Origin of the sequence: Cryptosporangium aurantiacum (assembly GCF_900143005.1) — a bacterium.
Lineage (GTDB): Bacteria > Actinomycetota > Actinomycetes > Mycobacteriales > Cryptosporangiaceae > Cryptosporangium > Cryptosporangium aurantiacum.
Map to the genome: position 1 here is coordinate 1,441,338 of NZ_FRCS01000001.1, position 56,932 is coordinate 1,498,269.

Annotated in this window: 50 protein-coding genes and 1 tRNA gene (2 of these 51 only partly in view); 23 read left to right on the forward strand and 28 right to left on the reverse strand. The window is 71.0% G+C overall.

Annotated elements, in window-relative coordinates:
* Positions 1-195, forward strand: the final stretch of a protein-coding gene (locus tag BUB75_RS06370) for a nucleoside hydrolase (RefSeq protein ID WP_073252328.1). Its footprint begins 759 nt before the window's first position; the window shows 195 of its 954 coding nt (coding positions 760-954); its start codon lies beyond the left edge, outside the window; its stop codon occupies positions 193-195.
* A gap of 171 nt (positions 196-366) precedes the next feature.
* Here the strand turns inward: BUB75_RS06370 and BUB75_RS06375 are convergent, their stop codons facing one another.
* The 3 genes from BUB75_RS06375 to BUB75_RS06385 form a co-directional block, all read right to left on the reverse strand.
* A complete protein-coding gene (locus BUB75_RS06375; RefSeq protein ID WP_073252330.1) occupies positions 367-1,935 on the reverse strand; it encodes an FAD-dependent monooxygenase in 1,569 nt (522 codons plus the stop codon).
* 109 nt (positions 1,936-2,044) lie between these two features.
* Positions 2,045-4,819 carry an ATP-binding protein gene (locus BUB75_RS06380; protein ID WP_073252332.1) on the reverse strand — a complete coding sequence of 925 codons (2,775 nt, stop codon included), beginning with the start codon at positions 4,817-4,819 and terminating at the stop codon, positions 2,045-2,047.
* A 101-nt stretch (positions 4,820-4,920) separates the two neighbouring features.
* Positions 4,921-6,891 carry an anthranilate synthase family protein gene (locus tag BUB75_RS06385; RefSeq protein WP_073252334.1) on the reverse strand — a complete coding sequence of 657 codons (1,971 nt, stop codon included), beginning with the start codon at positions 6,889-6,891 and terminating at the stop codon, positions 4,921-4,923.
* 164 nt (positions 6,892-7,055) lie between these two features.
* On the opposite strand from BUB75_RS06385, the gene BUB75_RS06390 reads away from it, so the two are divergent.
* The 7 genes from BUB75_RS06390 to BUB75_RS06420 are packed head-to-tail and all read left to right on the forward strand — an operon-like array spanning position 7,056 to position 13,541.
* Positions 7,056-7,832: a 2-amino-3,7-dideoxy-D-threo-hept-6-ulosonate synthase gene (locus BUB75_RS06390; RefSeq protein ID WP_073252336.1), complete on the forward strand. Its 777-nt coding sequence runs from the start codon at positions 7,056-7,058 to the stop codon at positions 7,830-7,832.
* Complete coding sequence (locus BUB75_RS06395; protein WP_073252338.1) at positions 7,829-8,944, forward strand: 3-dehydroquinate synthase II family protein; 1,116 nt, start codon at positions 7,829-7,831, stop codon at positions 8,942-8,944. The genes BUB75_RS06390 and BUB75_RS06395 overlap by 4 nt, the downstream gene beginning before the upstream one ends.
* A complete protein-coding gene (locus BUB75_RS06400; protein WP_218617324.1) occupies positions 8,929-9,693 on the forward strand; it encodes an amidohydrolase family protein in 765 nt (254 codons plus the stop codon). Before BUB75_RS06395 ends, BUB75_RS06400 begins: the two co-directional genes overlap by 16 nt.
* On the forward strand, positions 9,690-10,958 hold the full coding sequence (locus BUB75_RS06405; protein WP_073252342.1) for a phenylacetate--CoA ligase family protein: 1,269 nt from the start codon (positions 9,690-9,692) through the stop codon (positions 10,956-10,958). The genes BUB75_RS06400 and BUB75_RS06405 overlap by 4 nt, the downstream gene beginning before the upstream one ends.
* A 2-nt stretch (positions 10,959-10,960) precedes the next feature.
* Entirely contained in the window at positions 10,961-12,091 is a 1,131-nt protein-coding gene (locus BUB75_RS06410) for an FAD-dependent monooxygenase (RefSeq protein ID WP_073252344.1), read from the forward strand.
* Entirely contained in the window at positions 12,088-12,891 is an 804-nt protein-coding gene (locus BUB75_RS06415) for a 2,3-dihydro-2,3-dihydroxybenzoate dehydrogenase (RefSeq protein ID WP_073252346.1), read from the forward strand. Before BUB75_RS06410 ends, BUB75_RS06415 begins: the two co-directional genes overlap by 4 nt.
* A gap of 17 nt (positions 12,892-12,908) precedes the next feature.
* Positions 12,909-13,541, forward strand: coding sequence for an isochorismatase family protein (locus BUB75_RS06420; RefSeq protein ID WP_073252349.1), 633 nt, complete (start codon positions 12,909-12,911; stop codon positions 13,539-13,541).
* A 150-nt stretch (positions 13,542-13,691) separates the two neighbouring features.
* Here BUB75_RS06420 and BUB75_RS06425 read toward each other — a convergent pair whose 3' ends face one another.
* Positions 13,692-14,861 carry a helix-turn-helix transcriptional regulator gene (locus tag BUB75_RS06425; protein ID WP_483863802.1) on the reverse strand — a complete coding sequence of 390 codons (1,170 nt, stop codon included), beginning with the start codon at positions 14,859-14,861 and terminating at the stop codon, positions 13,692-13,694.
* 292 nt (positions 14,862-15,153) lie between these two features.
* Between BUB75_RS06425 and BUB75_RS06430 the strand changes: the two genes are divergently transcribed.
* Complete coding sequence (locus BUB75_RS06430; protein WP_073252353.1) at positions 15,154-15,438, forward strand: Rdx family protein; 285 nt, start codon at positions 15,154-15,156, stop codon at positions 15,436-15,438.
* A gap of 66 nt (positions 15,439-15,504) precedes the next feature.
* Here BUB75_RS06430 and BUB75_RS44870 read toward each other — a convergent pair whose 3' ends face one another.
* Positions 15,505-16,704, reverse strand: a complete 1,200-nt coding sequence (locus tag BUB75_RS44870) for an HNH endonuclease signature motif containing protein (protein ID WP_073252355.1) — start codon at positions 16,702-16,704, stop codon at positions 15,505-15,507.
* Between the two features lie 79 nt (positions 16,705-16,783).
* Between BUB75_RS44870 and BUB75_RS06440 the strand changes: the two genes are divergently transcribed.
* Positions 16,784-17,518, forward strand: coding sequence for a glycoside hydrolase family 16 protein (locus tag BUB75_RS06440; RefSeq protein ID WP_073252357.1), 735 nt, complete (start codon positions 16,784-16,786; stop codon positions 17,516-17,518).
* Between the two features lie 25 nt (positions 17,519-17,543).
* Here the strand turns inward: BUB75_RS06440 and BUB75_RS06445 are convergent, their stop codons facing one another.
* Complete coding sequence (locus tag BUB75_RS06445) at positions 17,544-18,611, reverse strand: zinc-binding dehydrogenase (RefSeq protein WP_084740256.1); 1,068 nt, start codon at positions 18,609-18,611, stop codon at positions 17,544-17,546.
* 138 nt (positions 18,612-18,749) lie between these two features.
* Between BUB75_RS06445 and BUB75_RS46095 the strand changes: the two genes are divergently transcribed.
* The 4 genes from BUB75_RS46095 (at position 18,750) to BUB75_RS06465 (ending at position 21,477) form a co-directional block, all read left to right on the forward strand.
* Positions 18,750-19,037, forward strand: coding sequence for a hypothetical protein (locus BUB75_RS46095; protein WP_073252359.1), 288 nt, complete (start codon positions 18,750-18,752; stop codon positions 19,035-19,037).
* 107 nt (positions 19,038-19,144) lie between these two features.
* Entirely contained in the window at positions 19,145-19,909 is a 765-nt protein-coding gene (locus BUB75_RS46100) for an ATP-binding cassette domain-containing protein (RefSeq protein ID WP_073252361.1), read from the forward strand.
* Positions 19,909-21,189, forward strand: coding sequence for a DUF7224 domain-containing protein (locus BUB75_RS06460; protein WP_073252363.1), 1,281 nt, complete (start codon positions 19,909-19,911; stop codon positions 21,187-21,189). The genes BUB75_RS46100 and BUB75_RS06460 overlap by 1 nt, the downstream gene beginning before the upstream one ends.
* A gap of 9 nt (positions 21,190-21,198) precedes the next feature.
* Positions 21,199-21,477: a hypothetical protein gene (locus BUB75_RS06465; protein ID WP_073252365.1), complete on the forward strand. Its 279-nt coding sequence runs from the start codon at positions 21,199-21,201 to the stop codon at positions 21,475-21,477.
* On the opposite strand, the gene BUB75_RS06470 is transcribed toward BUB75_RS06465, so the two are convergent.
* The gene (locus tag BUB75_RS06470; protein ID WP_073252367.1) at positions 21,478-22,110 is read right to left on the reverse strand and encodes a PilZ domain-containing protein; all 633 of its coding nucleotides are present in this window, start codon (positions 22,108-22,110) and stop codon (positions 21,478-21,480) included.
* A gap of 241 nt (positions 22,111-22,351) precedes the next feature.
* On the opposite strand from BUB75_RS06470, the gene BUB75_RS06475 reads away from it, so the two are divergent.
* A tRNA-Pro gene (locus BUB75_RS06475) sits at positions 22,352-22,425 on the forward strand.
* A 598-nt stretch (positions 22,426-23,023) separates the two neighbouring features.
* Here BUB75_RS06475 and BUB75_RS06480 read toward each other — a convergent pair.
* From BUB75_RS06480 to BUB75_RS06490, 3 genes are all read right to left on the reverse strand, one after another.
* Positions 23,024-23,761 carry a hypothetical protein gene (locus BUB75_RS06480; protein WP_073252369.1) on the reverse strand — a complete coding sequence of 246 codons (738 nt, stop codon included), beginning with the start codon at positions 23,759-23,761 and terminating at the stop codon, positions 23,024-23,026.
* A 100-nt stretch (positions 23,762-23,861) separates the two neighbouring features.
* A complete protein-coding gene (locus BUB75_RS06485) occupies positions 23,862-24,284 on the reverse strand; it encodes a DUF6924 domain-containing protein (RefSeq protein ID WP_143175042.1) in 423 nt (140 codons plus the stop codon).
* A 150-nt stretch (positions 24,285-24,434) separates the two neighbouring features.
* Positions 24,435-24,869, reverse strand: coding sequence for an SMI1/KNR4 family protein (locus BUB75_RS06490; RefSeq protein WP_073252371.1), 435 nt, complete (start codon positions 24,867-24,869; stop codon positions 24,435-24,437).
* Positions 24,870-24,954: 85 nt separating this feature from the next.
* Between BUB75_RS06490 and BUB75_RS06495 the strand changes: the two genes are divergently transcribed.
* The 4 genes from BUB75_RS06495 (at position 24,955) to BUB75_RS06510 (ending at position 28,999) form a co-directional block, all read left to right on the forward strand.
* The gene (locus BUB75_RS06495; RefSeq protein ID WP_073252373.1) at positions 24,955-25,245 is read left to right on the forward strand and encodes a hypothetical protein; all 291 of its coding nucleotides are present in this window, start codon (positions 24,955-24,957) and stop codon (positions 25,243-25,245) included.
* Between the two features lie 38 nt (positions 25,246-25,283).
* Positions 25,284-27,293 (forward strand): hypothetical protein, encoded by a 2,010-nt coding sequence (locus BUB75_RS06500; protein ID WP_218617325.1) that lies wholly within the window; start codon positions 25,284-25,286, stop codon positions 27,291-27,293.
* 744 nt (positions 27,294-28,037) lie between these two features.
* Positions 28,038-28,430, forward strand: coding sequence for a hypothetical protein (locus BUB75_RS06505; protein ID WP_084740258.1), 393 nt, complete (start codon positions 28,038-28,040; stop codon positions 28,428-28,430).
* A gap of 215 nt (positions 28,431-28,645) precedes the next feature.
* Positions 28,646-28,999: a hypothetical protein gene (locus BUB75_RS06510; protein WP_073252377.1), complete on the forward strand. Its 354-nt coding sequence runs from the start codon at positions 28,646-28,648 to the stop codon at positions 28,997-28,999.
* A gap of 6 nt (positions 29,000-29,005) precedes the next feature.
* On the opposite strand, the gene BUB75_RS06515 is transcribed toward BUB75_RS06510, so the two are convergent.
* Together BUB75_RS06515 and BUB75_RS06520 are read right to left on the reverse strand one after the other, a co-directional pair.
* Positions 29,006-29,563: a GNAT family N-acetyltransferase gene (locus tag BUB75_RS06515; protein WP_073252379.1), complete on the reverse strand. Its 558-nt coding sequence runs from the start codon at positions 29,561-29,563 to the stop codon at positions 29,006-29,008.
* A gap of 417 nt (positions 29,564-29,980) precedes the next feature.
* Positions 29,981-30,673, reverse strand: a complete 693-nt coding sequence (locus BUB75_RS06520; protein ID WP_073252381.1) for an IclR family transcriptional regulator — start codon at positions 30,671-30,673, stop codon at positions 29,981-29,983.
* Between the two features lie 216 nt (positions 30,674-30,889).
* Here BUB75_RS06520 and BUB75_RS06525 point away from each other — a divergent pair, with 216 nt between their 5' ends.
* A complete protein-coding gene (locus tag BUB75_RS06525) occupies positions 30,890-32,302 on the forward strand; it encodes an aldehyde dehydrogenase family protein (protein WP_073252383.1) in 1,413 nt (470 codons plus the stop codon).
* Here the strand turns inward: BUB75_RS06525 and BUB75_RS06530 are convergent.
* From BUB75_RS06530 to BUB75_RS06560, 7 genes are all read right to left on the reverse strand, one after another.
* The gene (locus BUB75_RS06530) at positions 32,277-33,251 is read right to left on the reverse strand and encodes an AraC-like ligand-binding domain-containing protein (protein ID WP_073252386.1); all 975 of its coding nucleotides are present in this window, start codon (positions 33,249-33,251) and stop codon (positions 32,277-32,279) included. The genes BUB75_RS06525 and BUB75_RS06530 overlap by 26 nt on opposite strands.
* Positions 33,248-34,432, reverse strand: coding sequence for a fumarylacetoacetase (fahA, locus tag BUB75_RS06535; RefSeq protein WP_073252388.1), 1,185 nt, complete (start codon positions 34,430-34,432; stop codon positions 33,248-33,250). The genes BUB75_RS06530 and fahA overlap by 4 nt, the downstream gene beginning before the upstream one ends.
* Positions 34,429-35,304: a hypothetical protein gene (locus tag BUB75_RS06540; protein ID WP_073252900.1), complete on the reverse strand. Its 876-nt coding sequence runs from the start codon at positions 35,302-35,304 to the stop codon at positions 34,429-34,431. The genes fahA and BUB75_RS06540 overlap by 4 nt, the downstream gene beginning before the upstream one ends.
* On the reverse strand, positions 35,301-36,476 hold the full coding sequence (locus BUB75_RS06545; protein WP_073252390.1) for a homogentisate 1,2-dioxygenase: 1,176 nt from the start codon (positions 36,474-36,476) through the stop codon (positions 35,301-35,303). Before BUB75_RS06545 ends, BUB75_RS06540 begins: the two co-directional genes overlap by 4 nt.
* Positions 36,473-38,041, reverse strand: coding sequence for an FAD-dependent monooxygenase (locus BUB75_RS06550; RefSeq protein WP_073252392.1), 1,569 nt, complete (start codon positions 38,039-38,041; stop codon positions 36,473-36,475). The genes BUB75_RS06545 and BUB75_RS06550 overlap by 4 nt, the downstream gene beginning before the upstream one ends.
* Entirely contained in the window at positions 38,038-39,000 is a 963-nt protein-coding gene (locus BUB75_RS06555; RefSeq protein ID WP_073252394.1) for an MBL fold metallo-hydrolase, read from the reverse strand. The genes BUB75_RS06550 and BUB75_RS06555 overlap by 4 nt, the downstream gene beginning before the upstream one ends.
* 159 nt (positions 39,001-39,159) lie before the next feature.
* The gene (locus BUB75_RS06560) at positions 39,160-39,885 is read right to left on the reverse strand and encodes an SGNH/GDSL hydrolase family protein (protein WP_073252396.1); all 726 of its coding nucleotides are present in this window, start codon (positions 39,883-39,885) and stop codon (positions 39,160-39,162) included.
* A 138-nt stretch (positions 39,886-40,023) separates the two neighbouring features.
* Here BUB75_RS06560 and BUB75_RS06565 point away from each other — a divergent pair, with 138 nt between their 5' ends.
* Positions 40,024-40,626, forward strand: a complete 603-nt coding sequence (locus BUB75_RS06565) for a TetR/AcrR family transcriptional regulator (RefSeq protein ID WP_073252398.1) — start codon at positions 40,024-40,026, stop codon at positions 40,624-40,626.
* A 73-nt stretch (positions 40,627-40,699) separates the two neighbouring features.
* Here BUB75_RS06565 and BUB75_RS06570 read toward each other — a convergent pair whose 3' ends face one another.
* Positions 40,700-43,480, reverse strand: coding sequence for a TIR domain-containing protein (locus tag BUB75_RS06570; protein WP_073252401.1), 2,781 nt, complete (start codon positions 43,478-43,480; stop codon positions 40,700-40,702).
* A gap of 225 nt (positions 43,481-43,705) precedes the next feature.
* Between BUB75_RS06570 and BUB75_RS06575 the strand changes: the two genes are divergently transcribed.
* Both BUB75_RS06575 and BUB75_RS06580 read left to right on the forward strand, forming a co-directional pair.
* Positions 43,706-45,472 carry a WD40 repeat domain-containing serine/threonine protein kinase gene (locus BUB75_RS06575; RefSeq protein ID WP_073252403.1) on the forward strand — a complete coding sequence of 589 codons (1,767 nt, stop codon included), beginning with the start codon at positions 43,706-43,708 and terminating at the stop codon, positions 45,470-45,472.
* Between the two features lie 172 nt (positions 45,473-45,644).
* Positions 45,645-46,547: an alpha/beta fold hydrolase gene (locus BUB75_RS06580; protein WP_073252406.1), complete on the forward strand. Its 903-nt coding sequence runs from the start codon at positions 45,645-45,647 to the stop codon at positions 46,545-46,547.
* 39 nt (positions 46,548-46,586) lie between these two features.
* On the opposite strand, the gene fxsT is transcribed toward BUB75_RS06580, so the two are convergent.
* The 8 genes from fxsT to BUB75_RS06620 all read right to left on the reverse strand — a co-directional run.
* On the reverse strand, positions 46,587-50,528 hold the full coding sequence (gene fxsT / locus BUB75_RS06585; RefSeq protein WP_073252408.1) for an FxSxx-COOH system tetratricopeptide repeat protein: 3,942 nt from the start codon (positions 50,526-50,528) through the stop codon (positions 46,587-46,589).
* Positions 50,528-51,742 carry a TIR-like protein FxsC gene (locus BUB75_RS06590; protein ID WP_073252411.1) on the reverse strand — a complete coding sequence of 405 codons (1,215 nt, stop codon included), beginning with the start codon at positions 51,740-51,742 and terminating at the stop codon, positions 50,528-50,530. Before BUB75_RS06590 ends, fxsT begins: the two co-directional genes overlap by 1 nt.
* Positions 51,742-52,452 (reverse strand): TIR-like protein FxsC, encoded by a 711-nt coding sequence (locus BUB75_RS06595; RefSeq protein WP_073252413.1) that lies wholly within the window; start codon positions 52,450-52,452, stop codon positions 51,742-51,744. The genes BUB75_RS06590 and BUB75_RS06595 overlap by 1 nt, the downstream gene beginning before the upstream one ends.
* Positions 52,449-53,273 (reverse strand): AAC(3) family N-acetyltransferase, encoded by an 825-nt coding sequence (locus BUB75_RS06600; protein ID WP_084740259.1) that lies wholly within the window; start codon positions 53,271-53,273, stop codon positions 52,449-52,451. The genes BUB75_RS06595 and BUB75_RS06600 overlap by 4 nt, the downstream gene beginning before the upstream one ends.
* Before the next feature lie 17 nt (positions 53,274-53,290).
* On the reverse strand, positions 53,291-55,036 hold the full coding sequence (locus tag BUB75_RS06605) for an aKG-HExxH-type peptide beta-hydroxylase (RefSeq protein WP_073252420.1): 1,746 nt from the start codon (positions 55,034-55,036) through the stop codon (positions 53,291-53,293).
* Positions 55,033-56,202, reverse strand: coding sequence for an FxsB family cyclophane-forming radical SAM/SPASM peptide maturase (locus BUB75_RS06610; protein ID WP_073252422.1), 1,170 nt, complete (start codon positions 56,200-56,202; stop codon positions 55,033-55,035). The genes BUB75_RS06605 and BUB75_RS06610 overlap by 4 nt, the downstream gene beginning before the upstream one ends.
* A 3-nt stretch (positions 56,203-56,205) precedes the next feature.
* Positions 56,206-56,388, reverse strand: coding sequence for a hypothetical protein (locus BUB75_RS06615; RefSeq protein WP_073252424.1), 183 nt, complete (start codon positions 56,386-56,388; stop codon positions 56,206-56,208).
* Positions 56,389-56,565: 177 nt separating this feature from the next.
* On the reverse strand, positions 56,566-56,932 hold the 3' portion of the coding sequence (locus BUB75_RS06620) for an alpha/beta fold hydrolase (RefSeq protein ID WP_084740260.1). The gene runs 575 nt beyond the window's last position; 367 of the gene's 942 nt are visible here — the last part of the coding sequence; its start codon lies off the right edge, out of view — the gene reads right to left on this strand; its stop codon occupies positions 56,566-56,568.

Genomic DNA, 56,932 nt, shown 5'->3' on the forward strand with positions numbered 1-56,932 from the left:
GCCACCCCCGTGATGGCCCCGACGGTGCAGGTCGTCGTCGACGCGACCGATGGACCCGGCCGTGGCCAGACCATCTGTGACCTGCGTGGCGAGCGCGTGGGCTACCCGGTACAGCCCACGGCCCGCGTTCGGCTGGTGCTGACGCTCGACGCCCCGTTCGGCCCCCACCTCATCGAGCGACTCACCAGCGCTTGATCCGGTATCTCGCGGCCGACCTCGACCAGACACGCCTGGTCGAGGCCGGCCCGGCCGGAAGACAGCGCACCCCTCCAACACTGTTCCGGCCAATTCGACCCGGTCCACTTGTCACTACCTGTTCCCGCGGGGTCGAGCCTGCCGTGACCGGCGCGGCTGCGCATGACGTGATCACGGGATTCCGTGCCCGCTCACCCGGTCGAGCACGGCGTTCCAGTCGGCGGGCGCGGTGTCCGCGCGCCAGGCGATGTGCTGATCCGGGCGGACGAGCACCAGGCTCCGATCCCAGCTGGCCCGCACCGACCGGTCGGAGACGACGAGGTGCGCCATCGGGATCCCACGCTGCCGCGCGGCGAGCACCAGCGGCCGCCCCGCCTCGTCGTCGGTGAGGTCGACCAGCGTGAATTGCGGGCCGAGCCGGTCGAACAGCTGGGTGCCGTCGTCCAGCCGCACGGCCGGCGCCCTCCCGCCCACGGCCTCCTTGTCCTCCTGCCAGATCACGGTCGAGGTGGCGTACCGGCTGCCGAGCGCCAGACCGAGCGCGTCGTCGGTCGGCTCGACCTCCTGGCGGAGCACGCCGGCCAGGTACTCGCGGGACGCGCCGGCCGCGGCCAGCCGCCCGAAGCGCCGTCGCGTCTCCAGCCGGCGGGCCACCAGCTCCCGGTCGATCAGCGCCCGCGGACGCCGCTCGTCCTCGTAGCTGTCGAGCAGGCCGGGCCCGCCCCAGCCGTTGACCACCGCGGCGAGCTTCCAGCCCAGGTCGACGGCGTCCCCGATGCTGGTCGCCGCGTTGTCGCCCGCCGGGTAGAACCGGTGCGCCGACTCGCCGACCAGGAACGCCCGTCCGAGCCGGTAGCGGCGAGCCACCGCCAGCGCGTCGTCCCACTGGGTCACGTCCAGGACCTCGACGGTCTCCAGCCGGCTACCCAGCTGCTGGCGCAGCAGCGCGACCGGATCGGCGGCGACCGGGTCACCGGGTGACATCCGCAGGTGCCCGACCCAGCGGTCGCCGTCCGGCCGGTACTCCAGCGTCAGGCTGCCGACGATGATCGTCGCCGGGTGGCGCTCTCCGAACCGGCGGCTCAGCTCCGGGCTGCGGAAGTACACGGAGCAGTGCTGGACCGGAGCGCTCAGCTCCGCCATCGGGACGTCGAGACACTGGCGGACCGTGCTCTGCGCGCCGTCGCACCCGGCCAGGTAGCGCGCCTCGATCGTGGTTCTGCCGGTGGCACCGGCGCTGCGGTCCAGCGCGGTGGCGACGATCCGGTCGGCCTCGATCCGCACGCCGGTGAACGTCCACCCCAGCCGCAGGTCGATCAGCGGGTGCTGCTCGACCGCGGTCCGCAGCTCGGCGGCGAGGCGCACCCCGGACACCCGCTGGGGCAGCTCCACCGGCGCGCTGCCGTCCTTCACGTCCGCGTAGCGTCCGCGCAGCTCGTCGAGGGACGGCACGGACGAGACCAGCACCGGTGGCTGGTCGAGACCCTGACTCCACTCCACCTCGTCGGGGACGTCGGGTCTCAGGCCCTGCGCCCGGATCGCGGCCGACAACCGCAGCCGGCGCAGCAGTTCCATGCTGCGGCCGTCCAGATAGTCCACGTCGGCGGACTGCGGTGGTGTGGCCGCGCGGTCCAGCACGATGCTCGGTACGCCGTGATGCGCCAGTTCCAGTGCGAGGATCGAGCCGACCGCGCCCGCTCCTACGACCAGCACCTGGGCTTCCGGCGCTGATGTGGCCATCGGACCTCCCCGTCGATCCCCCGTCGATGCCCGTGGCAGCACCGCCACGTGACGTCATGCTGAAGCGGGGCGACGACCGCCGCCATCACGTCTTTCCGTGATTGCTGTGTCAGCCCGGGTTGTTCGCCGCGCGGTTCACCTGCGCGGCGAGCGCGACACGGCCCTGGATCTCCAGCTTCGCGAAGATCTTGCGGAGGTGGCTGTCGACGGTGTGCGGTGACAGATGGAGCCGCTGCGCGACCTGGTGATTGGTCAGCCCTTCGGCGACCAGGAGCGCGACCCGGCGCTCGGCGGGGGAGAGCCGGTCGAGCGGTGATTCCGGTGCGCGGCCGGGGGTGGCCGGTCCACCCAGCGCCTCCTCCAGGCGACGCCGCGCGCGGTGCGCGCCGCCCGCGGTGGCCAGCGCGTGGGCTTCCCGGCGCCACTCCCGGGCCTGCCGCGCGTCGCCGGTGAGCGCGGCGGCGTCCTCCAGCGCGGTGGCCAGCACGAGGTGGCGCGGCGTCCGGCGGTAGTGGCCGATCGCGGCGCGCAGAGTCGTCAGGTCGCGGCGGAGCAGGCCGTCGGTATGGGCAGCGGCGCCGGCCAGCGCGGGCAGGCCGGGGTTGCGCCGGGCCAGGCCGTCGGCGGCGCGGACGACGACCTTCGCGCGGGCGGAGTCGCCCCCGTCCAGGGCGATCCGGAGCAGCGTCGTCGCGTTGCCGGGGTCCTGCCCGATCAGCATCGGCCGGGTCGGCAGCGCGTCGAAGATCCCGGTCAGCCGCCGCAGCGCCGGCTCCGCGCCCGCGGTGGCGTGCGCGAACACCCCCTCGGCCCAGTCGACGTCCTCGGGGGCCGCGGTGATCCCGGTGTCCATCAACTCGTGCATCCGCCGCAGGTAGTCCGCGGCCGCGGTCAGCTCGTCGCGGACGACGGCCAGCCGGGTCAGCATCGCGAGCAGCGGGACCGCCAGCTGGTGCGAGCCCAGCTGCGCGGCGACCGCGACCCCCGCGTCGGCCTCGGCGGCCGCCTCGTCGAGCTGGCCGCGTGCGGTCAGCAGCGCCGCGCCGTAGTAGTGCCAGAGCGGCGCCGACCAGCCGGTACCCAGCTGGACGGACTCCTGCCTGCCCCGTTCGAGCGCGCGGGCCGCGTCGTCGAAGCGGTCGAGCCCGGTGTAGGCGCTGGCCAGCCAGATCCGGGGGTGGCGCTGGAGCGCCTCGCCGCCGATCCGGTCGGCGGTCTCGGTGGCCTCCATCGCGTGCCCGTACGCCTCGTTCAGGTCGCCGACGGCCTGCGCGACCAGGCTGCGGGCCGTGCGTCCGAACACCGAGGCGCCGTACTCGCCGCAGGCGCGCCCGATCGCGTCGGCCAGCTCACCGGACCGGTCGGCGCCGTCCAGATCGTCGCTGTAGAACAGCGCGTGGGCGCGGATCGCGTACAGGCGCGCGGCCAGCGCGTCCGAGCCGGTGGCGTGCGCCAGGCCCTGCTCGGCGTAGTCGACCGCGGTCTGGTTCTTCCCAGCGTGCTTGAACGCCTCGGCGAGCCCGAGCAGCAGCAGCGCCTCGGTCTCCCGGTCCAGCCCGGCGCGCAGCGCGGTCCGGCCCAGCGCGTGCGCCTCGGGCAGCCGTCCGGCGGCAGCCAGCAGGCGGACGGCCTCGGCGACCAGCGGGTTGCGTCCGCTCCCGTGCTCACCGAGGACGGCGAGCGCGCGCAGGATCAGGTCGGCGGCGGTGCTCGGTGCGACGTCGGCGACGTCTCTGGCGGCGGTGTGCAGCAGCTCGACCGCTTCCCGGTTGCCGTCCGCCCCGCCCTGGACGAGATGCCCGGCGACCTCCATCGGCGGCCGGCCGTCGGCGCGCGCGATCGCGGCGGCCTCCCGGTGCAGCACGACCGCGATCGACTCGCCGATCGTGTTGTACACCGCGGCGCGGATGCGCTCGTGGACGAACGTGAGCGCGCGCCCCTCGTCGACCAGGATCGCCGCCACGGTGGCCTGCTCGACCAGCGGCACCACATCGGCGGCCCGCACACCGACCAGCCGGGCGACCTCGTCGACGCCGAACGGGCGGTCGAACACCGACGCGGCCTGCACCATCCGCCGGGCCTCCACCGGCAGCTGGTCGAGGACCTGGCGGATCATCGCGACAAAACTCGACGGCAGCGCGGTGCCGACGACCGAGGCGACGCCGTCGGTGACCACCACTTGGTCGGTCACCCGCAGCGACGTCATCAGCTGCGCTACCGGCAGCGGGATGCCGCCGAGGCTGCCGGCGAGCGCCGTGACCGTGCTGTCGACCTCGGCACCGAGTACCTGCGCGCAGAGCTCACCCACCGCGGCGTCGGTGAGGCCGCCGAGCGGCAGTTCCTCCGCGCCCTCCCGGATCAGCCAGTCCAGGACCTGCTGTCCGGGCGTGTCCGCCGGCTGCGGACGCCGGGCGAACAGCCACCGCACGGCCGACGACGTCAGCGCGGGCACCAGCTGCCGGATCGCGAGCGCGCTGACCTCGTCCGTCCAGTGTGCGTCGTCGATCGCGACGACCAGCGGCTGCTCGGCGGCCCGCGCTTCGAGCGTCGCGCGCAGCCGCTCCAGCGTTCCGTACGTGTGGCCGGACTCGTCCGGTAGCCAGGCGAAGGCGTCGGTCGGCGGGTCGCACTCCCGTAACGCGGACGCCAGCGTGATCAGCGGTACCGCGCGGTCCAGCTCGAACGCGCGCCGGGGTGCGACGGTCATCGACCGGTCGCGGGCGATCCGGACCGCGGCGCGCAGCAGGTGGGACTTGCCGATCCCCGGCGGTCCGCTCAGGACGAGACACCCGCCGGCGCCGTTCGCGGTATCGGTGAGGGCGCGCCGGATCAGGTCGAGCTCGCGGTCGCGGCCGACCGGGGGGAACGGGCGCACAGAGATCACCGAGGGGTTCGTCGTCCGGGTTCGCGGACGAATTGTTGTGGACGCCGTGGAGCGAACTGAACAGCCGTTCGGCCAGCTCGCGCCCGACAACTGGCGTCGACTCAATCGCCGACGGATGAGAGATTACCGGCCGGACGTCCGCTTGTTGCCCGTACCAACTCCTCGACGAGGGCCGGGCCGTGTTCGGTGAGGACCGATTCGACGTGGAACTGCACCGACCGCATCCTGGGCGCGACCAGTGCGTGGACGGCGCCGCTCACGGGGTCACGGAGCACGTGCACCGGCCGGCCGGTGACCGGGCAGCGCCGGGCGTCGACGTCACTCACCGCGACGAACGTGTTGTAGAAGCCGACTCGCTCGGGCCTGCCGTACCAGTCGAGCCACCGCTGCACGCCCTGCGCGGGCTGCGGTAGCCGCCGGATCTCCAGTCCGAGGGTGGCAGCCAGCACCTGGTGACCCAGGCAGACCGCGAGCAGGGGACGCCGGGCGGCCAGCAGCGTCCGGGTGATCGTGTGCAGGCGTGCGATCCGGGGCGTTCCGGTGTCGCGCGGATCGCCGGGCCCCGGTCCGACCAGCACCGGGTCGTCCGGCCCGAACCCGTCGAACAGGACGTCGTCCGGCGCGGTGGCCGGGCGGATCCGCACGTCGGCACCGAGCGAGCCGGCCACGGCCGCGAGCATCGCGGTGAAGTCGTCGCCCGCGTCGACGAGAAGAAGGCGCAGGCCCGCCGCTCCCCGACCGGCCCGACCGCTGCCCAGGCCGCGCCAGTATTCGGAGAGCCCGGCGTTCCGCGCCGCCAGCGCCGCCCGGATCCCTGGGTCCGCGAGGCGCGCGAGGCGCGCGGGGCGCGCCGGGCTCTCCGGGGCGGCGGCCGGGGCCGGGGCGGCGGCCGGGGCAGGGGTCGGGTCGTGCGGGGCCGGGCCTGTCGGGCCGTGGCCGAACGCGGTGGCGAGGGCCGTGGCCTTCGCCCGGGTCTCGGCGGCCTCGGCGGCCGGATCGGAGTGCCGGACGAGCGTCGCGCCGACGCCGATCGTCACCTCGCCGTCCGCGCGGACGTCCGCGGTCCGGATCAACAGCGCCGAGTCCAGGACGCGCCGCCCGGCGCGGCGTCCGAACAGCGCCAGCGCCCCGCCGTAGTACCCCCGGCCGGACCCCTCGTGGTCCGCGATCACCTCACAGGCGGCCGCCAGCGGGCTGCCGGTCACCGTCGGCGCGGGCAGCGTCTCGCGCAGCACCTCCCGCACGTCGCGGGTGGTCGGTCCCTCGATCGCGTACTCGGTGTGCGTGACCCGGGACATCGTGCGCAGCCACGGACCGCGCAGCCGGGGCGGCGGCGCGCAGATCCGGGACATCGTCTTGAGTTCCTCGTCGACGACCATGAACAGTTCTTCGGTCTCTTTACGATCGGCGAGAAACGCGTGTAATTCCCGCTCGTCCGGGCGCCCGGCGGAATGGCGGTACGTCCCGCTGATCGGGCTCATCGTCGCGATTCCGTCCGCGCATCGCACCTGACATTCCGGCGTCGCGCCGATCAGCGTCCGGCCGTTCCAGTGCACGAGAAACGTCCAGTACGCGCCCTGCTCGGCGTGGAGCAACCGCCGGAAAACCGCGACGGCCACGTGCGGTGACCAGTCCGGGATCCGGGTCCGGAACGCGCGCCGCAGCACAAAATTCGACCCGATCCCGCGTCCGACACACTCCGCGACGACGCGCCGGACGGCGTCCTCGTACTCGGCGTCGGACAGGTCGAACCCGCCGGGCTCCGGTGCGGCCGGCCGCGCGTCCCACGCGTCCAGCGCGTCGACCGGCAGCGTCGCGGACGCGCGGACGGTGAGCGCGACCAGCGGTTCCCCGTCGTCGACGGCCCGCAGTCCGCGTTCGGTGACCTGGCGGAACGGCACCACGGCCAACACGTCCGGCCCGACGTCGGGGAGGGGGATATCGGCGAGACGCGAGACGACCGTCGCCTCGCCGGTGATCAGCTCCAACCGGGCGGATCCGCTCAGCCGGAGCAGCGCGAAGGCCTCGCCGGTCCGGAGAACGCGCGCCAGATCGAGGGAATTGTTCGTCATCGATTTTCTCTCGGGTTGGTGAAATCCGTTTCGGACGGTGCCGGTTCGTGCCCGCCGATGGCAACTACTCGATCGGGTAGCCCTACTCGCAGGAGTAGTGGGGTCGGCGTCCGAATCGGATTAGCGTCCGGAGTAACACCTCATGAGATCCGAGGAGAAATACCGTGTCTTTTGCGCGTCGGATTCGACTGCAGCATTTATATCGCCGCGACTCCGCCGGCCTGGTGATCGTTCCGCTCGATCACCCGATCAGCGTGGGTCCGGCTGCCCACAGCGGACGCCTGGACCGGCTGGTCGGGGAGATCGCCGACAACGGTGCGGACGCCGTCGTGCTGCACAAGGGCGCGGTGCGTCAGATCCGCCCGCGCTGGTTCCGGTCGATGTCCCTGCTCGTGCACCTGAGCGCCAGCACCGGGCTGGCCGGTGATCCGGACGCCAAGTACCTGGTGTGCGGCGTCGAGGAAGCGCTGCGCCTCGGCGCGCACGGGGTGAGCGTCCACGTGAACGTCGGGTCGGTCACCGAGGCGCGGCAGATCGCCGACCTCGCGGCGGTCGCCGAGGCGTGCGACCGGTGGGGCGTCCCGTTGCTGGCGATGGTGTACGTCCGTGGACCGGCGGTCGTCGACGGCCGGGCGCCGGACGTCGTCGCGCACGCGGTGACGGTCGCCGCGGAGCTGGGCGCCGACCTGGTGAAGACCGCGCTGCCGGACTCCGCCACCGAGGTCGCGGCGATCGTCGCGTCCTGCCCGGTGCCGGTGGTGGCGGCCGGGGGAGCGACGGCCGACCCGGAGGACACGTTCCGCCACCTGCTCACCGCGGTGCACGGCGGCGCGGGCGGTGTTGCGGCCGGGCGTCTGGTGTTCACCGCGGACGACCCGGGCGAGCGGGTCCGGCGGCTCACCGCGCTCGTCCACGACCGCGCCGCGGCGGTGACCCGATGACGGGCCGGCGCACGCAGTGCTGGCTGGATCTGCGGAACCTCGGCGAGGTCACCGACGTCGTCCGGGAAGAGGCGCTGCACGCCGGGTTCAACGCGTTCCTCGCCGCCGACCCGGCCGACCTCGGCGCGCTACCGCCGACGGTCACGCGCGTTCTCGTCCCCAAAGGACCGGACCTGCCCCACGACGTCGGGACAGCCGACCTGGTCGTGGTCGACCCGGCCGTGCACGGCACGGCCGGCCGTCTCGCGGCCGCCTACCCCGGCACCCGGTTGGGGACCTACCTCGAGGTCACCGACGCCGACACGCTCGCCGCCGCCTGCGAGAGCGCCCGCCGCGACCCGTGCACGGTGCTCCGGTTCCGTGACCCGACGAACATCCCGCTGGAGATCGTGCTGGCGGCCGCCGCCAACGCCGACGGTCTCATCGTCACGGTGATCGGCGACGCGGTCGAGGGCGCGGTCCACGCCGACGTGCTCGAACACGGGCCGGGCGGTGTGCTGCTGGAGGCCGCGCAGCCGGGTGAGGCGACCCGGCTCGCGGCCGCGGTCCGGCACCGCTCGCCGGATCTGGAGCTGTCCACGTTCACGGTCACCGGCATCACCCACGCGGGCGCCGGTGAGCGGGCCTGCGTCGACACGTGCACGTACCTGCACCAGGACGAAGGCATCCTGGTCGGCTCCCGGGCCAGGGCGCTGGTGCTCTGCGTCAGCGAGACCCACCCGCTGCCGTACATGCCGACCCGTCCGTTCCGGGTCAACGCGGGCGCGGTGATGTCGTACACGCTGGCCGACGCCGAGCACACCCGGTACCTGAGCGAGCTCCGGGCGGGCAGCACGGTGCTCGCGGTCGGGGCCGACGGCCGGACCCGCCGCGTTCCGGTCGGCCGGGTGAAGATCGAGACCCGGCCGCTGCTCTCGATCGACGCGGTCGCGGAGTCCGGGGAAGCGGTCAACCTGATCGTCCAGGACGACTGGCACGTGCGGGTCCTCGGGCCGGGCGCGGCCGTGCTGAACTCCACCGCGCTCCGCCCCGGCGACACGCTGCTCGGCTACTTGCCCGAACGGGCGCGGCACGTCGGGTACCCGATCGACGAACTGTGTCACGAGCAGTGAAACCGGCGCCCGCCCCGAATGTCGTCGACTTCCACGCGCGGCTGGCGCCGGGGTTGCTCACGACGATGGACGCGTGCGGCATCACCCGCGCGGCGGTCTCCGCGGGCGGCCTGGTCGACCTCGACACGCTGTCCGACCGGCTGGTGGAGGCGCACCGCGGTGACGAGCCCGCCGACAACGCGGCCGTTCTCCGCAGTGCCCAGGCGTCCGGCGGGCGGCTGCTGCCGTTCTTCTTCGCCGACCCGCGGTGCGACGTCGAGGCCTACGCGAAGGCCGCCCCGGACTTCCGCGGCCTGGAGATCTCACCCGCGGTGCACGGCGTCCGCCTCGACGATCCGGGCGTGACCGCGCTCGTCGCGACCGCGGCCGAACACCACCACCCGGTCTACCTGGTCTGCCTCGGCCGGCCCGGCACCCGCGCGGCCGACCTCGTCGCGCTCGCCACCGCGTTCCCGACCGTCGACTTCGTGTTCGGGCACTGCGGCTTCACCGGCCTGGATGCCCGCGGCCTCGCCACGATCGCGCCGCAGCCGAACATCGCCGCCGAGACGTCCGGCTGTTTCACCGCGGTCGCCCGGCTGGCGCTGGCCAGGCTCGGCCCGGCCCGGGTGCTGTTCGGCACCGAGTACCCCCTGCAAGACCCCCGGGTGGAGCTGGCCAAGCTCGCCGCCCTCGACCTCGAACCGCCCGTCCTCCGCGCGATGACGTCGGAGAACGCGCTCCGTCTGCTCGGAGAGGAAAACCGATGAAGCTGCCCGAGATCGGGGACTGGTCCTCGTTCGAGGAACTGGCCCGGCTCCAGGACGCCCGGCTGGACGCGGTGCTCGCGGCCGCCGCCCGGTCGCCGTTCTACCAGCGCCGGGGCGTCCCGGCCGACCTCACCCACGCGGAACCGACCACCACCGCCGACCTGCGCGACGCCTATCCGTTCGGGATGCTCGCGGTCGACCGCGCCGAGCTGGCCACGTACCACGAGTCCAGCGGAAGCAGCGGAGCCCCGACCGCGTCGTACTACACCGCCGCGGACTGGGAGGACCTCGCCGGGCGGTTCGCACGCAAGTGGACCGGCATCCGCGAGTCGGACACGTTCCTGGTCCGGACGCCGTACGCGCTGATGATCACCGGGCACCTCGCGCACGCGGCGGCCCGTCGCGCGGGGGCGACCGTCGTCCCGGCCGACAACCGCTCGTCGGCGATGCCGTACGGGCGGCTGATCCGCGTGCTGCACGACCTCGACGTGACCGTCACCTGGTCGCTGCCGACCGAGACACTGCTCTGGGTCGCCGCCGCGCGGCTGGCCGGGTACGAACCGGGCCGCGACTTCCCGGCGCTGCGCGCGCTGTTCGTGGCCGGCGAGCCGCTCAGCCCCGCGCGCCGGGCTCGGATCGGCGCGCTCTGGGGCGTCCCGGTCGTCGAGGAGTACGGCGCGACCGAGGCCGGGAGCCTGGCCGGTGTGTGCCCGCACGGCCGCCTGCACCTGTGGGCCGACCGGGTGCTGGTCGAGGTCCGCGACCCGGCCACCGGACAGGTCAAACCGGACGGACGAGGGCGCCTCGTCGTCACGCCGCTCTACCGGGACGCGATGCCGCTGCTCCGCTACGAGCTGGAGGACGAGGTCGAGGTCACCTACCGGGCCTGCGCCTGCGGCTGGTGGCTGCCGGACGTCTGGGTGCTGGGCCGGTCGGCGCACGTCGGGCACGCGGTCACCCAGGTCGACCTGGAGGAGCAGGTGTTCTCGCTGCCCGCCGAGTTCGGCGTGCTGTTCTGGCGCGCCCGGATCGACGGGGCCCGGCTGGAGATCCAGATCGAGGTCAATGCGCGGCACCGTGCGGCGGCGACTCGAGCGCTGGCGGCCGCGGTCACCGACGCGTACGCGCTGGACGTGACCGTGGACGCGGTGCCGCCGGGCCGCCTGGTGCCGGTGGAGCTGCTGACCGCCGCGCCGGACGTACTGAAACCGCGGATGCTGTTCGGCCCGGGCGAGCCCTGGGACGCCGCACATCGGTACTACTGACGATGGGCATCCGGATCGCCGTGGTGGGCGGAGGCATCGGGGGGCTCACCACCGCACGAGCACTGAACACCGTAGGGCTGCCCTGCGTCGTCCTCGAACGAGCCGGCGTCCCCCGGGAGACCGGCTACGGCATCCAGCTGGGCCCGGACGGCGCCCGGCTGCTGCCGAACCTCGGCGTCCACCTCGACGGCACCGCGGTCCGGCCGGTCACCAGGGAGCTGCGGCGCTGGAGCGACAACACGCTGCTGAGCCGCGAAACGCTGCCCGCGCCGTACTTCACGCTGCCCCGTTCCGAGCTGCACCGCCTCCTGTCCGCCGACGTCCCGGTGCGGCACGGGACGCCGTGTGCCGGGGTCACCGAGACACCGGACGGCGTCACGCTGGAGCTGGCGGACGGCGGCACGCTCACCGCGGACCTGGTGATCGGGGCCGACGGCCTGCACTCGGTGGTCCGGGCGGCGGTCGGCGCGGACGAGGTGCGGTGCTCGGGGTCGTCCGCCTTTCGTGCGGTGGTTCGCCGGGATGCGCCGCCGCGGGTGGTCGTCTGGCTGGGGCCCGGTCAGCACTGCGTCGCGTACCCGATCGCGCCCGGCTTGCTCAACGTCGTGGCGACGGTCGGCGTCCCGGGCGGTCCCCGTCCGTTGCCGGCCGACCCACTTCCCGCCTACCACGACTGGCATCCGGACGTTCGGCAGCTGCTCGCCGCAGGTCGGACGCCGTCCGCACACGGACTGTTCGACCGGCCGCCGCTGGCCCGGTGGCACACTCGCCGGATCGTGCTGGTCGGCGACGCCGCGCACCCGATGCTGCCGTACCGGGCGCAGGGGGCTTCGCTGGCGATCGAGGACGCGACAACGCTCGCCGCGTGCCTCGCGTCCGGCCCGCTCGAGGACGCGACGGACCTGGCCCGCGCGCTGGCCCGGTACGACGCGCTGCGGCGGCCCCGGGTCGCCGCGGTCGCCGACGCGGTGCGGGCGGCGGCACGCGACCACGACCTCCCGGACGGCCCGGATCAACAGAACCGAGACCGCCGCCTAGCCGAGGAGCCCGCCGCAGTCCCGATCAACCCCGCGCCACCGCCCGAAGCCGCACCACCGCCCGGGGCCGCGCCGCGGGTGGGGGCCGACCGATGACCGCCTCCGGTGCGCCGCGGGCGTCGGGGCTGGCGGGGCGGGGTGCGCTGGTGACCGGTGCTGCTCAGGGCATCGGCGCGGCGGTGAGCCGGGCGCTGGCCGCCGAGGGCGCCCGGGTCGTGCTCGCCGACCGGAACCACCCGGCGATCCAGCGCCTCGCCGAGGACCTGCGCGGCTGCGGCCACGACGCGACCGCGGTGCCGCTCGACGTCCGGGACAGCGCGGACGTCGAGCGAGCGGTCACCGCGGCCGAGGCGGCCGTCGGAGCGGTCGACGTGCTGGTCAACGTCGCCGGCGTCCTGACCACCGGCCCCGCCGTGAACACCGGCGACGACGCCTGGGCCGCGGTGTTCGACGTGAACGCCGGCGGCGTGTTCCGGTGCTCCCGCGCGGTCGCCCGCCGCATGGTGCCGCGCCGCCGCGGCGTCATCGTCACGGTCGGCTCGAACGCCGCCGGCGTCCCGCGGAGCGGAATGGCGGCGTACGCGGCGTCCAAGGCCGCGGCCGCGCAGTTCACCCGCTGTCTGGGCCTGGAGCTGGCGGAGTTCGGGATCCGCTGCAACGTCGTCGCCCCCGGCTCCACCGACACCCCGATGCTGCGGGGCATGTGGAGCGGCCCGGCCGACCAGGACGCCACCCTGCGCGGCGACCCCGACCGGTATCGGGTCGGCATCCCGCTGGGGCGTCTCGCCCAGCCCGACGACGTCGCGGACGCCGTCGTGTTCCTGGCGTCCGACCGGGCGCGGCACATCACCCTGCACGACCTGTACGTCGACGGTGGCGCGGCGTTGCGCGCCTGACCACGAGGAGTTCCCCGGTGCCGATCCCGTCCATCGCCTCCTACGCCATGCCGACCGCCGCCGAGCTGACCGTCGGCCCGGCGGCCTGGCGTCCGGACCCCGCGCGAGCCGCGCTGCTGGTCCACGACATGCAGGGCTACTTCCTGGACTTCTTCCCACCGGACCGCTCGCCCACCACCGAGCTGCTGACCAACGTCGCGCGGCTGAAGGCCGCGGCGGCGGCGTGCGGCATGCCGGTGATCCACACCGCGCAGCCGGGCCGGATGACGCGGTCCGCGCGCGGGCTACTGCACGACCTGTGGGGTCCGGGTATGACCGACGAGCCGCGGGCGCGGGACATCGTGCCCGCGGTGGCGCCGCAGCCCGGCGACGCGGTGCTCGTCAAGCACCGCTACAGCGCGTTCCACCGCACGACGCTCGCCGCGGACCTCGCCGCGGCGGGGCGCGACCAGCTCGTGGTGTGCGGGGTGTTCGCGCACATCGGTTGCCTGCTCACCGCCGCCGACGCGTACGCGCACGACGTCGAGCCGTTCCTGGTGGCTGACGCGGTCGCAGACTTCAGCGCCGAGGAACACCGGATGGCGCTCCGGTACGCGGCCCGCCGCTGCGCGGCCACCCCGACGACCGACCAGGTGCTCGCGGAGCTCTGACCCGCCCGACCCGCGATCGCCGGCTCAGTCGGACGGCTCGCTCTCCGCGCTGTCGAACGGCAGTCCCGATCCGGTCAGCTCGACCCGGATCGAGTACGGTCCGGGCTCGGTCGGGAGCGCCGGTAGGCGCCCGGTCCGCGGTCCGTGGGGTCAGGCGGTGACCGGGTCGTCGCCGGGGTCCGCGCCGGGTTCGGCGAGATCACGAGCGAGCCGGGCGAGCTCGATCCGCGACGTGAGCTCCAGCTTCCGGAAAATCTGCCGGAGGTGGTAGTTGACCGTGTGCGGCGAGCGGCCGATCCGGTGCGCGATCTGCTGGTTGGTCAGTGCGCAGCCGACCAGCTCCGCGATCTGCCGCTCCTGCTCGGTGAGCCCGTCCCACTCCTCGCCGGCCGCGGGCCGGGTGGGCTCGGCACCCCGCACCCGCCGGGTGAACCGCTCCTTCGGCGCTGTTCGAGGGCGACCGGCCGGCGCCCCGGGTTCCCGGCGGAGCGCGGTGCGCTCGTCGCGGAGCGCGACCCGGACCGACCGGGGGAGCGACCCCTCGACCGTGGCCCGCACCAGCTCGTGGCGGAACACGAGGTCCTCGTCTGCGCCCACGACCAGCCCGCACGCGATCGCCTCGTCCACCGCGGGCACGAGCGCGGCCGCGTTGCGGTGAAGCAGCCTCGCCAGTTCGCGGAGCCCGAAGCGCGGCCCGATCGTGGCCGCGACCTGCACCAGGTGGCGCGCGGACGGCGAGAGCGCGGCCAGCGTCGCGTCCAATCGAACCCGGGTGCGGGCAGGCAGGCGGACCGCCACCACACCGGCGCGGCCGCCGTCGACCCGCAGCAGCGACTCCTCGCGCAGCCCCGCCACGAGGTCCTCGACTGCCTGCGGGTTCCCGGCGGCGACCGCGCTCAGCGTGCGCAGGTCGGCATCCGGCACACCACCGGCCAGCGCGGTCAGCAACGTCGCCACCGCGGGCGGCGGCAGCGGGTCGAGCACCACCCGGTGCGGGCCGTCCTGCGCGATCTGGTCCGGCTCCGTCCACGTCGCGCCGGACCGCCGGACCAGCACGACCAGCACCGGAACGGTCCGCGCGATCGCCTCCAGCTCCGGCCACACCAGCGCGTGGATCCACTGCGGACGCTCACAGGTCAGCAGCCGCGGCACGGTGCCACCGGGTGACCCGTCCGCGGTCCGGTCGGCCGCGACGATCCGCCACATGCCGCTGCCGTCGATCCAATCGGCCTCGCGCACCGTGGCCGCCCCACGGCGGCGGGCCGCGGTGACGAACTCCTGCAGCAGGCGGCTCGTCCCGCTCCCGCGGGCCCCCTCCACCACCGCCAGCGTCAGACGGCCCGCCGCCGTCCGGTCCAGAAGCTCCTGTAGTCTTCGCAGCTCGCGCTCTCTGCCCACGAGCGCCCGAGACACGGGGTGCCGCCGATCCCCCTGCACGAGTAGTTCCCCCTCTTTCGCAAGACGCCGCTTGGGGCAAGTCTGCGGCCGATCGGCGGCTCGGGCACTGGCCGGGCATCAGTGGACAGCACGGTGCGCTCGGTCTACCATGCGCGCCCCGCGGAAGCCGCCGGATACCGTCATCGGTGTCGGGATCCGGAGGAGAGGCACAACGATGGCAGACGCGAAGCCACGGGTCGAGGTCGAGTACTGCATCCGGTGCCGTTGGCTGCCCCGGGCGGCGTGGCTGGCCCAGGAGTTGCTCACGACGTTCGAGAATGATCTCGGTGCGGTCGCCCTGGTGCCGGGGACCGACGGCGTCTTCACCGTGCGGGTGGACGACGCGGTGATCTGGAACCGCAAGGACGACGGCTTCCCCGAGCCGACCGCGGTCAAGCGGAGGATCCGGGACATCGTCGCCCCGGGCCGCAGCCTCGGCCACAGCGACGCGCCCGCGTAACGACGTCGTGGCACGCCGATCTACCGGGCCTCCCAGGGGTAGAGGCCCGGTGGATGGGTGGGACGGTCAGAACGGCGGCGGGTCGCCGAGGTCGTCGAGGTTGACCGGTGCGCGCCCGCCGGCGCACGCTCCGACGAGCTGGGCCTCGGACTGGGACCGGCCCGCGGACTGCGCCGCGGACTGGGGCGCGGACTGGGGCGCGGGCCGCGCGGTGAGGGGAGTCGACCAGTCAGCTGCCGGGATGCCGGGATCGGGCCCGCTGTCGTATGCGGGTGGATCGACGGTGTAGGTGTGGCCGGCGGGGCTGGTCCAGGTGCAGGATCCGGTGGCCGGGTCGTGGTGCAGGGCCCAGCCGGCTTCGTCCTTGGCGCGGTGATGGCGTCGGCACAAGGGGACCATGTTTTCGGCGCTGGTGGGGCCGCCGTCGATGCGGCGGATGTTGTGGTCGAGGTCGCAGCGGTAGGACGGCTGGGAGCAGCCGGGGAACATACAGGTGGGGTAGATGGCGCGCACCAGGTCGGCCAGCTCAGCGGACGGTCGGTAGGTGCTGCGGCCGAGGTCGGTGACAACGCCGTGGTTATCGGTGAGCCACTTCTCCCAGCGGCTGTCGGCGGCGAGCCTCCGGACGATGGAGGCCGGTACGGGGCCGTAACCGGTGAGGTCGCCGGGCTGGTTGTCGGCACCGAGCACGGTGGACAGAGGCGCGACGAGCGCGACACGGGGCGGGGTGGCCCGCTGCCCGGCCAGGACCGCTCGGGCCAGCGCCGCCCGCGCGTCGTCCGGCGCAGCGTCAGCCCCGGCAGCCGTGCAAGTCCCGGCGGCCGTGCGGGACCCGGCCGTGCGGGACCCGGCGGCATTGCGGGCCCCGTCCGCCTCGGCGGCCGTGCAGGACCCGGCGCCTTCGGCGGCCACGTCCGCTGCGCGGGCTCCGTCGGCCTCGCGGGCTCCGTCGGCCTCGCGGGCTCCGTCGGCCTCGCGGGATCCGGCGGCGGCGATCTCCTCGCGGCCCCAGTCCTCGTCGTCCGGCCCGATCCGCGATCCGGCGATCTGCAACACCGCGGCGTTGAGCAGGGAGTCGATCCACGACTGGGCCTTCTGCACGAGTTGAGCGAAGACGACCTGCTCGGTGGAGTCCGGGAGTATCTCCCGCACACCGGCGTCGTCGGTCGTCCGTCGCGTCACGGGCCCCACCTGAGCCAGCGCCGCGATCAGCTCCGGCCCGGCGGGCATCACGGCGAGCTGCGTCAAGTCTCCGGGGTCGCTCATGCCAATGACTATCGCACCCACGTACGACAAAATTGGAGCGGGCTCCGGTGTCAGACGCGGGCCGTTCTACGCTGCTCTCGTGGACGACTTCGACGGCGCGGAGCTGAACACCGACGTCTGGCTACCCCATTACCTGCCTGCCTGGAGTTCGCGGGCGGCGACCCGAGCGTCGTACACGGTCGCCGCGTCGTCTCTGCGGCTGACAGTCCCACCCGAACACGGGCTCTGGTGCGCCGACGACCACACGCCGCCGATGCGGGTCTCGGGGATCCAGTCCGGGAATTGGTCCGGGCCGCTCGGCGGAACCCGGGGCCAGCAGCCGTACCGCAACGGCACCACCGTCCGGGAGGAGCAGCCGGAGTTCCGCGGCTGGCTGCCCACCGGCGGCCGCCTCGAGATGCGCGCCCGGATGGTGCTGGGGCCGACGTCGATGGCGGCCTGGTGGCTGGTCGGGTTCGAGGACGTGCCGGAGCAGTGCGCCGAGATCTGCGTCGCCGAGGTTTTCGGGAGTGCGGTGGTGCCGGGGGAATCGGCGGAGGTGGGGATGGGCCTGCACGCGTTCCGCGACCCGGCGGTGGCGGAGGACTTCTCGGCGCCCCGCCTGCCGATCGACGTCGCCGAGTTCCACACGTACGCGGTCGACTGGACCCGGTCCCGGGTGGCGTTCTACGTGGACGGCGAGTTCGTCCGCGAGTGCCCGCGCCCACCCTGGTACCCGATGCAGCACATGCTCGCGGTCTTCGACTTCCCGGACGCCGCGGCGCTTCCGGCCCCGCCACCCGAACTCGTCGTCGACTACCTCCGCGCGGTTTGACGCGAACCCGGGCTCTCACGCGCCCTTAGACCCCGCTTCCGCGTCCCTCGGCGGGCCGGCCCGAGGCCGGTGACGCCTGCGCCCCACGGCGAGCCGGCCGCAGGACCGTGATGCCCGGGGTCACGCCCACCTCCCGCAGCGCCGACGGCCCCGCGGACAGCGGCAGCTCACGCGTCACCAGGCGATCCAGGGGCAGCGCCAGGTTCAGCAGCCGCGGGTAGTCGTGGGCGGCCATGCCGTGGCTGCCCAGCACCTGCAGCTCGTACGCGATCACCCGGTCCATCGGGACGACCGGCCGACCGGCGGCCGGCGGCAACAACCCGACCTGAACGTGGCGGCCGCGGCGGCGCAGGCACCGGATCGACGCCTCGCAGGCGGCCGGGTGCCCGACGGCGTCGAGCGAGACGTGTGCGCCGCCGTCGGTGAGCTCGACGAGCGTGTCGGAGTCCGCGGGATCGAGGACGTGTTCCGCGCCGAACGCGATGGCCAGCGGCCTGGCGTCCGCCGAAGGATCAGTAGCGATCACTCGTGCACCTGCGGCCACCGCGATCGCGACGGCCGACAGGCCGACGCCGCCGCACCCGTGCACGGCGACGAACTCCCCGGCGCGGACGCGAGCGACGTCGGTGACCGCGCGGAACGCCGTCGCGACGCGGCAGCCCAGCGCCGCGGCCCCGACCGGGTCACCGGTCACCCGGACGAGGTTGACGTCGGCGTGGTCGAGCGCCACGTACTCGGCGAACGAACCCCAGCCGGTGAAGCCCGGCTGGGTCTGCTCGCGGCACACCTGCTGGTTCCCGGTCGCGCACTCCGGGCAGGTCCCGCACGCGGTGACGAACGGCGTGGTGACGACGTCGCCCGGCCGCCAACGCCGCACGTCCGCACCGACCGCCACGACCGTGCCCGACAGCTCGTGCCCCGGGACGTGCGGCAGCCTGACGTCCGGATCGTGCCCCTGCCAGCCGTGCCAGTCGCTCCGGCAGACGCCGGTCGCGTCGACCGCGACCACCACGCCGTGCGGCGCCGGGCTCGGGTCGGGTACGTCGGTGACGCTCAGCGGGCCGCCGAACTGGTCGAAGACGACCGCTTTCATGCCGGGAACGGCTCCTTGTCGGGTGCGACCCAGCCGTACATCGCCGCCGACGTCGAGCCGGGACACGGATGGGACCGCAAGCTTACCCAACGGTCCGGCGGGGAATGCCCGCTGTGACAGCCTGGAGAAGGAGGGCCCGTGGACACGCCCGACCAGCACATCCTGTACGCGCTGCGACAGGAAATCTCGGAGCACCAGCTGAGCATGAACGCCGCCGGTCTGGACCTCGGCGTGGGCGTGGCCCTCATCGACACCAGCCGGGCCCAGTGGCAGGAAGACCCGGATCAGATCGTCAGCTTCACCGCCGTGCAGCTCGCGCAGGCGATCGCGGCGGCCAAGCACCAGGGCATGGAAGAGGCGTTCCAGCTCGCGCAGAACGTCATCGCCCCACCCGCGGCCGACGCCCAGCCGAGGGCCTACAGCTAACGGCGCAGCCGCATTTCGAGTCGCCTAGCCGACCGGACAGTACGGCTAGGTGTCTCGGCTGTCTATCGTCTCCGCTGGTCAGGCCAACGGCGGAAGGACAGTGTGGAATGTCGGGCGCGCTCGTCGCCGAAGGGTTGCACTACCGCTACTCCCGGCGAGGGCCCGACGTCCTTCGCGGGCTGGACTGGGCGGTGGCTCCGGCGACCCGCACCGTACTGCTCGGCCCGGAGAAGTCCGGCAAGTCGACGCTGCTGCGCCTGCTGGCGCACGTCGACCGGCCTCGCAGCGGCCGGGTCTACCTCACCGAGGGCGGTGACGCGCGCCGCATCGTCGGCTGGCTCCCGCAGAAGCCACCCTGGCTCTCCGGCCTGACCGTGCGCGACCAGGTCGCGTACGTCGGCTGGCTGAAAGGGCTGAGCAAGTCGGACGCGGCCGCGCGCGCCACCGACTGCCTGGGCCACGTGGGCCTCGCGGACGCGGCCGGCCAGCTCACGCAGGGACTGAAGCCGTGGCAGCGCTCCCGGCTCGCGCTCGCCGAGGGACTGGTGCACGACGCGCGGTTCCTCATCCTCGACGAACCGACCGCGGAGCTGGAACCACCCGACCGCGCGAAGTTCTGGAACGTGGTCCGGCGGCTGTCCAGGGACCTCGCGGTGGTCGTCTCCACCAGCGACACCCGGGAGGCCGCGGTCGAGGGCATCGACCGCGTCGCGGTCCTGTCCGGCGGTGCCTTCCGGTTCGCCGGGGCGCGGGACGCGTTTCTCCAGCTCGCCCCTGCGGCGGCTCCCATTCCCCGCAACCGCAAGTTGGACGCTACTGAGCGCGCCGCCTGGGCCGCCTACTGGTCGCTGCTGGGCGAGGAGGCCCGCTGATGCCGCCGAAGCTCGCTGCCCGCTCGGCCAGCCTCCTGGGGCTCGCCCTGCTCTTCGCCTGCGCGGTTCCGTTCGCGTTCATGTTCTACGCGCCGGAGGAGCTCGACTACGGCGTCTCGCTCACCGCCGAGATCGCGCAGAGCGTCTATCTCGGAACGGCGCTGAGCATCGCCGCAGCCGTCCGCGCGATCGGACTCCGCAACGGCGGCGTGTTCGCGCGCGGCAGCGTCCGCCCGCCGCTCGTGATCCTGCTGAACGCGATCTGGCCGCTGTTCGCGTTCGGCCTCGTCGCGCACCTGCTCGTGGTGCTGGTCGGCGGAGCGTTCGCCGGCTTCCGGATCGCGCTCGGCATCCTCGGTGTGAGCCTGGTCGTCCTGATGGCCCAGATCCTGTTCGGAGCGTGGGTCGGTCTGGTCCTGGCGCCGATGCGCGCGCTGATCGTCCTGCTCGTCGTACCACTGGCGTGGATGCTGGTCCCCGGCTGGGCGAAGATGCCGCTGGTCAACCAGCTCAACGGGCAGTTCGCCGGCTGCTGCACGGGTGCCGAGACGTACTCCCGGACCGCCGCGTGGGGATCGCTGCTGGTCGGCGTCGGGGTGCTGGCCGCGATTCTGGTCGCGATCGCGCTCCTCGGCGCGACGCGGACCGTCGGTACTGACGGCGTGTTCTCCGGCGAGGCCCGGCGCCGGTCCGCGGCGGTCGCGATCGCGGTGCCGGTCGTAGTCGCGGTGGCCGCGCTCGTGATCCCGCCGGACACGACCGGCTGGGCCGCGACCGCGAAGCGCGCGGACGACACCCGGTGCTTCGACGGTACGCCGGAGATCTGCCTCCGCCCCGAGCACGTCGACGACCTCCCGGAAGTGCGGGCCGCGCTCCGTGAGCTCGAATATCGGTGGGGGCTCTACGGCGTGCCGTTACCGAAGACGGTCAGCGAGGCCGGAGGCGTGGGGCGCGTCCGCTTCCAGTACGGCCCGGACCACACCCGGGACATCGTCAAGGCCACGATCGCGCTCAACTCCGTGCCGAGCGCCGAGAGCTGCTACCAGAAGCCGCTGCCGCCGGTCCACGACCGCCCGCTGGTGGCTGCCGTCGACCACCTCACGGTCTGGCTGACGGCACTCACCGGAGGGCTCACGACGGATGAAGTTCGGGAATGGGTGAGCGACCCGGCCAACATGCAGGAGGCGTGGGACGTCAGGAATCTCACCAACGACGCGCAGGCCGCCTGGTATCGCGAGCAGGTCGCGGTGATCGAGTCCTGCGGCGGCCGGGACGCTTAGAATTGGGCCGTGGACGAGCCGGCGAACAACAGCGCGTGGCGGGACAGGTTCGGCGACACCTGGGTACGCAGCGACGAGGCCGCCAAGCAGCGTGCGGAGACCCTCGGCACGCTCGAGGAGTTCCGCTGGTGGGCACTGTGCGACGGGCCCGCGTGGGACGACCAGATGCGAGGCAGCGTCGGTGTTGCCTCGCCCTGGTCGTCGGTGGAGATGCACGGGCCGCTCGAACCCGGTGACAGCGACCTCGTGCAGAAGGTGCTCGACGCGCTGAACCGGGAGCTGCGCTAGTTACTCCAGCGGGGGCAGCTCCGCGGCGTCGCGGGCGAGTTTGGCCAGGTGCAGCCAGTCGCTGGGCTGGAGGTACTCGAACTCGCCCCGGAGCCGGTCGGAGCGGACGTCGACCACGCGCAGCGTCGCGGCCACCGGCTGCGGGCCGAACGGGTCGATCTCCAGGAACACGTCCCGGACGCCCGGCGGCAGCCGCAGGCCGTCAGACTCGACGGTGAGGTTGGCCGACAGGCCGCCGGGGGAGATGTCGATCGTCGTACCGTTGAAGCGGACCGGGCGGTTGGAGCTCGGTGCCCCCGCGCCGGCCAGCGCGGGCAGCGAGACCGTGGTGCCGCGGATCGGGACGGCGAGCGGCATCCGGTGGGCGTCGCGGCGCTGCCAGGCGGGCGGGATCTTCGCCATCTTGAGCGTGACGACGCCCTGCTCGGCGTCGAGCGCCGCGATCGTGCGCATGACGCCGAACGGCGTGGGGATGCTGATCATGCCGCGCTGCGGCGGGACGTCGGAGCCCATGACCAGCACGGGGATCTCTCCCTGGTCGCCCAGCTCGGCCGGAGCGAGGCTCAGTAATTCGACGGCCTGGGCCGGACCGGTCAGGATCATCTGAGTGCCGGCGGGGAGGGGGATGGTCATCGCGGGGCTCCCGGGACGTCGCGCAGAGGGGACATGGTCCACTGTTCGACGGGTTCCGTGCTTCGGCCACGCTTTGGTGGATTTCGCAACCGTCCCGCACCCGGTGGTGCGAGTGGGGTGCAACGTGGTGTTGTGAGGGTTGTGGGGCTCACCACCCTCAGGGACCGTGACTGAGCGGTCGAGCGGGTGCGGTAGGGTTACTGCGTCAACGCGGGCGCCGCTGGGCGTGGTGCGGGGGCATCGGGCTGTAGCGCAGCTTGGTAGCGCACCTGACTGGGGGTCAGGGGGTCGCAGGTTCAAATCCTGTCAGCCCGACAGTGTTTCAGCAGGTAAAGGCCGGTTTTCTCTGTTGAGAAGGCCGGCCATTTTGCTACTCGACCGGCATTTGACCGTGGACGGCGAACCCGTGACCGGCATCGGGCGGCATGAGTTGTGAGCGAGGGTTGCCTGCCCTAGCGGCCAAGGCTGCTCCGGCGAACCTGTGCCGACGGCGTGGACCGCTTGGCTTCAGTCGTGAACTGGCGCGCTCGAAGGCGAGTTTCGACAGCGCTTGGTTGGCCTGGCCTCGCGAAAGATCGATGAGATCCAGCAGCGTTCAGCGTGTCGGAGCAGTGCTCCACCGTTGTCCGGCGGGCCGCTTGTCGGTCACTGACGGTCACCGGATGCGAGGCCCGAAGACCCAACAGCGGCATGAGCGGAAGTTTCGATCGTTTCGGATGTGTCGACAGGTTGCGCGCTTAAGCGGGACCTCCGGCGACGCTGAGCGGGGGTCCGGCATGCACGGCCGCCGTCGGGAACTTGATTAAGGCGGAACCAGCGGCGCGGAGATTGCCTTCGAAGCACCCGAGCGCGTTGAGCGGGGCCCTCGAAACAGGAGGCGGCAATCGCGTGCTGCCCTGCAGTTAGGCCCGGATCAGAGCGGCAGGATGTCTTCAGCGAGCCGACGCCGGATCTTCCACTCGTCCTGCGTCCCGGTCCGCCGCGGAAATCCGCCGTCCCGGAAAACATAGTTCAAATATTCTACGAATGGGCTGGTCATCTCACCGACGAACAGACCGTCGGCACAGCCATCGGGCACGATGACACCGTATGGCGGCCCGCCGCTCCGATTGGCCTTGTGCGTTCCGTCCGGGCTGAGCGGGACGACGAAGAGACGGTCGTCGCCCCCTTCCTGCCACATCTCTAGCTCACTGGCGTAGTAGCTGCTCATCGGCGGTTCCGCGGGATAGCGCGAACCTTCCAACTCCAGCACGAGCGGGTCCGCCTCGGCGGCGTTGGGCCACTCCGGGTGGCTTCCGACGAGCCAGACGTCACCGACGAAACGCGCCCAGGAGCGCAGCGTCAGCGGCACCTCGCCGAAACGCTGATCGAGCCAATCGACGAGCTCGGTCACGCGGGCGGTCGGCGGGTAGTGCGGCGTCAACGGTGTGCGGTCGTCGTCGTTTGTGTGGAAGCGGTAACCGTCAGTCGTGAGCCGTTCGACGATGACTTCGACGTTCTGCCGGGCACGGCGGGCCATCTCATCGCAGACCTGCTGCGCTTCGTCTTCCAGTTCCGGGTCCCGCCGGATGGCGTTTCCCTGCTGGCGCATCTCGTGCCAGACCGGCGCACGGTCACCGGCGAGGTAGCGGCTCAGCCAACGCTGCGACATGCGGCGATCATGCCCGTCCGACAACCGCTTCCGAGCACCGGGCTGCGGTGAGCTGCCCTGCATCAACCAGACGCGGCACGAGAGTGCTTACGGTGACCGGTCAGTCGGACTGCGATGCGCCGGAACCTCGGTAGGTGCCGGACTCGTCCGCGGCGTCGGCGAATTCGTCGAAGCCGAGGTTGCCGATACCGAGGTTCGCCGAGATGTCGAGGAACCATCGAGGAGCTACGCGGAACGTGCGACCGGGCTCGTCGAAGAGGTCGAGGGCTAGGAGTGGGTGCTCGTCGTCGGTCATGGTGAGCGCGTCCGCGAGGAACACGTAGGTCAGCTGGTGATCCGGATCAGCGGCGGTGTCGGTATCGATCAGAGCTTGGATGGTCACGTCAGCGAACGAGGGATCGCTGGCGTAGGACGCGCCGTCGGTTCCCACTGTTTGTCTGAGCTCGTTCCAGGCTCGATCGTCGGTGAAGTCGGTCCGCAGGATCAGCGAGGTCAGGTCATCAGGCTGAGGCAGTGACGGCACCCCGCGGAGCATCTCAGTTGACGGGGAAGGAGTCGACGGTGGGGAAGGTCCCGCCGTCGAGGAGCGACGAAATCTCCAGATGCGGCATATCCGGAAATGCCTCGTGCTGGCGCGCGGACTATGGGGTTGCCGATGCTGACGTTGGGACTGCTACTTGGCGACCTGGTCATCAACGAGGATCCGTTCGACGAAGGAGAACAGGTCGGGGTCTGAGACTCTGTCCAGGGCTCCGGAATGGCTCATCGTGTCGACAAAGCCGACCCGGCCATCGCCGAGCAACACCCAATAGTTGCCGCAGCCGTCCCCGGCAACCGGGAGCCAGCCGAGGGCGGCCCACTCTGGGAAGAGCTCCAACACGCTCGGAAGGTCCAGGTAGGTGTTGTCGGGACGTTGCCCGTAGATACCACCTGGTCCCAGGGCACCGCCGTTGCAGATGGTGAGCAGCGCACCCAGTTCCTCGGGCAGTTTCCGCCCAAGCCGCTCCTCGAGTCGCGCCAACTGCGCCGGCGAGGCTCCTTCAAGTACTTCCTCAGGTGCTCGGACGGCACCGAAGATCAACTCGGTGACTCGCCCGAGGCTCTCCATGTGGAGACCCTAAGCCGGGTGGCCATCGTCCGCACCAAGCGCGGCACGAGCGTGCGTTCGGGTCGGCGTCTGCGACGGTGTTCGGGTGATATTTGAACAGGCGCCCACCCGCGCCGAGGTCGACGCGTGGTTCACCGGCGTGCTCGATGGCTCGCGATCTCGCGACGCAGCGGATCAGTGGGCAGCCACATGGCTTCACTCGCCGACCTCGATCGACGATGAGGTGATGTGGTCGGCGATCGGCCTGCTTTGCGGAATCGACCTCCAGTCCGGGCCGGATGGGTCGCTGCTCCACGACGACGATCAGGTGCGCCAGTGGCAATCGGAGTTCCGTCGCCGCTGCGCGGCGTCGCCCCACGGCCGAAAACTGACCTGACAGGTCAGCCCCTCGGCGGCAAATGAGGATGTCGCAGCGTGCTGTCTATAGTCATCGCCGTGCTCAAGGGACTCGACGCGGTGGCTTGGGACGCGTTAAGTCACGCGTACGGCAGTGCGGAGGACGTGCCGGGGATGTTGCGGCGCGCCGCCGCGGCCGACGCCGAGGAGGCTGCGGCGGCCGTCGAAGAACTGAACGGCAGCGTCTTTCACCAAGGTTCGGTCTATTCCGCGACGGTGGCCGCGGTGCCGTTCCTGGTGCGGCTCGCCGGGGAGGCGCTGCACGACCGGGCCGGACTGCTCTGGATGGTCGGGATGCTCGCCGACGACCGGCACGCCTATGGCTCGGAATTCGTGCGGGTTCGGGACGCTGTTTCGGCGCAGCGCGCTGCGCTGGTCTCCTTACTGGCCGATTCGGATCCGACCGTGCGGGAGGCGGCGGCCTACGCGGCCGCGAAGTCCGGTGCTGACGCCGACGTGTTGTTCCCGCGCTGGACCGCCGAGGCTCATCCGTCGGTTCGGGCGTCCCTCGCCTTGGCTCTCGGCGAGGCCGGCCTGGCCATGGCCGAACCAGCGGCACGAGGCGAGCCGGCGGTGCGAGTGGCGGCGGCGCTCGCGCTGATGCGTTCGGGGGCCGAGAGCCTGCCGAGCATCGACGCGCTGGTCACTGCGGTGGAGGTGGGTGCCTCCGTCCATTACTGCTGGGCTGGGGATGGCGACTGGCTCAGCGAGGTCGTCGGAGCACTGCCCACCCCGGCGGTGGTCGACGTCCTCGGCCGGCTACTGCGGTCGGACGAACCGAAGGCCAGGAATGTCGCTCTCTGGACGCTGAACGAGCGGTGCGACGCGCAACGCTCCGCGCCGGCCGCGCTGGTTCCCCTGCTAGCGCCGCTCGTCCGCGACACCGCCTCCACGACGCGCGAACAGGCTGTCGGGGCGTTGCGTCGAGCGGGAGCGGCAGCCGGGATGTTCGCCGATGACTTGGCCGCGGCGGCCGCTGGATACCCTGACACTCACGCGGCGTCCAGCGCGGTGCTGACGTTGCAGCGGCTCGGTGATCCGCGCTGGGTCGCTCCTGTATGCGCGGCGCTCCAGCGAGACCATCGGCCTCGCTTCCTGCCGCGGCTGATCGTCCGATGTACGCCAGAGGTCCGCGCGTCCGTCCAGGATCAGCTGGCGAAGCACCCTGTTACTGCAAACGGTCTCGCCGCCGCGATCGCATTGTGGAGCACGGAGGCCGAGCCGCTCGTACCCGAGCTGGTCGCCGCCCTGCCGCAGGCCGGGTTACCGGTCGCTGACGCCCTGCTGACACTCGGCCACGACGAGGTCGCGGTCGCGGTGCCGCACTGGCGGGAGCTCGCGGCCGAGAAGGCGGATCTGCGCGCTGCCATCGCCGTCTACCGGCTGACCGGGGACGCCGGTGCACTGCACGCCGCTCTGCGTGCACGTCTGGTCCCCGGAGTCAGCGCGGCTCGGCGCCCGGTGCCGAGCTTCGACGGTTTGGGCGACGCCCTGACCCCGCTGCTGCCGGCGGCCAGCGTCCACCTCACCGGGGAGGCCGCACGAACGTATCCCCAGCGGGAACTGCAGATGCTCGCCGCACGGGTGGTCGCCGCGGTGTCCGGGCCCGAAGACGTCCTACCGACCGTCGAAGCAGTGCTGATCGCTGGGGACACCCCGGCGAGAGAAGCGGCCGACCTGATCGGCGAGTGGTCGACGCCCGACCGGCGGGGGCGCCTGGAGCCGTTGCTCCGTGACCGCCTGAGCGACCGGTGGAGCCGGCTGGCTGCGGCGCGAGCACTTGCACGATTCGGCGTCCCGACGGCAGAGCTGGCAGGTCCGCTGGCCCAGGGAGTCACCGACTACGCGGGCCGGTATGCGCTCGACATGATCGTCGAACTTCGGGCGGTCGAAACGATCCCCGCACTGGAAAGACTGCTCCGCGGCGAGGAACGAGTCGCCCTAGCAGGCGATGCCGACGATGTCGTATGGGCCGATGAGCTCTTTCGCGAACGTGTGCAGAAAGCGATCGACGAGCTCACCACGTAGACAGATGCCGCCGGGAAGACCTCCGCGTCACAGAGCGACGACGCTCCCACATGGCGACCGCGTGCCCTAACCAGGCGATAGCCCATGGCGGCAGAAGAGTGAATCGCTGGGAACGCGCTGCGCGAATTCTCAAAGGGCGCTGAACTCATTCCGCTGAGTCGGTCGTGCGGCCCTGAACTCGCGCTAGCCACTCGTCGAGGCCGGCCAATGCCTCACGGGTGTACCTACCGCAGCGAGGGCAGGACGGATCGCCGCCGTCGGGACCTACTGGCCATTGGTAGACCACGGCGGCGCCTGTTTCGCTTTCCAAGCGGATTGCGAGGACACGGCCCTGTTCATCCCAGGGCGTGCCGACCCCGATGCGGGGAACCTCCGGTTCAGGCGCGCGGGACGAGGCTTGTTCCTCCCAGAGGTCCTGCCAAGTCTGGAGTTCGTCGGCGAGCTCGGATGAGATGCCTAGCGCGTCCGGGGTAGTCATGCCACGGCCCCAGACGGGGAAGGCGCAGTAGTCGGGAAAGAGGTCGAGCCGTCGAACCCCCGGTGGTGGTGGTCCCTGGGGGCACCACTTGGCATGCTGGCGGAAGCCGGAGTCATCGTCCATCACCCGCCATCGTGCCACCGGCGAGACGCACGACCGCGGCACCACCCTCCCTCGGCGGCAGTTCCGGGTGTTTGCGATGCGTGGCCGATCCCAGTTGCCAGGTCGTGTTTAGGTGTTGCCATCGGCCGTTAGTGTCATCGCCCGTGAAGGTCTGGCCGGAGCGCCCCAGCATGGCGGACGTCGAGTCGGTAGTGCGCGGCTATGTTGGCCTGGTGCGGGCCGGCCGGGTGGACGACGCCGTCCAACTCGTTGATCACTCTTCCGCCCGGCACGTCCTCGCGTCACTGTGGCGCGCCGTCGCTGAGGCTGTTACGGATCCGGACGACCCACTTCACTGTCTGCGAGGTGGCTGGGAGCATGATCTGTCCTGGCTGGGCGAGTTCGACATCGCGGAGCGCGTCCGTTGGAGCGAGACGGGTAGTCACCTCTGCGCAGATGTCACCTACCGGGGCGTGCTCACCGAACTTGAGCTGTCCTTCTGGGTCAAACCTGCCGCGTCCGGCTGGATCGTCGCGGGACCGGCCACCTTGTGGTAGCGCAACGAATCTCTCAGCCTGGTACGTGAGCGCATGTTGCGTCGCCCTGATCGTTGCGTTCGGGCATCCGCTCGTCGGCAAGAGCGGACGTCGGCGCACCGGTGCAGTCGGCTACGCCGAGTAGCCCCTGGGTCGGCTTACACCCCTCAGCCGTCCGCAGGAGGCGGTAGTCGAGAGTGGCGACCATCCCGGTGCCGAGTAGGACGGCGAGGCCGGTGGGTGCGGCTGAGGAACGCAACCGGCGGGGCGGCCGGGAACGACGCTATCGAACCGTGCGGGGGACGCCGTTGTCCGACCAGGGCGACGACGGTGCGCTGCTCGCGCAGGCGTTGGCCAGCACTCTGCGGGAACGCGCTGCCCGGCGTGCGCCCCGTGGTCCCGGAGTGACCGTCGACGGCGAACTCTGGGTGGCGCCCCAGGTGTGGCAGGAGGTACGCAGACGGCTCGTCGAACTCGCCGAGGAACTCCACCGTGCCGCGCAGCCACCCCATGCAGCGGACACCGTCGCCCTGGGGGTCACGGTTATGGCGTTTCCGCTGCTGGACGCCCGCCCGCTCCCGAAGCCGTGAATGAAGTCAGGTGGCTGCATGGCCGTTCGGCGGGTCCGGGCGTTGGACGGTGTAGAGGACGAACGGTGCTTCGGGTTGGATCTGGTGGTGTCCTTCGACGAGGCCGGGACGCAGGATCTGGCCGGTGTAGTGCATACCAAGGCGTCGCATGACGGCTTGTGAACGCTGGTTGTGGCGCTCGGTGAAGGCGATTACGTCCGGTGCGTCGAGGTGGTCGAAGGCGAGGGCCAACCCGGCTCGGCCGATCTCGGTGGCGTAGCCCTGTCCCTGGAATGGTCGGCGGATGGCCCAGCCGATCTCCAGCCGCCGCGCACCGGCGACGTCTGTGTAAGAGAGCCCGCCGCGGCCGACGAGTTCGCCGGTGTCCTGTTGGTAGGCGAGCCACTTCCCGGCCCTGTCCTCAGACCAGCCCTGTCCCCAGGTTCGGGCAGCGTCGGCGGCCGTCTGCCGGCTCCAGGTGCCGCCGTACCAGGTGGCGATGTGGTCGTCCTGGTGCAGCAGCCACAGCTCGTGCGCGTGCCGGGGACTGATGGGCTCCAGTCGCAGCCGCGGGGTGAGTCGCATCCCGCCGGACAGTAGATGCACGTCCGGGCGGCGGCAAGCCCATTCACCACCGAGACCGCCACCGACGCTCCTCGCCAAGGCACACCGAAGGCCGTAACGCAACCACTCGACCGCGGTCAAGCTCGCAAGCATCAACATTAGCGGCCAAGGAATGCGGCCAGGACTCACGAACAATGCGGTCACGAGGACGAACAGAACCAACCGCTCATTGCGCGCCCGCACCCTGGACCGCAATCCGATGGACAGGCGTTCACAGCTCGCTCGACAGGATTCCGTTCTTCGTGGGCGTCTTCCCTGGGGTGGTCGGCATGACCAGACTGCTCGTGACCGGCGCGGACGTCACGGCGCACGAGATGGCCGTCGACGCGGGGTGCTCCGAGTACTGAGTCCCGCCTGGGCACCCACCAGCCGAGGGCTTCACCTCAGCGAGGCGGCGGCCTTCTGGGCGGCTTCGAGCACGCTGCGACCGATCCGTTCGACGTTCGCCCCCTCGTCGACGTAGACGACGGCGAGCGCGCCGCGTGCCTCGCCGTCCGGGCCGAGTACAGGCGCGGCGACCGACCGGAGCCCACGGATCACCTCGCCGTGCGAGGTGGCCCAGCCGGTCTCCCGGGCCAGACGGAGCTCGTCCCGGTCGGCCGGGGACGGCGCGTCGGGCATCAGCAGCGCGAGGCCGGGCGCACCCCGGGTGACCGGGTGACGGGTGCCGGGCCGGTACGCGACGTGCGCGGCGGTGTCCTGGGGTTCGACGCTGGCCACGGTCACTGCCTCGTCTCCGGCGCGGACCACGAGGAACGCGGTCATGCCCCACTTGGCCGCGAGCGTGTTGAGCTGGGGCAACACCGCGGTCTGCAGGTCGCTCCGGACACCGCGTGCCAACCCGGCCAGTCCGAGTCCGAGCCGGTAGCGTCCGGCGGGGTCACGTTCGACCAATTGGTGATCTTCGAGCGTGCGCAGCAGCCGGTAGCTGATCGAGCGGTGGACGCCGAGCATCGCGCCGATCTCGGTGATCGATACCGGGCCGCCCACCGCGGCGAGGTGCTCGAGGATGCGCACCCCACGGTCGAGAGTCTGCGACTGCGGTGCACCGGCGCCGTCGTCAGCCGCCATCGTCGTCCTTTCACCGGTCGAAGAGTCCTGGCCTGATACCGGGACGTTCCAGCCTACGGTGACCGGTCGCCGCGTCCAGCTGGGCCCGATGCACGAATCGGCGGACGCCCGTGCACGGGATGGCTGCGACCCGCTCGCTCGACGGGCTCCACTGATGAGCAGCGAAGACGCTGAACGACAAAGGAGAGCACGGTGTCAGTGCAGACCCGGACCCACATGCTCATCGGCGGCGAATGGATCGAACCCGGCGGCCGCAGCACGTTCCCGACCTACGATCCGGCGACCGGAAAGGTGATCGCCGAGCTGATCGAGGCCACTCCGGCCGACGTTGACGCGGCGGTCCGGGCTGCGACCGGAGCGTTCGGGGCGTGGGCCGACCTGGTCCCGGCGGAGCGCGCCCGGCTTCTGCTGCGGGTCGCCGATCTGGTCGAACAGCACGCCGACGAGTTGGCCCGGCTGGAGACGACCGACCAGGGGCAGCCGCTGGCGATCAGCGGCGGCTTCTCGATCCCGATGGTGGTCAACCAGTTCCGGTACCACGCCGGGTGGGCGACGAAGCTGACCGGCATCACGGTGGACGTGTCGGTGCCGGACGTGGACTACCGCACGCGGCGGGAGCCGCTCGGTGTCTGTGGGCTGATCACGCCGTGGAACTTCCCGATCATGCTGCTGGCGTTCAAGCTCGCACCCGCGCTGGCGACCGGCAACACGGTCGTGATCAAGCCGGCCGAGCAGACGTCGCTGTCCACGCTCCGGCTGGCGGAGTTGTGCCTGGAGGCCGGCATCCCGGCCGGAGTCGTCAACGTCGTCACCGGCGGCGTGGGTAAGGCGCTCGTCGACCACCCGGGCGTCGCGAAGATCAGCTTCACCGGATCGACCGAGGTCGGCCGGGAGATCGGCGCCAGCACCGGCCGGGCGCTCAAGCGCGTCTCGCTGGAGCTGGGCGGCAAGGCCCCGAGCGTGGTCGCCGCCGACGCGGACATCGACGCCGCGGTGGCGGGGAACTTGATGGGCGGTCTGCTCAACTCCGGTCAGGTCTGCGCGGCCTACACCCGCTTCTACGTGGCCCGGCCCCGGGCGGACGAGTTCGTCGACAAGCTCGCTGCGGGTGCTTCGTCGCAGGTGCTCGGGCACGGCCTGGCGGAGACCACTCAGCTCGGGCCGCTGGTCTCCGAGGAGCAGGTCGCGCTGGTCGACGGTTACGTGCGGCTCGGGGAGCAGGAGGGCGCGACGCTGGTCACCGGGGGATCCCGGGCCGAGGGTGACGGCTACTTCTACCGGCCGACCGTGTTCACCGACGTGGCCGACTCGATGCGGATCGCGCGTGAGGAGATCTTCGGCCCGGTGCTCTCGGTGATCCCGTATGAGGACGACGACGAGCTGGAGCTGATCGCGCGCGCGAACGACACCGACTACGGCCTGGCCGCGGTGATCTGGTCGGGTGAGGTGAAGGTCGCCAACCGGCTGGCCCGCCGGATCCGGGCCGGTTCGGTCTACATCAACATGCCACCGCTGCTGGACGCCGCCGCGGCCTGGGGCGGCTTCAAGGCCTCCGGACTGGGCCGCGAGAACGGCTGGGACGCGATCGAGGCGTTCACCGAGGTCAAGAGCATCTGGACCGCACTGTAACGAGACGGCCGTCGTCGAGCTCGACGCCGGCGCGGCGGAGCTCCGCGGGGGAGTCGCCGAAGACGGCACGGAACTGGCGGGCCAGATGAGTCACGTCGACCAAGCCCCAACGCGCGGCGATCGCGGCGGTGCTGCGTCCGGCCAACGCGGGATCGAGCAAATCGCGGCGGACGCGTTCGAGGCGCTGGCGCCGGATCCACGCGGCGGCGGTGAAACCCTCCTGCGCGCACGCCTTGTGAACCTGCCGCACCGAGACGTTCAAACACGTCGCGATCGACTCCACGCACAGACCGGGGTCGCCGAGGTTGGCCAGCGCGTGGGCGCGGATCCGATCGGCGAGGGTCACCCGTTCGACACCGGCAGCAGGGGAGAGACCCGCGTACACCGCGAGCATCATCGACGTCAGCGCGTCAGCCAAATGCAGCGCGGCGGGCTCCGCCTCGGAGCAGCGGGTCAGCTCCTCCACCAGCAGCGTCAGCGCCCGCCCCGCGCCGGAGCCGGCCGGGACCGGGAGAGCGGTGCGCTCGCTGATCGGCCGCGCATGCGGGCCGAGACGGTCGCGGGGTACCGCGACGATGACGGCTTCCCACGCCGGGTCGTCGCTGTGCAGCCGGTACGGGCGCGTGGTCTCGTAGGCGACGAGGTGCCCGGCGGGGACCACGCAGCGCCGTCCGTCCTGCTCCAGGTGGCTGGAGCCGTGGCGCTGCCAGGCGAGCTTGATGAACTCCGGATCACCGGAGCTCAGCAAGCGACCGGCCCGGGTCACCGCCGTCGGGCTGGTCCGCAGCTGGGCGATGATCAGCCCGTCGGCGCGGACACTCCGGAGCGAACCGGAGAACGCCGTGCCCTCGGCCGGCCGGATGTGCACCGGGGCGCAGGCCGACGAGATCGCGTCTCGGAATCGCGCGAGCGACTCCTCGTCCGCGAACGGCTGCCGGGTAGAGGTCATCGGGCGGGCTCGACTCGACCGAGCACCTCACCGAACGAGAGGCGGCTCCCGTCCGGCCCGGGCGCGGTCGCGGTGATCGACACGACGTCGCCGTCCTCGAGGAACGTCCGGGTGGCGCCGTCGGGGAGCGTCAGCGGCTCGGCGCCGCCCCAGGACAGTTCGATCAGCGAGCCGCGCTGGTCGCGCTCCGGTCCGCTGACCGTGCCGGACGCGTACAGGTCGCCGGTGCGGAGGTTCGCGCCGTTGATCGTCAGGTGCGCGAGCTGCTGCGCGGCCGTCCAGTAGAGCAGGCCGAACGGAGGGCTACTCACCAGGGAGCCGTTGAGCCTGACCTCCAGCGTGAGGTCGAGGCTCCAGCGTGCTTTGGTGTCGTCCAGATAGGGCAGCAGGTCGGTGTCGCGGTCGGGCGGGTCGATCCGGGCGGCGTCCAGTGCGGCGAGCGGCACGACCCAGGGTGAGACCGAGGTGAGGAACGACTTGCCGAGGAACGGGCCGAGCGGGACGTACTCCCAAGCCTGCAGGTCGCGGGCGGACCAGTCGTTGACGAGGCAGACGCCGAAGACGTGCTCGGCGAAGTCGCTCACCGGCACCGGCACGCCTAGGGACGACGGGGTGCCGACGACGAAGCCGACCTCGGCCTCGATGTCCAGCCGTGCGGACGGCCCGAAGACCGGTACTCCGTCCGCGAGGCGCTGGCCCGACGGTCGCACGACCGGCGTGCCCGACACCTGCACGGTGCCGGCCCGGCCGTGGTAGCCGATCGGCAGGTGTTTCCAGTTCGGGGTCAGCGGCGGCGAGCCCGGGCGGAACATCCGGCCCAGGTTCTCGGCATGGTGCTGGGAGCTGTAGAAATCGACGTAGTCGGCGACCTCGATCGGCAGGTGCATCGTCACCGCGGGCCGCGGAACGAGATGCGGCTCGACCGCGCTCCGGTGCGCCGGGTCGGTGAGCCACTCGGTCAGCCGCCGCCGCAGCCGGGCCCACTCCGCCGAGCCCCGGGCCAGGAACGCGTTGAGGGATCCGGTCGCGTGGACCGCCTCTCCGGTCGCGCCGGCCAGGTCGAGGACGAAGTCCCCGATCGCGACGCCGGTGCGGGGGGCGGTGCCGTCCGTCGAGAACACGCCGTAGGGCAGGTTGGCCACCCCGAATCCGGTGTCCGGGGGTAGGTCGAGCCACGTCATGAGGTGCTCCGATGCGGTGCGGGAAGCAGGCCGAGTGCCACCAGGTCGTGCACAGGTTCGAGGACGCTACAGGTGCCGAACGAGGTGAACAGCGTGCGCACCCGTGCGGCGCGCTGCGGTGACCAGGACCGTACGGCCGCGGTCACCGTGTCCGGGTTCGTCTCGGCTAGCCAGGCCTCTGCGACGACCCCGCCGTCGAGCAGTGCGGCCGTGGCCAGCAGCAGGTTGAGGAAGCCGTGATGGGTGAAGCCGGTCGCCGGGTCGGTGTGCCGGACGGCGTGGTGCAGGCCGGCGGTGCATTTGAACGCCACCCCGCGGGCAACGCACGCGCGCAGCGTTCCGGCGAGCTCCGCCGGTGACGGGAACGCCTCGGCGACCAGGCCGCCGGTGCGCAGCTTCGCGCGGTACCGGGTCTCGGCGAGCACGTTCAGGACGGCGTCGCGCGCGCCCGACCGGGGTAGTTCGACGGTGACCGGAACGGCGTCCGGCGCCTCGGCGTCCAGCACGGTGATCGCCTGCCGGACGTCGTCCGCAATAGGTATTTCAATCGCCGCGAGCGCGAGGCCGGGGTGGGCCCGCACCCTCGCGAGCGCGGCCGGCAGGTCGCCGGGCGCGGCGATGACCGAGACGCCGAACGGCGCCTCGGCGTCTCCGAGGTGCGCGGTGAGCTCGTCGAGCCGGGCCGCCGGGACGACGAACGGGCCGACGAGGTCGCCGAGACGGGCACGGAGGGCCTGGTGCGCCGGGACCGCGGCTGCCATCGGCGCGTCCCCGGGCGGGAACAGCGCGGCGTCGTCGAACAGGCCGCGCCAGAGTTCGGCGGGGGCGGACGCTTCGGCGGTGGCCGCCCCGGTCGGATCAGGGGTCGTCATGCGACCGGCCCCCGGCCGGACCAGGACCACGCATACCGGCCGTCGTCCGCGGCCAGGCCCGCCTCGCCCAGGTCCAGCGGTCGGAATGTGTCCACCATGACCGCGGTCTCGTCGAAGAAGTCGACGCCCAGCGACCGCTCCACCGCACCGGGCTGCGGCCCGTGCGAGTGCCCGCCGGGGTGGAGCGAAATCGAGCCGACCCCGATACCCGACCCCTTGCGGGCCTCGTAGTCGCCGTCGACGTAGAACATGACTTCGTCGGAGTCGACGTTGGAGTGGTAGTACGGCACCGGTACGGCGAGGGGGTGGTAATCGACCTTGCGCGGCACGAAGTTGCAGATGACGAAGTTGGTGCCTTCGAAGACCTGGTGGACCGGCGGCGGCTGGTGGATGCGGCCGGTGATCGGTTCGAAGTCGGCGATGTTGAATGCGTACGGATAGAGGCAGCCGTCCCAGCCGACGACGTCGAACGGGTGCTCGGGCAGCACGTGGATGGTTCCGCCGCCGCGGTGCTTCACGTACACCTCGACGTCGGTCCCGTCGGCCAGGAGCGGCTCCGCGGGCCCACGCAGATCACGCTCGCAGTACGGCGCGTGCTCCAGGAACTGCCCGTACCGCGAGAGGTACCGCTTGGGTGGTGCGATGTGCGAGGACGCTTCGATCGCGTAGGTGCGCAGGGGTTCGTCGCCGGTCGGGGCCCAGCGGTGGGTGGTGGTGCGGGGGAGGATCACGTAGTCCCCGGCGCCGACGTCGAGCGAACCGAAGACGGTCTCGACGACCGCGGTGCCGCGCTCGACGTAGACGCACTCGTCGCCGGTCGCGTTGCGGTAGTAGGGGGAGGGCGCCTCCGAGACCGCATAGGAGATCCGCACGTCGGCGTTGCCCAGCACCAGCCGTCGACCGGTCACCGCATCGGCGTCCTGGAACTTCAGCTCGTGCAGCTTCAGGTGGCGGGGGACCAGCGGCGCGTTCGGCGTCAGCGTCTGGTCGGGCAGCTCCCACGGGCGGGCGTCGACGATCGCGGACGGGATGCCGCGGTGGTAGAGCAGCGAGGAGTCGGACGAGAAGCCTTCCTCGCCGACGAGTTCCTCGGAGTAGAGGCCGCCGTCGGGGCGGCGGTGCTGGGTGTGGCGCTTCGGCGGGATGCTGCCCGCCTGCCGGTAGAAGCTCATGCGTAGGCCTCCTCGTGAGCGAGTAGCCGGCCGAGTGCGGTGTTCAGTTCGGCTGCGGTGGTGACCACGGCGGCGATGTGCGCGTCGGGGCGGACGATCCAGATCTCGTCGGGCCGGGCCCCGAGCGCCTCGCGGAGCGTCGGCCCGGCGTCGAGATCGTCGAGGCGGTGAACGGTGACCGGGGGGTCTGCCGTGGGGAGCGGCGCGGCGGAGCCGACGAGCACCGTGATGCCTTCGCGGGCCAGCTGTCGCAGGCGGGTGATTTCGGGCCGGCCGGCGACGGTGATCGGGCAGTCCGGCACGAGGACACCCGGCGCGGGCACGGGCACGTCGCCGCGTGCGGGCCGGCCGGGGAAGGGACGACGGGCGTCCGGTGTGGTCAGCGGTGAGTCGACGTACCAGAACGGCTCGGCCAGCCGCCCGGAATCCACCCGCGCTCGGGCCTCGGGGTCGGCAGCGGCGCGTTCGAGCAGGTCCCGCCGGTGCGCGACCTCGGCCGGTGTTCCGGGGACGAGGAAGCGCATCGTGGCGCCGGTGATCTCCAGGTTCTCCCGCGCCGCTGCGTGTCGCTCGTCGTGATAGGACTCCAGCAGCTCCTCCGGCGCCCAGCCGCGCAGGACGTAGGCCAGCTTCCAGGCCGCGTTCTCGGCGTCCAGCACACCGGAGTTCAGGCCGCGGGCGCCGAACGGCGAGTACAGGTGCGCGCCGTCGCCGGCGATCAGCACGCGACCGACCCGCATCCGATTCACGACGCGCGAGTGGAAGCGGTAGACCGACTTCCAGACGATCTCGTAGGGGCGGTCGCCGATCACCTGCCGGATCCGCCGGTCCAGGCCCCCGGAGGTCTCTTCGGCGGTGAGGTCGAAGTCCGGCGGGACCTGCCAGTCGATCCGGTAGGTGGAGTCCGGGCATGGGTGGATGAGTACCTGCCGACCGGGGTTCCACTCCGGGTCGAAGTAGAACCGGCGCTCGGTCTCCCAGCCGGTCAGCGTCGTGCGGATGTCGCAGATCAGGAACGAGTCGTCGAACGACTCGCCGTCGAACGTCAGCCCGAGCATCTTCCTGACGTCGTCCCCGCGCGCGCCCGGACAAACAACTGCATAACTGCCTTTGTGGACGCCATGCGCAGTGCGGATCTCCACGCCGGTGGAGTCCTGGTCGACACCCGTGACGCGATGGCCCCACCGCACGTCGATCAGTGGCTGCGCGGCGATCGCGGCGTCCAGCGCTTCCTCGGTCTCCCCTTGCGAGATGTTGACGAACGGCGGGAACGGGGAGCGGCCCCGGTCGGCGAACCGGACGCTGAACAGCTCGCGGTCGCGGTGGAACGTGCGTGCGGTGGTCCAGGTGACCCCGCGGCGGGCAATCTGGGCACCCACGCCGACGGCGTCCCAGACATCGAGCACGTCGCGCTGCTGGCAGATCGCCTTGCTACCGACCAGGTCCCGCTCCGACCGGCCGTCGAACAGGACGACCGGCAGACCCCAGCGGGCCAGCAGCAGCGCGGTGGTCTGCCCGACCGGCCCGGCACCGAGGACCAGCACCGGCCGTGAATCCAGCGTCATGACTGCAGCTCGTCCCAGACCTGTCGATCCCGCTCGGCGGTCCAGATCACCGGGCGCTCGACGCCGTCGAACTCGTCCCAGAGTCGCTGGACGTCGAACGGCAGGCAGTGCTCGAAGATCGGCCACTTGCCGAACTTCGGCTCCAGGGCAGCGTGGGTGGCGGCGAAGGCCTGTTTGAGGCCGCCCCCGGAACGATGGGCCTCGCCGACCGTGCGCTGCATCGTGAGCAGGAAGTCGCGGGTCTGTTCGACTGCGGCGACCACCTGGTTCCGGCCGCGGGCGATCGCACCCCGCCCGCCGATGAGCTGCTGCGCGTTCAGGGCTTTGACGCGGTCGAGCGTGCCTGCGGCCCAGTCGAAGTGGAACGCGTCGCCGGTGTAGAGCGCGGCCTGGGACTCGACGAGGTCACCGGCGAACAGGATCTCCTGCTTCGGTAACCAGGCGACGATGTCACCCTCGGTGTGGCCGCGACCGAGGAATCGCAGTTCCAGGTCTCCGCGGTCGCCGCCCAGGTCGATCGTCAGGCTGTCGGTAAACGTCAGCGTCGGCCAGGTGAGGCCGGGGATTGACTCGGGCTCTTCGAAGAGCCGCGGCATCCGGCCGTACTCGCTCTCCCAGTCCTGCTGGCCGCGTTCGGCGATCAGGGTTTTCGTCTGCGCCGAGCTGACGATGACCTCGGCGTCGAACGCGCTGGCGCCCAGGACGCGCACGGCGTGGTAGTGGCTCAGTACCAGGTAGCGCACCGGCTTGTCGGTGTGCTCGCGCAGCTTCGCCAGCCACCGCCGGGCCGCGACCGGCGTCGCGAGCGCTTCGAAGCAGACCAGGAAATCCTCGCCCTCGACCGCACCGAGGTTGGGGTCGCCCTCGGCGGTGAGCGCGTAGACGCCGTCGGCGAGCACTTCCAGGGTCTGCTCTTTGACGCCGAGGTCGGCGGAGGACGCGAAGGGCTTCGTCGCCATGTGCGGAGCTCCTCAATCGTGCTCGATAATAGAACATATGATCCTTTTATCGAGTCAACGATACGAGCCGGTCATCGTGTGGACAAGAGGTCGTGCACGACGGTGGCCGGGGGATTCAGGCCGGCGCTAGCGAGCACTTGCCGCGCGGCTGTCCGCCGGTCATGCTCGCGGCGTTGCCGAGTGCGGTAGGAGCCCCCGGTCGCCGGAGGTAAGCGCTGCGGCCACCGTCCGTGCGATCGCGGCGAAGGCGATGGCGTGGCCCAGGGCGTTGCCGTGGATGAGGTCGCTGGAGTAGATCGCCGGATCGCTGCCGCGCGGGTGGTGGTGGGTGTCCACGTGGATCCCGCCGACGGAGGCGGTGAGCGCGACCGTGATGTCGTCCAGCTCATCCATGCGGTGGGTCATGAGGTCGGTCAGCTTCGGTGGCATCAATCCGGACCGGGGCAGGTCGAACAGGCCCACGGTGACGATGAACGCGCCGGCCGAGGCGAGCGGCCGGATGAGTCCTTCGAGGTCTCGCCGCAGTTGGTCGGGGTCGTAGTTCCGGCCGAGCGCGTCATTGCCGCCGGCGACGACCATCGCGACGTCGGGGCCGAAATCGAGGGCAGTGGGCAGCTGGGTGGTCGTGATCTCGTTGACGGTCAGCTCCCGGATTCCGAGGTTGCGGTAGGCGAAACCGGGGCGGGTGGCCGCCAGCGCCTCGGCGAACCGATCGGCGAAGGACAGGTCGCGGTACCCGGGCAATGGCTCGCGGACGCCGGCCGCGACGCTGTCGCCGACCACCACGAGCCGCCGCCAGGGAGCCGGTCGAAGTAGCTCCGCGGCTTCGCTCGCGTCGATGCAGTCCGGTTCGGTCGCTTCGAGGTGCGTTTCGAGGGAAGTCATGACGGATCTCCTGCCGTGGTCACGGGCTGCACCGCACCGCCGAGTTGCCGGGCGGCGATGTTCAGTTACGCCGACGCCGAATTTAGAGACCGATCGTTCGGACGTCAATGGCGTACGGTCGTGCGGTAAAGTGCTCGCATGACCGGACGACGAAGCGCGGTGGACGCGCTGGAGACCCGCGCCGCCATCCTCCGGACGGCGGCCGACGTCGCCTCCGTCGAGGGTCTGGAAGGGCTTTCGATCGGTCGGCTGGCGACCGAGCTGTCGATGAGCAAGTCCGGTGTGCTCGGTCAGTTCGGCAGCAAGGAGGAGCTCCAACTGGAGACCGTGCGGCTGGTGCTGGCCAACTTTCGAGCCCGGGTTTGGGAACCCGCGCAGCATCTGGAGCACGGCTTGCCGCGGCTACTGGGAATCTGCGACGCCTGGACGCGCTACGCGATGGACCCCGGATACCCCGGCGGGTGTTGCGTGGCGACCTTCACCTTCGAATTCGACGGGCGACCCGGCCGCGTGCGCGACGAACTCGCCCGTGGTCTCCGGCAGTGGCGCTCGACGCTGGTCGGCGAGATCACTGCGGCCATCGAGGCCGGAGACCTGTCGGCAGCCCTCGAACCGAGTCAGGCGGCGTTCAGCCTGGACGCGATCGCATCCGGGGTGGGCCCGGCCCGGATGCTGCACGGCGACGTCGACGCCGGAACCTGGGCGGTCCGGGCAATGCGCACGGTGCTCCGAGCGCCCTGAAACGGCGGCAGGTCGTCGATCTCGGCCGTCGAGTATCCGACCCCGAAGTCCAGGGTGGCGTCGCGTCAGCCGCTCATGGACCCGTGGTCCTTCGCGCTCGCCGGAACGACCAGGCTTTGCGAGGTGGACGAGCCACCGGCTCCGGCGGTGGATCCGGTGCCGGGAGGCCGTTCTGCACCAGGTCGTCGAAGTGCCGTTGTGCGGCGTCCGGATCATGGCGCACGTCGCGGATGAGCCGCTGGACAGCACCGACTCCATCGCGCTGGTAGAGCGCCTCGACCGTCTCTGCACCTCGATAGGGCCACGACGGGTACTCGCCGAAGACCACGTAGCGCCGCCACTCCTCGAAGGCGTCGGGGTCCTCGCGCTGGTAGTGCCCCTGTATCCAGGTAGCGATCGCTTCGTTCAGGTTGGCGGCGGTCGTCCATTCATCGTTGCGGAGACCCGTGGCCGCACGTCCTTGCTCATCAACGCCGAGAGCGAGGATCCCGTGGGCATGTTCGTGCGCGAGCGTCGAGGACAGCATGACGACGACGTTCTCGCTCACCTCGGCCTCCGGAACGCCGTCAGCCCGGACGCTGTCCGCCAACAGATCGAACGTGTTCACGCTCAGCAAGACGACCGGGATTTCCGGATGCGGGAGAAACGAACGGACCGACTTACCCGGCGCGAGCCCGTCATCGCGGTACCGGAAAACGCCGAGCGTCGGCGCGCCGGTCCTGATGAGCCGGGAGATCCGGGGGACGGGAGGCTTCGCGCGGATCAGGCGTAGTACCTGGTCGCGGGCGGCGCGCAACTCCTCCGGATAGTCGGCACCCAACTGCCGCCGCTCGTCCGGCGAACAGGAGCGTAGATATTCGGCTACCTGCTGCGAGATAAGCGCCAAGTAGCGCGAGGCGTAGGCGGGAAAGTTGTCGAGACGGAGCTCTTCGAGTGCCTTGTTGGTGGGCAGCTCTCGCAAAGTCTCGCGCTGCCTCGCGCCGGCGAGATGGGTTCGAACATCGCCCTCGAACCAGTCTTCGGCGTGAATCAGTGTGTGCGCGTACCGGGTCCGATGGAACCTCAGGAGAACCCTGCCGATCCGGTCCACTATCTGTTCGGTGGCTTCCGGCAGATCGACCTCGGAGCCCTCGTCCCGCGCGAGGTCCGGCCGTGGACGCGCGTCAGGCTCGGTCTCTCTGCGTACGCCGTGAACCGTTGCGGCGTCGACCAAGCACGTCACCGGCGGGTAGTAGCGCAGTTCGGTCAGACTCTCGAGGAACGGGACGATGCCGCGCAAGGCTGACTCGGCACGCGATGCCGTGATCGCCGCTGCGGTGTCGGTGACGAACGACAACACCGGGACCCGCAGTTGGAGGCGGCTCGGGCTGGGTTTCTCCGCGTGGGTCCGTGACTCGCCGTCGGGGAGCAGGCCCAGGTCGGCGGGATCGAATTTGCGGAAATGCAGGTGGTTCAACTCCGGTGGGACGGCAGGACAAGTATCGGCCCAGAAGACGGGCTTGATGAAGCTGGCTCCGCGTTTCGCCGACGCGGTGGCGAGTGCGTGCTGCCACTCCGCTGCGACGTTCGGGGAGCCCGCAGATTCGTCCGACCAGAAAAGCTGGAACGCATCCGAATCGTCGATCTGTTCCCGTAAGAACGGCTCCCAGACGACGCCCGGCGGCATGTCAAGGTCGACGAACAGCTCGATGCCGAGCGCGCGGTAGGCAGCCCAGAATCGCTCCACGATCCGGTTGTCCTCGCGCGCGTACGACGCGAACACCTTGCTGACCATTCGGACGGTGCGGGTCTCCCATGCCGCCTGACTTTCCCCGACCTGAATCGACACCGGGATGCGCGCGGCCACGAGCCTCATACCGTCCTGCTCGACCGATACCTCGACCGTGCCCTCGCGGACGCCGGCCGTGCTATCTGCGAGCAGAGTGAACTCGCGGTGTTCCAGCGCGTTCTCCCATACCACCAACTGCGGCGTACTCGGGTAGCACTGAATGCCGTCGATGACCGGCTCGATCCAGATCCGGCTCCGTCTCTTCACCCTCAGCGCGACGTCGTCGCCGTGCGCGGTTCGGGTCAGCGGCGATCGGGTCCGGAGCGTCGCGACTTCGGCTTCCAACTGCGCGCGCATTGAGGGCTGATGTACGAAGACGTGCAGCTCGGCGGCTCCTCCCCTCGGCAACCGGCCGGGAAAGGCCGCGGTGAATTCCACCGGCTCCTTGCCCGCGGCTTCGGCGTGGACCTCGTTTCGCCGTGCCGCGGCACGGGCTCTGGCCGCTTTCAGGCGTGGGCCGGCCAGCATCGCGTTGGTCACGCCGGCCGTGGCTTCCGCCAATTCCTCGGTGCCGTAGACCGGCTGGCATCCCCCGGTCGCGACCGCGTTGGCCAATGCCCTGGCCTGGTCCGTTGGGTCGATGAGGATCATCATCACCTGGATGCCCGTAGCGGTGCATCGCTCGGCGGCGCTCCGGGCCTTCGTAACGTCGGAGAGCCCGTCGGTCACCAGCAGCACGCTCTTGACCGGCGGAGCCGAGGCAGTGCTCGCGAAATGGTGACGCACCCGATCGAGTGCGGCCGCGATATCGGTCCCATCGGTCGGCCGTAACGCGGCCAGCGCGTCGCTGATACGAGCGGAGTCGCCGACTACACCGCTGGTCAAGAGCCTGGCTGAGCTGGTGAAGCCGAACAGTGCGATCGGCGTTTCGTTGGGAATCCACTCGAGAGTGGCCATGAGGTTCTCCACGGCCGCCGCGAGCTTGCTCTGCTGGTGGGAGTGGCGATCTCGCGGCGCCGCGTCCTTCGCCGAAGCAACGAAGCCCTCACCCATCGAGCTCGAGTGGTCGAGCAGAACGGTCCACATACCCCTACCACCGTCCTCGCCGATAGCAGTGAGTAACCATTTCGCGCGCGCCCGGTCCGGCGCGTCAGCCGAATGGTGTTAGGCGAGGGCCTCTACAGCCAGCTCCCTCGGAACGGGCCAGTGGTACCTCGGCCGAGCGGTGGATAAGAGAATGGTGGGGGAGTAGCACAATCGTGGTGCGCCGTCGTCCGGCGGTGCTGCCGATGCGCGACTGGGGTCGGGGCCTTGATCGTCGAGCGTGCGCAGGTCGCCGACGCGCTGCCGCAGTACGAGCTCGGCACGCTGATCGGTTCGGGCGCACACGGGCTGGTCTTCACGGCCCGCCACCGCCGGTTGGGTACGACCTGCGCGATCAAGGTGCTCGTTGCCACTGACTCGGAGCGAGCCGTGTCGGCGCGCCGGTTCAAGACCGAAGCCGAGGTCATGACGACCCTCGACCACCCGCACGTCGTCCGGGTGCAGGAGTACGCCGAGGGCCGGACGATCTGGCTTCTGGTCATGGAGTACCTCAGCGCTGGCAGCCTGATCGGCCGGATGCGCAAACCGATCGCACCAGCAGCCGCGTGCGCCGTAGCGCTCGCGGTCGCCGACGCACTGGCCGCGGCGCATGCCCGTGGGGTCGTCCACCGCGACATCAAGCCGGCGAACCTCCTGTTCACCGCGGACGGGCTGGTGAAGATCAGCGATTTCGGGATCGCGAAGCTGTTCACCGGTCCGGACGCATCGGCCAGCGTCGAACTCGTCGGAACGCCGCGGTACATCTCCCCGGAGCAGATCACCGGTGGGCGAGTGAGTCCGGCAACCGATCTGTACGCGCTTGGTGTCTGCTTCTACGAGTTGCTTGACCTCGGACCGGACTGGATCGCCCACTCCGAGGTGCCGTTGCGCGTCGACCACGCGGTGTTCGACGTGCGGCGAACCGGCGAGCCGGAAGGACGACCACAGTTCCGCCGCCGTACGTTGCTCGCCGGGGCAGGCGGTGGTCTCGTCGGATTGACGCTCGCTGTCGCCGGTCTCACAGCGGCCGTGCGTCCCGGCCGAACCTCACCCATGGAGACACCGTCGGTCGACCGCGGTCGGCCCGCGGTCGCTCCGATCGGCTCGACACCGGCCGTCCCCGTGTTCGGGCCCGTGCTCAGCCCGGACGGAGGCAGTGTGGCCTGGATCGACAACGCGCGGATCTCGGTCTGGACGCCGGTCGGCGGGCGTGAGGCCAAGCCGCGCACCTTCGGCGACGACGAGCAGGGCTTCTCCTCCGCGGCCTTCGATCCGCGCGGCTGGCTGCTGGCCACCGGCGGCAACGAGACCGTCGTCATCTGGGACGCCACGACCGGACATCAATATCCGAGGCCGCTGGCCGGTGGTCCGCACAACACGTCGGTAGTGGCGTTCGGACGCAACGGGCTGGTGGTCGCGGCCAGTGGAGTGGACACCACGGTCGTGCGGATGTGGGACCTGCCCACCAGCGAATTGGCGGAAGCTCCGTTCGTCAGCGGCCGCGGTCAGATCTCGGCCCTCGCGTTCAACCCCCGCGCCGACCAGCTGGCCGCGGCGAGCGACGGCGTCCGGCTCTGGCCGCTCGGTGCTTCCCGCGGCGGGCGAGAGGCGATCCACCTGCCGGTACCCGGGGTGGTCGGGCAATTGCGTTTCAGCCCGGACGGGTCGCTACTGGCCGCGGTCACCGACGAGGGCCAAATCTTTCTCTTCGACGTGTCGTTGACGCCGATTCAGACGGCACCGGTTCGGCGGATCGAAGCGTCCCAGGGCTCGGGCGCCAGCATGAGCGTCGGCTTTGGAAAGGACTCGGCCACGATGATCACGTTCGACGGCCGAGTGCTTCAGTGGTGGGATCGGATGACCGGCGCGGAAGCGGGCCCGCCCGCCGACCTTCACCTCGCCGATGAGGTCAGGACGTCGGTCTTCAGTCAGGACGGAACCCGACTGGCGGCCGCCATCTCGGACGGGCAGGTCAAAGCGTGGGAACTCACCTGACTGTGCCACGGGCTTCCTGTCACGGTGTGCAACTCATGGGCGTATAGTCCGTCAATGAGAGACGCGGCGTCGGCGACTAGGCGCCAGGGGCCATTTCGCCATCGCGGGGGACGTCAACGTTGACGGCTTGGCGGAGTCTGGTGTGCATGCCGACTGTGTCAGGAGGAACGGGGTGCACGACCGGGACCAGGCGGTGCGTGAGGTAAAAACCCCAGACGGCCGTATTCTCACCGTTTCCGTCGTGGGTCCCGAGCACGGCTGGCCGGTATTCCTTCTGCACGGAACACCCGGCAGCCGCACCGGCCCGCAACCCCGCGCTACCGTGCTGTACCGGCGTGGAGTGCGGCTGATCTCTTACGACCGGCCGGGCTACGGTGGTTCCACCCGCTATCCGGATCGGCGCATCGTCCACGCCGCCGCGGACGTCGCCGCTATCGCCGACGACCTGCGCATCAGCCGCTTTTCGGTGGTCGGGAGATCGGGCGGTGGTCCACACGCCCTCGCGTGTGCGGTAATGCTTCCGCATCGGATCCATCGCGTGGCGACGCTGTGCAGCATGGCCCCGAACTATGCGGATATCGACTGGTACTCTGGGATGACCGAGGAAAACGTCGCAGAGTTCTCGAAGGCGAGTGATGCCGACGAGTCCGCGCTGAATGGTCGGCTGCTCTGGAGAGCGCTGCGGACAGCTGCTGATCCCCGCAGCCTTCTCGATCATCTGCTGCCACAAATGGTGACCGCCGATCAGATGGTGCTCAGCGACGCACCCATTCAAGTGTTGCTGGTCGACGCTTATGGCGAAGCGGTACGTAGCGGGCCGTTCGGCTGGATCGACGACGTGTTGGCCCTACGCGGCGATTGGGGTTTCCGGGTCGAGGACATCACCGTTCCGGTGCGCGTCTGGCACGGGGCGGACGACAACTTCTCGCCGGTTTCCCACGCGCGCTGGTTGGCTTCCCATATTCCGGGCGCCCTATTCGATCTGCATCCCGAACAGGCGCACTTCAGCGCGATCGAGGTGCTGCCCGACATGCTGACGTGGTTGTCCACGATGCCGGCGAACGCTCTGCGCTGATCGCCGGTTCGCGCCCGGCCGGGCGCGAACCGGCGACGGTCAGAACGGCAGCGGGTCGATGAGCCGGGTGACGAGCCGCTCCTGCTCGATCGTGAGAACGGTCGGGTGGGTCCGGCCGACCCGCTCGGACAGCCGCCGGACCGCCTTCTCGACGATGTCCGGGCCGGCGCTGCCCGCCCGCACCTCGATCAGTGCCCGGTTGGCCGCACCGGAGAGCGTGTCGGGGTGCCGTTCGCCGAGGAACCGGGCGGAGCGGTCGACGGCACTCGCGAAGAGCGTCAGTGCCCGGTCGAACGCGTCGATCTCGGCCAGGGCGATACCGAGGTTCATCTCGGCCGCCAGCGTGTAGGGGTGGTCCTGGCCGAGCGCGAGCGAGAAGTCGCGAGCCACCTCGTCCGCCAGCTCCCGTGCCCTGGACCGATCGCCGGCGTCATGGGCGGCCGCGACCTGGTTGTTCAGGCAGATCAGCGTGTACGGATGCTGCGGGCCGAAGCTGCGCTGGTACGCGTCGTAGACCGCGCGGAGCTCCGATCCGGCGATGTCGTTGCCGAGCCGGAGCAGCACGACCGCTCGGCTCAGTCGGCACGACAGCGTGTCCGGGGCGTAGGGAAACTTGTCGCTGAGCCGGTCGTAGGCATCGTGGAGGAGTTCCTCGGCCTCCTCGAGGTGGCCGGCGGTCCGCAGCGACACGGCAAGGTTGACCCGGGCGTTGAGGGTGTCGCGGGCTTCGGCGGAGAGCTCCTCGGCGAAGACGTCGGCGACAACGCGCAGACGGCGCACCGACTGTTCGTACTCGCCGCCCTCACGGAGGTCACGGCCGATGTGACCGGCGGAGTACAGGGTGCTCGGGTGGCGTTCGCCCAATGTGCCCCGCCGACCCTCGTAGGCCTTGACGTCCAGCTCCAGTGCCTGCCGGTAGTCGCCGATCAGCCGGTACGACGTGGCGAGGTTGTTCAGGGCGGCCAACGTCCGCGCGTGCCCCTCGCCGAACAGGTCCTGCCAGGCCGCGTATGTACGCTGGTCCCGCTTCAGCGCTTCCTGGTAGTGGCCCAGCCCTCGCAGGTCGCCCGCGGCGCTGCCGGCCGTGATCAACGTCAGCGGATGGTCGTCGCCCAGCAGGTCCTGCTGTTCCCGGAGCACCTCTTCGTCCAGCGTGCGGGACTCCTCGAAGTCACCCAGACTCCGCAACAGGTTGGCCATGTTGAAGCGCAGGTGCAGCAGCTGGCCGCGCAGCGTCTGCCGGACGTCGTCAACGACGTGGTCGGCGGCCATCCGGTCCAGCCGGGCGACCCAGACGGCTTCGGTCTGGCGTGCCCGCTCCAACCCGCGCTGGTAGTCCCCGCCCACCCACAGGTAGCGGACCCGCTCGATGAGCAGCTGCCGGACCACCGGATCGTCGCACTCGACCGCCTTTGACCGTTCCAGGTGCGGCCAGAGCGTCCGGAAGCGAGGCCAGGTGCCGGGATCGTCGATCTCACCCGGCGGTCGAGACCGGGCCAGGACGAGGTGCACGTGGTGCCGCGCCTCCTCGAGCTCCTCGTCCGACATCCGGGAACGGACCACGTACTGCACCAGGCGGTGTACGGAGAGGCGGCCTTCCGAGACCTCGCCCCCGGGGCCCTCCGAGCGCGGCTCCACCCGAGCCAGGGCGAGACGGGCGATCTCCTGGACCATCCGCCCGCGCAGCAGACGCTCGGTGAGGCTCGGGTCGTAGGGCGTGAGCGCCTGCGCCATCTCCTCGCCGTAGATCAGATCGAGCGCGACCGACGTGTCCATCACCGAGCAGAGCTGGAGAAGCCGGTATGCGGCGACCGATCGCTCGTGCAGCCGGTTGAGCGAGACGTCCCAGAGTGCCTGGACCGGCTGCGTCTGAGTCTGGTCGCTCGGAGTGCCCGCCTGATCCGGCAGCGGGATCATGGCCGGTCCGCGGGCCTCGATCTCCTGCACCAGGGACTCGACCGGGAACCGGCTCTCGGCGAGGAACGCGGCAGCGGCGGCGACCGCGATCGGCAGGTCGCCGAGCAACTCGGCGAGCTGGTTCGCCTCGGCGCTCGTGATCGTCGGTGTCCGGCTGCGGAAATGCTCCACGCTCTCGCGTCGATCGAACACGTCGATCGGCACGGTCCGCGTCCGGTCGCCCCAGGACGTGGTGCGTGACGTGATCAGGACGTGGCCGGGCCCGCTGGGAAGGAAGTCACCGACGCGGGAGTCCTCGGCGTTGTCGAAGATCAACAGCCACCGCTTGTGCGGGACGCCACGCCGGAGCGCGTCCAAAACAGCCCTGGCGTTCTCCGGGCCACTGGCGCCCAGCGGTAGTTCGAGCCGTCGGCCGAGGTCCTCGAGCTGGACGTCGATGAACGTGACCGGGTCCGCCTTGATCCACCAGATGACGTCGTAGGCCGACCGGAACTGGTGGGCGTACTCCAACGCGATCTGAGTCTTGCCGATGCCACCCATGCCCTGCAGGGCGACCGGCTTGGCGCTGGAGACCACGATCGTGCCGCTGCTGCTGAGCTGGCGGCGGAGCGTGCGCAACTCGTTCTCGCGCCCGGTGAAACGGGCGTTGCGGGCCCCGAGGTTGGAGACGAACGGCTCCTCCGCGGGGAATCGAGGGGAACCTTGGTCCACTTCCGGGGCTAGAACGGCCTCCGTCCGGCCGACGAGCCGCAGCACCGCCTCGACGGCTGCGGCCTCGGTGAGCCTCGAGATGAAGATCGAGTCCCCGGCCGACGTGCGCTGGGCCGGTGGGATGTCCGCGACGTACACCGCGAGCGCGCTCTGTGTCGCACCGAGTGGTGTCAGCTGCAGGCTGGGATCGTTGGTCGCCCAGTCGGACATGATCAGGAGATCCCGGCAGCCGGAGGTGTCGGCCCGCGGATCGGCGATCGGGTCGACGACGCGAACGCCTGCGGCGAGCAGGACGTGGCCGAGCCACTCGGCCCAGTTCGTGTCCTCGACCGCGTACCGCAGCGCGACGTCGGTCTCCGCGACGACGATGCGGCGCTCGAACTGGGCGTTGAACGCACGCCGCAGGGTCGGGCTCATCGGCGGCATCGTGTCGATTGCGCCCTCGGTCAGCTCTTTGGTGAGCAACTCGTAGGCCGCGAGCAGGGTGCCCGGAGTCTGCGGTGTGTCGCCGAAGGTCGCGAGGACCTCTTCGTAGTTGTAGAACGCCTGGTAGGGGATGTAGACGCGGCTCCAGTACCGGTCGCGCTCGGCGCGGTCGACGAACGTCGGGATCTCGCCGAACCGCTGCTGGGCGGCCGCGCGGCCCGCGTCGGCCTTGACCTTCTCCGCGGGGTCGAGCCGCATCGGAACCGGCAGGATCCGCATGTTCGGCTTCTGCCCGAGCACGAGGTGGGCGACGGTGGCCGCTCCGTCGATGCCTTGCTCGTTGAGCGTGAAGCAGTCGACCAGCACGTCCGGCAGCTCGATCGTGCAGATGTCCGCGACGTCGCTGTACCCGGTGCGGCTATCGATCAGCACGTAGTCGTACTGCTGCTTCATCCCGGTGCGGAGAGCTTGGAAGAAACGCCCACCGTCGAGCCGGGTGTAGAAGTCGTCCCAGTCGACGCTGGCCAGCGACTTGGCGTAGTCCCTGCTGTGCTTGCCCGCCGACAGCAGATCGAGCCGTCCGCCGTCCGGGAAGTCCGGCCAATCCAGCGGAATGACCCGCGTGCTGATGTCGGCGTGTTCGTTGACGTCCAGCTCAGGGCCTCCGGACGCGAGACTCCGCGCCTTGGCGTTCTGGAAGTCGTGGATCAGGCCGATCACGCCCCGGTTCGTCCGGATCGCGCGACGGTCGACGAACGGCGAGAAGTACCGGTGCAGGCCCGGGGACTCGAGGTCCCAGTCGACCGCCAGCACGCGCTTGCCGTTGGCCGCGAGAATCCAGGCGACGTTCGCTAGCGCCATCGTCCGACCGGTGCCGCCCTTGAAGGAGTAGAACGTCACGACCACGCCGGTCGGTTCCGCTGTCATCAGTCATCGCCTTCCACGGCACGGCGGACGGAATCGGTTCCCCCGAGCCGCGGCCGGCCCGGGTAGCTGCTGGGTATCTCCCGGAAGAAACGACGCCGTGCGCGGGTGACGAGCGTGGGCATGACGTTCATGAAACGGTCGTACCCGTCGGCAGCCGCGAGGCGAGGTTCGGCTCCGGCGTCGGTGAGCATAGCGAGGGTCCGCGCACGCGCCTCCGCGGCGCGCGCCGGGACACCGCTGTCGTCCCCGTCGGTGATCGCGACCGGCAGGACCCAGCTCGGCAACCCCTTGAGGACCTGGAGCAGGCTCGGCGAGGCATCCGGGTCGGCTGCCTGCCAGACGTCGACGAGAAGGATCGCCGGCTTCTGCGTCCACAGCGGATGCGCGCCGGGCACTGCGGTCACCGTGGCGTTGAGATCGAGCCGTTCGGTGACGTAGCTCGCTTGCTGGGCGATGGGGACGGGGCGCGTGGCGGCGAACGGTGACCACGCGAGGGCGGTTGCCCCGTACGCGACCGGATCGGCTCCGGACGGTGGCGATTCGGCGGTCGGTGCGAACACAGCGATCACGAAATCGGCGACGTCGAGCGACACCGGCACGGTCGTCGCCGGGCTCGCCGCGGGTGACGGTCCGATCGGTGAGTGTTCGGCCACGTCCACGATCTGCTTCGCGAGCCGATCCACGATCTCCTCGTACGCGTCGCGGTAGGTGCCTGCCGGTTCGGTCCGGGCGACGTCGCACAGGGGCCCCAGCCCCAGCTCGGCGTACTGGGGGACACCTCTGCCCAGGGCTTCGGCGCCCGTGGACGCCGTTGACGTGCCGGGTGGCAACGGCATCCACAGCACGGGCTTGATGTGCCTCGCCGGGTCGGCGTGCGCGGCCCGCAGCCGGTCCTCGAACAACAGACGCTCGCGGCGGGTCCACGAACCGCGGAAGTACCGGGGCGAATACAGCGGGACGAACACTTCGGCCTCGCTCAGCGCGTGCCCGACGGCGTTTCCCCAGTCGCGGCCCGGTTCGAGCGTCTTGTCGTAGAGACCGAGCCGTCTGGAGGTGTCGGTGGCGTGCCTGCCGACGTGCGTGACGAGATCGGTGAAGAACGTGTCGACCAGCGGATCGCTCCGGGGCTCCTCGCCCTCGATCGGTGGGACCTGCGCGTAGCTGACGAAGAAGTACGCGCCCGATGACGACCTGCGGCCCGCCGGAGTATCCATCACGCACCGTCCGTGAACGATCGTCGCAGGTTGTCCGTCGACGTGTCGGTGACCGGGCCCACGGATACCGTGGCCAGCGTCTTCTGGATCTGGCGGGCCAGCGACCACACAACGGCCCGGTAGGCGACCGGATCGACGTCCAACATGCCCAGTAACCCCTCCTGCTCGTAGAGCTGGATGCGCTCCGGCGTCACCACGGGCGGCGGAATGAACCGCTGAACCGCGGCGACGATCGGCGGCTCGGCGTCGCCGATCGGCGTCCACAGCACCGGGATGATCGCGGTGGCGCGCGCACTGCGCGTCGTATCGATCTGATGCTGGACGACACGGCGGGCGAAGTAGTCCCACTCCATCGGACACCACACGCTGCGCTGGAGGTAGGGCGGCGAGAGCAGCGCGACGAACGCGCGTGCCGCTCCGAGGTTGTGGAACAACTCGTCGTGCCACAGGTCACCGGCTTCCATCCGGGCGTCCATGAAGCCCGCTTCCTGGGCGGCTCCCAGGGGCAGGAGCTGCCGCACCCGGTTGCTCAGGTCGGCGTACAGCTGCTTCACGCCGCTGTCGGGATCGGCCAAGACGCCTGCCGATTGCGGCGTGCGGGCGTAGCTGAGGAAGAACGCCGGCCCGGTCTCGGGCGGCGCCGAGCCGACGAACGTCTGCGCGGGCGTCGTCGGCTGCGGTCGCCCGAGCCGCCAGCGGCGTGGGCTCATCCGGCCACCTCGGTCGGGGGCCGGCCGGCCGAAGGCCGATGGGTGTTCATCCACTCGACGGCGAAATCGACGGCGGCACGCAGCGGGAAGGCCGCTGCCCGCGCGGCGCCGACCGTCCCGTGCGTGACCGTGGGCTCGCGGCCGAACTCCCTACCCAGGACGGCGAAGTCGTGGTCGTGGAGCTCGATGTCGGCGAATCGGCGCGCGTGCCGCCGGCCGCCGGCCCGGACGAAGCAGTGGTACGGACGGAGTGGCGCGGGCGTCCGCACGCGGTACTCGGCGAGGTGGAACGCGGTGCACCGGTCGAGCCCGACGCCGACGAGGAGCACATGAGCGTCGGCGTCGTACAGCGCGGCGAGCGGGGACCGCTCGCCGAGGTGACAGTCGAGGTCGTGGACCGCCATCCAGGCCGCCGCTCGCGGCCCGACGGCGGCGAACGACGTCTGTGGATGCCGGGATCGGACGGCGTCCGGTCGTTGGCGCACGTACTCGGCGAAGGCGCCCATCTCGTCGGACGGAGTGGTCGCCGCATCGAACCCGGGCAGGGCGTCGATGTGCCGTTCGACGTCGGCCCGGTCCAGCCCGGCGGTCGCCGCGAGGAAGACTCGACTGCTCAGCGAGTTGCTCGTCGTGTGGGTCGGCACGACGACGGTAGCCTCACGCCCGGCCGAGCCGAGCAGGGCGGAGAACAGCGTCGCGGGGCCGTGGCGTAGCTGCTTCGAGGACGAGTGCACGAGGATTCCCGGGGCACCGGAGACATCGAGGCGGCCGAGGTCCACGACGAGATCGGCGACGTCCAGGCCGCCCGGAACTCGCGCCATGACTCCCGCCCCCTTGTTCACCGATGGTACTGATCCACTCCGGACCTGTCATCGGTGTCGGCGGCCTCTGAATTACCCCCATTCACCAACCATTCCGCGATTCGCTCCGGAGAGGGTGCGTTCCGGACGCCGTGGTCGGCGCGGTAGGCGAGCAGGACCGCCCGAACGAGATCCGGACGTTCCGCGAGTGCGGCAGCGGCGGGCGATCGTCCCAGCTGACCGGTGACATGGGCCAGCCCGACCCAGGCCTCGTCGTCCGAGGGGTCCACGGCGATGCGCCGCCGGTAGCCGTCGGCCGCACGCGCGTCGTCGGCCGGCGGCGACCGGTCGAGGGCTCGCCGCCGGATGGCCGCCGCCACCCGGGTGTGCCGATTCGGGCCGGGTGGTGCCGCACGCACCTCCGACGCCGGAAGGGGCGGGCAGTCCAGGCCCCTGGCAAAAGCGCCGCTCAGTCGCTGCGGCACACCGGGCGCCGGGCGGCGGTTCGCGATCCGCCAGTGCACCGCGTCCGCCGCACTGACCTGGTGCGCGGCTGTCTCCAGTGACCGGGGTAGTTCCTCCGCCCACCAGCTGTCGCGGGCGCTCCACAATCCGTCCACCAGCCGTCGGCCCGCTCGGGACAACTCGGTCGAGCGTCGGAGCGTCGCCGTCGCGGTCGTCGTCACCTCCCGCCAATACGCGAAGTGGAAGCCGGCCTCCCGGTCCGGGGTGCGTGCGGCCACGGAGCGCAGCCAACGACCCTTCCAGTGGTCGGTCACGGCCGCGTGGGCATACGCACCCTGGAGGAGCGCGTCGGCCGAACGCGGGTCCGATCGCCAGGGCGCATGGTGAAGCTCGCTGCCGGGCGGGTCGGTGAACGGGGTCAGGTCCTGGGCCGCGGCGAGGATGTTGTGCTGCAGTTCGTGCGCGAGGAGCAGCGCGACGGTCTCCGGGGACACCGACGGCGTGATCGCCACACACCCGAAAGCCAGCGTGGACGACGCGCTCGCGGCTCGGTCGTCCGGACCCGCCGTTCCGGGATCCGCGTCGAGCGGGACGACGGACCGAAGACACGCCCGTGCCGCTCGGGCGTAGTCGGGGTAGTGAGCGGCGAGAACCTGCCAGCCGCGCGCGAGGTTCGTGCGCACGGCTTCGCCCCCGGCGCGATCGAGCGGCGCGGCGGGAATGTACCCGAAGCAGTCGCGGGCCGGATCGTGATCCTCGATCTCGACGGTCCAGGCCGGTACCCCGCCCAGAGCCACGACCTGCCGGGGGCGCCAGTGCGGCCCGGGCGACGCCGGAACTGTCAGATGCCGACAGCCGACCGTGAACGTACCGCGGTCGCCGGACACGATCGCCGTGGCGCAGTGCAGGCCGGAGGCGGTGCCGAGCGTCGGGAGAAAGATCGTGCCGTCCGGCGCCGGCACGTCGATCGCGAACGAAACGCCTGCCCGGATCGCGGCGGCGGCGGCCAGCGCCCGGGGATGGTTCGGCTCCTCGGACCCGACCGGCCGGTCGGAGCGCAGATATCGCACGGCCGACGCAGCGGCCAGCGGTCGATCGACGACTTCTTCCACGGCTACCGGCGCGGCCCGCGCCGCGCGGACGAAGAGTTCGTACGCGGGGTCGTTAGTTCCGGCCCGTTCCCGCCACAGCGCCAGCAACAGCAGCCGGCGACGCGAGGCTTGCCCAGCCCGGAGCAGCTGGAGAGTGGCCTCGCTCGGCCGGCGAAACGCCAGTTCGTCGATCTGCGTTTCGGCGAGCCGGAGGCGCGGCAGGCTCATCGCGGTCGCCCGGCCTGCGCGAGCACCAGATCGCTGTGCAGCCGGCCGTGAACGTGCTCGATCAATCGACGGAGATCAGCGCTGAAGACCGACGGGTGCCCGAATGTGCCGTCCGGACCGTAACGATGCGCGAACAGGCCCCCGCCACAGACGTTCACCACGGGGCATTCACGGCACTCGCTGCTCAGGCCGGACACGCCACGCATGCCTCCCGCGACCATGGCGTGGCGCGTCACGTCGTCCAACGAGGCGGTGAGAACGGAGAGGCCGGTCGAACCGCCGCTCGGCCCGGTGGTTTTCAGCGCATCGCTTCCCTCGAATGCTCCGTCGCTCTCGACGACCACCGTCGCGGGTTTGTCCGGTCCGAATGCCTCCGTGCCGCTCGGCCCACCGAGCACTAGCGAGATGATCGATGCGAAGATCCGGACACCGGTCTCCGGTGGCGAGCGGTACCACCGATCGAAGATCGTGATGAGCCAGTCCGCGTACGGTGTGGGCCGATCGGTACCGGCACCCGGATCTACGCCGGGAGGCGGATGGACCCAGTTGCCGTGCGGAAAAAGGAAATCCAAAAGCGGTGGCTCGTGGGCGAGCAACGCCTCGAATGTCTCGACAGGATCGTTGCGGACGTCGATCGTGCAGAGTATTCCGCCGTAGATCCGACGGTTCTCCGGTGACCGTAACGCCCGGATGCCGGCGACCGCCTCGTCATAGGAACTGCGGCCGCGCGCGTAGCGTCGATGGCGGTCGTTGGCCACCCGGTTGCCGTCCAGGCTGACCCCCACTCGAACGTCGAACCGGCGGAACAGATCGAGGAAACGCTCGTCGAGCAGGATTCCGTTGGTCTGCATCGTGAATTCCACGCGGCAGGTCGCCGGCGCGGCGGAACGAAAGGATCGGATCGCGTACTCGATAGCGGCCGGTCCGGCCAGAAGCGGTTCGCCGCCGTGAAAGACCACGCGGACGGTGGTGAGACCATGGCGTCGGGCGTGTTCTCCGAGGCGCTGCGCGGTGGCGTCGACGATCTCGGCGGGCATCTGAGTCGGGCGTCCGCGCCAGCTCTGGTCCGCGGCCTCGTACATGTAACAGTGGTCGCAGGCGATGTTGCACCGCTCATGGAGCTTGATGACGAGTTCGCGTATGCCACCGGGCGACTCGGCCGGCATCGGTCAGATCGCGGAGCTGAAAGCAGAAACGTTCTGCGTTGCGGATTGCGTCATGACGTCTTGGTGCAGTTGTTGCACAGCGTGAGCAAGTGGAGAGTCCGGCAGCGAGTCCAGCAACTCGGTCAGGGAAAACTCCGTGAGATCGATCAACCCGTTGCCCGAGCCACCAGTCTTTGCAGCGTCCATAACATCCGCCTTCCTCTACGGTGCGGGATGTCCAGTCGTCTGACGGCCGACGCGGCCCCCCGCACATGCAGAATGCCGGAAAATCGCCTGGCTGGCCTAAGTTTCTCCCCAGTGACCGACGATAGCCGACGACTGTGCCCTGGATAAGGGCCAGGCCGTTCCTGCGGGATCCGCCGGTCAGACGGCTAGCGGGAGGGTGTTTTTCGGTTCGTCGAGGGCGCCCGCGCCGGTGACCAGTTGCCGCCAGCGCTCTTCGTCGTAGCGATACGGCTGGGTGGTCCGGAGGAACTCGTGGACCGCCGGCAGCAGTTGCTCGGGTGCGGTTTCGTGCGGGTAGTGGCCGGCCGTCGAGATCTCGAGCGAGTGCGCCTCGGGTATCCGCCGAGCGAGTGCCTGATGGTGGTGGGGCGGGATGGTCCGGTCGCGGCTTCCCCAGGTGATGAAGACGGGAAGCTCGGCGAGCAGGCTGAGTTGACGGCTCGCGCTGACCGTCTGTCCCCGCCAGTCGATGACCGTCCGGGCGGTGCGGAGGAACGCTCGACGC

Bases quoted from the DNA above. Each gene is read 5' to 3' on its own strand.
- BUB75_RS06410 (WP_073252344.1), top strand. From the start codon at position 10,961: ATGGGCATCCGGATCGCCGTGGTGGGCGGAGGCATCGGGGGGCTCACC.
- BUB75_RS06460 (WP_073252363.1), top strand. From the start codon at position 19,909: ATGCCGCCGAAGCTCGCTGCCCGCTCGGCCAGCCTCCTGGGGCTCGCC.
- fahA (WP_073252388.1), bottom strand. From the start codon at position 34,432: ATGACGTGGCTCGACCTACCCCCGGACACCGGATTCGGGGTGGCCAAC.
- BUB75_RS06560 (WP_073252396.1), bottom strand. From the start codon at position 39,885: ATGACTTCCCTCGAAACGCACCTCGAAGCGACCGAACCGGACTGCATC.
- BUB75_RS06545 (WP_073252390.1), bottom strand. From the start codon at position 36,476: ATGAGCTTCTACCGGCAGGCGGGCAGCATCCCGCCGAAGCGCCACACC.
- BUB75_RS06515 (WP_073252379.1), bottom strand. From the start codon at position 29,563: ATGCGACTCACCCCGCGGCTGCGACTGGAGCCCATCAGTCCCCGGCAC.
- BUB75_RS06565 (WP_073252398.1), top strand. From the start codon at position 40,024: ATGACCGGACGACGAAGCGCGGTGGACGCGCTGGAGACCCGCGCCGCC.
- BUB75_RS06405 (WP_073252342.1), top strand. From the start codon at position 9,690: ATGAAGCTGCCCGAGATCGGGGACTGGTCCTCGTTCGAGGAACTGGCC.
- BUB75_RS06550 (WP_073252392.1), bottom strand. From the start codon at position 38,041: ATGACGCTGGATTCACGGCCGGTGCTGGTCCTCGGTGCCGGGCCGGTC.
- BUB75_RS06490 (WP_073252371.1), bottom strand. From the start codon at position 24,869: ATGGAGAGCCTCGGGCGAGTCACCGAGTTGATCTTCGGTGCCGTCCGA.
- BUB75_RS06480 (WP_073252369.1), bottom strand. From the start codon at position 23,761: ATGTCGCAGCGTTGGCTGAGCCGCTACCTCGCCGGTGACCGTGCGCCG.
- BUB75_RS06430 (WP_073252353.1), top strand. From the start codon at position 15,154: ATGGCAGACGCGAAGCCACGGGTCGAGGTCGAGTACTGCATCCGGTGC.
- BUB75_RS06520 (WP_073252381.1), bottom strand. From the start codon at position 30,673: ATGGCGGCTGACGACGGCGCCGGTGCACCGCAGTCGCAGACTCTCGAC.
- BUB75_RS06395 (WP_073252338.1), top strand. From the start codon at position 7,829: ATGACGGGCCGGCGCACGCAGTGCTGGCTGGATCTGCGGAACCTCGGC.
- BUB75_RS44870 (WP_073252355.1), bottom strand. From the start codon at position 16,704: ATGAGCGACCCCGGAGACTTGACGCAGCTCGCCGTGATGCCCGCCGGG.
- BUB75_RS06605 (WP_073252420.1), bottom strand. From the start codon at position 55,036: ATGAGCCTGCCGCGCCTCCGGCTCGCCGAAACGCAGATCGACGAACTG.
- BUB75_RS06525 (WP_073252383.1), top strand. From the start codon at position 30,890: ATGCTCATCGGCGGCGAATGGATCGAACCCGGCGGCCGCAGCACGTTC.
- BUB75_RS06415 (WP_073252346.1), top strand. From the start codon at position 12,088: ATGACCGCCTCCGGTGCGCCGCGGGCGTCGGGGCTGGCGGGGCGGGGT.
- BUB75_RS06445 (WP_084740256.1), bottom strand. From the start codon at position 18,611: ATGAAAGCGGTCGTCTTCGACCAGTTCGGCGGCCCGCTGAGCGTCACC.
- BUB75_RS06555 (WP_073252394.1), bottom strand. From the start codon at position 39,000: ATGGCGACGAAGCCCTTCGCGTCCTCCGCCGACCTCGGCGTCAAAGAG.
- BUB75_RS06600 (WP_084740259.1), bottom strand. From the start codon at position 53,273: ATGGCGCGAGTTCCGGGCGGCCTGGACGTCGCCGATCTCGTCGTGGAC.
- BUB75_RS06615 (WP_073252424.1), bottom strand. From the start codon at position 56,388: ATGGACGCTGCAAAGACTGGTGGCTCGGGCAACGGGTTGATCGATCTC.
- BUB75_RS06590 (WP_073252411.1), bottom strand. From the start codon at position 51,742: ATGGATACTCCGGCGGGCCGCAGGTCGTCATCGGGCGCGTACTTCTTC.
- fxsT (WP_073252408.1), bottom strand. From the start codon at position 50,528: ATGACAGCGGAACCGACCGGCGTGGTCGTGACGTTCTACTCCTTCAAG.
- BUB75_RS06530 (WP_073252386.1), bottom strand. From the start codon at position 33,251: ATGACCTCTACCCGGCAGCCGTTCGCGGACGAGGAGTCGCTCGCGCGA.
- BUB75_RS06375 (WP_073252330.1), bottom strand. From the start codon at position 1,935: ATGGCCACATCAGCGCCGGAAGCCCAGGTGCTGGTCGTAGGAGCGGGC.
- BUB75_RS06570 (WP_073252401.1), bottom strand. From the start codon at position 43,480: ATGTGGACCGTTCTGCTCGACCACTCGAGCTCGATGGGTGAGGGCTTC.
- BUB75_RS06385 (WP_073252334.1), bottom strand. From the start codon at position 6,891: ATGACGAACAATTCCCTCGATCTGGCGCGCGTTCTCCGGACCGGCGAG.
- BUB75_RS06610 (WP_073252422.1), bottom strand. From the start codon at position 56,202: ATGCCGGCCGAGTCGCCCGGTGGCATACGCGAACTCGTCATCAAGCTC.
- BUB75_RS06595 (WP_073252413.1), bottom strand. From the start codon at position 52,452: ATGAGCCCACGCCGCTGGCGGCTCGGGCGACCGCAGCCGACGACGCCC.
- BUB75_RS46100 (WP_073252361.1), top strand. From the start codon at position 19,145: ATGTCGGGCGCGCTCGTCGCCGAAGGGTTGCACTACCGCTACTCCCGG.
- BUB75_RS06470 (WP_073252367.1), bottom strand. From the start codon at position 22,110: ATGACCATCCCCCTCCCCGCCGGCACTCAGATGATCCTGACCGGTCCG.
- BUB75_RS06540 (WP_073252900.1), bottom strand. From the start codon at position 35,304: ATGACGACCCCTGATCCGACCGGGGCGGCCACCGCCGAAGCGTCCGCC.